The organism is Candidatus Aminicenantes bacterium (assembly GCA_026393855.1).
Taxonomy (GTDB): Bacteria; Acidobacteriota; Aminicenantia; order Aminicenantales; family UBA4085; genus UBA4085.
Window position 1 is genome coordinate 57,672 of sequence record JAPKZJ010000061.1, and the last position, 57,671, is coordinate 115,342.

Here is a 57,671-nt window from a genome sequence, read left to right on the forward strand (position 1 = left end):
CAGCCAGGCCCAGTCGACCTCCCGGCTGGAGAAGGATCTCAACATCAAGCTCGTCCTGGGCGGCTTGGCCCTGGCTTTCGTCATGATGATCTTCGTCTACCGCATGTTCACCGGCGCCTATCCCTCGGCCCTCATGGCGGCCGGAGTCATGGCCGTGGCCGGCTTTTTCTTCGCCGCCGTCTCCGGCAACCTGGTCGGGACGATCGGCGCCTCCAACAATCCGCTCTCCGGGCTGACGCTCTCCACGCTTATCATCGCCGCCCTGCTGATGGTCGCCATCGGAGTGTCCGGGACGCAAGGCCTGCTGGCCGTTCTTGGGGTGGCCACGGTGGTTTGCGTTTCCTCGGCCGTCGCCGGCGAGATGCTGCAGGACCTCAAGGTCGGCCATATCCTGGGCGGCACGCCCTGGAAGATGCAGGTCGGCAACCTGATCGGCATCCTGGTCGCTTCGCTGGTCCTCTATTTCCCGATCATGCTCCTGATCAAGTCGTTCGAGCTCGGCAGCAAGGACCTGCCCGCCCCGCAGGCCGGGCTGATGGCCGTTCTGGCCAAGGGCATCGTCGGCGGCGAGCTGGCCTGGCCGCTGGTCATCGTCGGCATGTTCATGGGCTTTGCCTTCATCCTCATCCAGGTCAAGTCGCCCATGCTCGTCGCCGTCGGTATGTACCTCCCGCTCGAAACCACCTTCGCCATCTTCGTCGGCGGCATGATCAAGGGACTCCTCGACAAGCGAGCGGCCAAGCGCGGCTGCAATCCGGGCCAGAAAGCCCGGCTTGAAAACGTCGGCATCCTCCTGGCGGCAGGCCTCATCGCCGGAGAAGGCTTGACCGCCTTGGTCCGAGCCCTGTGGAAGTTCCTCTTCATGAACAACATCATCCATTTCGACATCTTCAAGGTCTTCAAGGAGCCGAGCTATCTCGTCGGGCTGGCCGTCCTCGCCCTGATGGGCTGGTACCTCATCGCGGTGCCCCTCAAGAACGCCGGCGCCGCCGATGAACCTCCGCCGCCGTCGGCCGTCATCTGACGCCTTTAATCGTCCATCCCGCCCCATCCGTTCCGAAAACGGATGGGGCGTTTTTTGGGCCGACCTTGATCGGCTCTCCCGCCGCCGGTTTGTATCCAAGGCACGGAATCGACTACAATAGCGGAGGAGAGTCTATCCTTGGCTAAGCGCACCATCCTCAAGCTCGGGCACCCGACTTTGTCCCAGGTGTCCTCCCCGGTGGCCGAAGTCGACGCCGAAATCCGGACCCTTGTCCGCGACATGATCGAGACGATGCACAAGGCTCCGGGAATCGGTTTGTCGGCCCCCCAGCTCGACGTCAAGAAGCGGATCATCACCGTCGATCTGAGCGTCGGCGAGGATCCCGACGCCCTCTATGTCCTGCTCAACCCGGAGATCATCAGCCGCGAAGGCAAATGCGTCCGCGAAGAAGGCTGTCTGTCGGTCCCGGAGATCTACGAAAAAGTGGCTCGCCCCCAGACGATCGTCGTCAAGGGGATGGATGCCGAAGGCCGGGACGTGAAGATCGAAGCCGCAGACATTCTGGCCCGGGCCTTCTGCCACGAGATCGACCACCTCGACGGCAAGCTCTTCGTCGATTACCTATCGCCCCTCAAGCGGAGCCTCATCCGGAAAAAATTCAAGAAGCCCGAGGCAAAGAAAAAAACCTGATGCGAATCGTCTTTTTCGGAAGTCCGGGAGCCGCTCTCCCATCAATGACCGCCCTCCTTGCCGCCGGCCACCAGATTCCCTTGGTCGTGACTCGACCGGACCGCCCGGCCGGCCGTGGCCGCGTCCCAACCCCCTGCCCGGTCAAGGCTTTCGCCCTGGAGCGCGGCCTGCCCACTTACGAACCCGAGAAGATTCGCCAGGACCCCCAGGCCGTCGAGAGGCTCAGGGCGGCCCGGGCCGATATCCATATCGTCGTAGCCTACGGCCAGATCATGCCCGTTTCCATCATCGATCTGCCCCCGCGCCGGTCCCTGAACCTGCATTTTTCGCTCCTCCCGGCTTTCCGAGGGGCCTCTCCCGTCTGCTGGGCCATCCGCCGCGGCGAGATCCGGACCGGGGTCACCATCTTCCGGCTGAACGAGAAGATGGACGAGGGCGCCATCTACGCCTGCGCCGGGGAGGAGATCAAGCCCGACGACACGACCGGCTCGCTCGAAGAAAGGCTGGCCGTTTTGGGAGCGGGCCTGCTCGTCCGGACGCTGGCGAACATGGGTGCCATCATCCCCAAGCCCCAGGATCCCGAATCGGCCACCTACGCCCCCAAGCTCAAGAAAGAGGACGGCGCCATCGATTGGAGCGCCGAGGCGGGGCTCGTCGACAGGCATGTCCGGGCCATGCTTCCATGGCCGACGGCCTTCAGCTTTTCGGCTGGGGGGCGGATCATCGTGTTGGCCGGCAAATCCGTGCCGCGGCCGGGAGGGGCCGACCCTGCCCCGGAACCGGGGAGCGTCCTTTCGGCCGGGAAGACCGGCATCCTCGTCGCCTGCGGCGGAAGGACGGCCTATGCCATACTTCGCCTGCAGCCCGAAGGGCGCAAGCCCATGGACGCAGCGGCGTTTCTGGCGGGCGGCAAGCTCGCGGCCGGCCGCAGGCTGAGCGCGATTCCGCAAGCCTAACGCCAAGCGCGAGATCGGCCGCCTCTTACGCGAACGGACCCACCCCTTCAAGGGAAAATGCTTGGCCCGGTTCAGGGTTGGCTATTCTTCGAGAATGAACAGGTAGGGGTTGACCGAGGTCCCGTTAAGCCGAATCTCATAGTGGACATGCGGCCCCAGGGCTTTGCCCGTCTGGCCGACTTCTCCGATGACGTCGCCGCGCTTGACCCTTTGGCCGATCCGGCATTTGAAGGCGCTCATATGCCCATAAATAGTGGTGTATCCCAGACCGTGGTTGATCTGAACCGATAGGCCAAAAAGCTTGTCCGAGTTGATGGCGATGACGACGCCGTCGGCCGTGGCGACGATGGGATTGCCTAGAGCGGATGCGATATCAATCCCATAATGGAAAGTCTGCTTTCTGGTAAACGGATCCGGCCGCCAGCCGAACTGCGAAGTCAGAAGGCCGACTGTCGGGTAGATGGTCGGGGTTGAAGCCAGGCGGTTTTCCTGATTCTGGAAGAAACCGACCAGCGAATCCAGATTTTTCTGGATATCTTCAGTCTTTTGCTGGATATTTTTGAGATTGCCGGAGCCAATCGCAGGCGGAAGACCGGGGATGGTCTGGCCGCTGTCGGGAGTGTAACCGCCGCCGCCGATGCCGACTTCCTTTAGGACGTCCGGCGACTTGATCCCGGCCATGAGGTTGAGCTTTTTGACGTAATCATCAAAGGCCAGGATTCGTTTCTGCAGGGTCCCCAAGGTCGATTCATAATTGGCCAGGGTTTCCCTCTGCTTGGCGTTCTCGGCCGCCAAGTTCTTGTACTCACGGCCTTTGACCTGGATCCGAATATAATCCGCCGTGACTCCGAGGCCTATGACGACCACAAGGATCGCGATCCATTTGACGGCGTTGATCGTCCTTTTGGAGAAGGATAGCGTCCGGAAGCCCGATTTGGTATGCGGGACGATGATCAGGGAGAGGTGTTTCTTTCCCATGGTATCTTTTTACGTCCTTTTGATTACCACAGCCCAGAAATCGATGTCAAGGCCGAAGATTTCAGGCTCCGCATAGGACGCCTCCTCCGTTGACGCTTAGGACGGCTCCGGTGATGTGCCTGGCCAGGTCCGAAGCCAGAAAGAGGATCGGGCCGGCGATATCCTCCGGGGGGGGAATCCGCTTGAGGGGGATGGACTGCCGGACGCTCTCCCGGTAGGCCGCGTCGCCGAAGACCCCGGTGCACATGTCCGTATCGACCCAGCCCGGCGCGACGCAGTTGACGTTGATGTTCCAAGGCGCGAATTCCACCGCCCAGGACTTGGTCAGGGCGTTCATAGCACCCTTGGACGCGGCATAATGGGAGTGGAAGGCCTCCCCGCGGATGCCGGCCGTCGATCCGACGTTGACGATGGCTGACCTCGGCCTGGCTTTCAACAGCGGGAGAACGGCGTCGACGAGATAGAAGAGTCCGTCCAGGTTGACGGCCATCGTTTCGCGCCAGGCCTCGGCGTCCCCTGCCCCCATTTCGAGCGGGGTCCAGATACCGGCGTTATTGACGAGCGCATCAAGGCCGCCCCAACGCTCCGCCAGCGCGGCCGCCAACGATCGGACCTGATCCTCACTAGATAGCTCGACTTTATAAGTAAAGCAATTGCGGCCTATCTTTTCGACAGCTGATCGAACTTCAAGAGCGGCTTCTTCCCGGCATTGGTAAGTGATGGCGACATCGCTGCCCGCTTCGGCGAAAAGCAGGGCGGCCGCACGCCCGATGCCGCGCGACCCGCCGGTTATCAAAGTCCTCCGGCCGGTTAGATTGATCATCGTCTAACTATAACTCAAAGCGAAGTCTTTTGATTCATCAAATTGATGATACCGATATATCTCAGAGGCGAAGGGAATCACCTTCTCTCGCATGACCGCCATGTATTCCTCCGGAGTCGGCAGCTTGCCCTTCAGCGCGGTGACCGCGGCCAGCTCGGCCGAGCCGAGATAGACCCGGGCGCCATCCCCGATTCGGTCGTCAAAATTGCGGGTCGATGTGGAAAGGACGTTGGCTCCCGGCTGAACCCGGGCCTGGTTGCCCATGCAGAGGGAACAGCCCGGAATCTCGGTCCTGGCCCCGATCTGGGAGAGGATGGAATAAAAGCCTTCTTTCTTTAACTGGATCTCATCCATCTTTGTCGGTGGAGTGATCCAGATCCTTGTCTTGGGGTAAGGCGCCTTGTCCCAGATGCGCCCTGCGGCTCTAAAGTGGCCGATATTGACCATGCAGGAGCCGATGAAGACCTCGTCGATCCGATCCCCCGCCACCTCGGAGAGCCGCCTGACGTCGTCGGGATCGTTAGGGCAGGCCAGGATGGGCTCGGCGATCTCGGACAGGTCGATTTCCAGAACGGCGGCATAGGAAGCACTTGCGTCGGCCGCCGCGAGGGCCGGCTTGGCCAGCCAGGCCCGGGCCGCTTCGATCCGACGCCGCAGGGTATCGGCGGCCTGGTATCCGGACGAGATCATCTTCTCCATCAGGGCGATGTTGCTTTTCAAGAAAGCGGCGACCGTCGCGGGCCCTAAGGCGATGGAGCTGCCGGCCGCCGATCGCTCGGCCGAAGCGTCCGTAAGCTCGTAGGCCTGCTCCACGGTCAGGTCCGGCAGGCCCTCCATCTCCAGAATCCGGCCGTTGAAGACGTTTTTCTTGCCCTTCTTGACCACGGTCAAAAGCCCGCGTTGGATGGCGTAATACGGGATCGCGTTGACTGCATCCCGCAGCGTTATCCCGGGATTGAGGCGGCCTTTGAAACGGACCAGAACGGACTCCGGCATATCCAGCGGCATGAAACCCAACGCTCCGGCAAAGGCGACCAACCCCGATCCGGCCGGGAAGCTCAAGCCGATCGGGAATCGGGTGTGAGAGTCTCCTCCTGTGCCCATGGCATCGGGAAGCAGAAGCCGGTTGAGCCAGGAGTGGATGACCCCGTCGCCCGGCTTCAAGGCGACGCCCTTGCGGGCCACGACGAAGGCGGGCAGGGACTTGTGCATCTTGACGTCGGCTGCTTTGGGGTAGGCCGCGGTATGGCAGAACGACTGCATGAACAGGTCGGCCTGAAACTCCAGGCAAGCCAGCTCCTTGAGCTCGTCGGCGGTCATCGGCCCCGTCGTGTCCTGCGAGCCGACCGTTGTCATGTGGGGCTCGCAGGCCGTGCCCGGCAGAACACCGGGCATCCCGCAGGCCAGGCCGACGATCTTCTGGGCCTGGGAGAAGCCCTGGCCCGGCCGCGGCTCCGGATTGGCGACCTTGGTGAAGAAATCCGCCTCGGCCAAGCCGAGGGCGGCCCGGGCCTTGCCCGTCAAAGCCCGGCCGATGATCAGGTTCAGCCGGCCGCCGGCTCGGAACTCGTCCTGGAGCGTGGAGGGCTTGAGCGCGAAGCGCGACATCTCCCGGCCGCCTTCGTCCTTGAGGACGCCGGCCGCGAGGTCGAGGACGATCTGATCACCCGTCTTGAGGCCCGTCACATCGAGCTTCTCGATCGGCAGGGCGCCGGAATCCTCAGCGGTGTTGAAGAAGATCGGAGCGATCAGCCCGCCCAGGATCACACCGCCCCGCCGCTTATTGGGAACGAAGGGGATGTCCTCTCCGATATGCCAGAGGACCGAATTGCAGGCCGATTTGCGAGAAGAACCCGTGCCTACGACGTCACCGATGAAGGCGACCCGATGGCCCTCGGCCCTGAAGCGGGCGATCGTTTCCAGTCCCCCGGGGAACCGGGTCAGCCCCATGGCCAGGGCATGCAGGGGGATATCCGGCCGCGTCGCGGCATGCTTGGCCGGCGAAAAATCATCCGTGTTGATCTCCCCGTCGACCTTGAAAACCTTGAGCGTCATCGTCGCCGGCAGCCCGGGCCTGGCCAGGAACCACTCCCCCGCCGCCCAGGACTCTAGGACGGATCGGGCGGCGGCGTTTCGTTCGGACAGGCGGAGGACGGCCTCGAAGGCCCCGTAGACCAGGATGGTGGATTTCAGGGCCACGGCCGCTGCCGCGGACAGATCCTTGTCCTCCAAAAGGGCGACCAGGGGCCCGACATTGTACCCACCCAGCATCGTCCCGAGCATGAAGACGGCGTCGCCTCGCGTCACCGCCGGGGACTTCGTCCTTCCCTCGGCCACCCCGGCCAGCCATTCGGCCTTGACCTTGGCCGCCGGGTCGACTCCCGGCGAAACTCGTTCCCGTAGCAGCCCGATGAGCATTGTCTCTTTTCCGGCGAGAGGGGCCTCCAAAAGGCGGCAGATCTCAGCGGTCTCGTCGGGGCTCAGGGGCAGAGGCGGGATGCCCAGCGCCCGGCGCTCGGCTTCCATCTTGAAATAGCTCTCCAGCATGGGTCACTCCTCGGACGGGACTCTCCCGCGAACGTCGGGGGTCTTTAGGTATAAAAGAAAGGGACGGCGAGGTCAAGCCGGGGAGCCCGCCACGGGCCGGCGGCGGATTGCTTTCAGCTCGAACTTCCACTAAAATACGGGTCCCTTTTAGGGCTGACGAGCTCCCGGAAGGCGACGATAAGGATCGAACGGCCCGGGTACCCATTCCGGGTTCCACCAATACATCAAAGGAGCTTCCGCAATGAGAAAGAAGATCGCACTGATCGGCGGCGGCCAGATCGGCCAGATCCTGGCCATGCTGGCGGCCCAAAAGGAGATGGGGGACATCGTCATCCTGGATATCCCCGAGCTCGAGAATCCGGCCAAGGGCAAGGCCCTCGACCTGATGGAGATGGCGCCCCACGGCAATTACGACGCCACCATCACCGGGACCTCCGACTACAAGGACATCGCCGGCGCCGACGTCGTCATCGTCACGGCCGGCAAGCCCCGCCAAGCCGGCATGACCCGCGAGGACCTGCTGGCCGTCAACCTGCAGATCATCGAGACGGTGGCCAAGGGCGTCAAGCAGTACGCGCCCAAAGCTTTCTGCCTGATCGTCACCAACCCCCTCGACGCCATGGTTTACGCTTTCTACAAGATGACCGGCTTCCCCAAGCATCAGGTGCTGGGCATGGCCGGGACGCTCGATACGGCCCGCTGGCGCGCCTTCATCGCCATGGAACTGGGCGTATCGGTGGTCGACGTCGCCGGGACCGTCCTCGGCGGCCACGGCCCGGACATGGTCCCCCTGCCTCGCCTGACCACGGTCGGCGGCGTCCCCCTGACCGAGATCGCCTCCAAGGAGCTGATCGACAAGATCGCCCTGCGGACGCGCGAAGCCGGAACCGAGATCGTCAAGCTCTTCGGCAAAGGCTCGGCCTTCTTCAGCCCCGCCTGGAGTGCGATCGTCATGGCCGAAAGCTTCCTCAAGGACAAGAAACGCGTTCTCCCCGCCTGCGCCCTATGCGAGGGCGAATACGGCGTCAACGGCCTGTTCATCGGCGTCCCCTGCCTGATCGGAGCCAAGGGTCTGGAACGGATCTTCGAGATCAAGCTGAACGACGAGGAGAAGGCCCAGCTTCAGAAGACCATCGGTTCGGTCAAGAAGACCGTCGAGGAGACCAAGCTCTAAAACCGATTTGATCCGACTTCGTCTTTCCGGCCGGCAAGGGCCCAGCTCTTGCCGGCTTTTCCATGTCCGGCCGCGGATGACCGGCGCCGCCGATTGGGATAGAATACGGGTGCTTTCGGATCATCATGAGACTCCACGAAGACCAGGCCAAATCGATCCTGTCGGCCCGCGGCATCGCCGTGCCGCGGGGCTTCACGGCGTCCTCCGCGGAGGAGGCTGCATCTGTCGCGGCCCAAATCGGCGGCCCCGTCGTCGTCAAGGCCCTGATTTTATCGGGAGGCCGCGGAAAAGCGGGCGGCGTGCGCACCGCCCAAACGCCCGATGAGGCCGGCCGCATCGCCGCCGGCTTGCTGTCGGGCCGTCTTGTGACATCCCAGACCGGTCCCTCGGGAGCCGTCGTCAGACGCGTCCTGATCGAAGAATCAATTCCCGTCGTCAGAGAAACCTATCTGGCGATGGCCGTCGATCGAGGGCTGGGCCGCGTCGTCGTCCTCGCCTCCGGGCAAGGCGGGATGGAGCTCGAAGCCTTGGCCGCGGCTTCGCCGCAGGCCGTCATCCGGGAAACCGTTCCGATCCCCACCGGTCCCTCTTCCGTCCAAGCTGAAGCCATTGCCGCAGCCTGCGGACTGGCCGGCCCGGATGCCGAGGGCTTTACCCGGGCCCTGCTCGCCCTCTGGCGGGCTTTCCGCGACTCCGACGCCGGCCTGATCGAAATCAATCCCCTGGGACTGGCGCTGGGAGGGGGCTGGCTTGCCTTGGACGCCAAGATGATCTTGGACGACAGCGCCCTGTCCCGCCATCCCGAACTGGCCCGTTTACGCGATTCCGCCGACGACGACCCGCGCGAAGCTGAGGCGGCCGCCGTCGGCTTAAGCTACGTCCGGCTGGACGGCGACATCGGCTGTCTGGTCAACGGAGCCGGGCTGGCCATGGCTACCGCCGACATCATTGAGATGGCCGGCGGGCACCCGGCCGACTTCCTCGACATCGGCGGCGGCGTCGGCGAGGACGCTTTGCGCGAAGGCTACCGGATCGTCGCTTCCGACCCGGCGGTTCGGGCGATCTTGATCAACGTCTTCGGCGGCATCGTCCGCTGCGATCTGGTGGCCAGTGGCGTCGTTCGCGCCTGCCGCGATTTCAGCCTCGACGCTCCCCTGGTCGTCCGGATGCTCGGAACCAACGACGAAGATGGCCGCCGGATCCTGGCCGAATCGGGATTGGCCTTCCAAACGGCCGAAACCATGGACGAGGCGGCCGCCAAATCGGTTGCCGCCGCCGCAGGAGCCCGGTCGTGAGCATCCTGGCCGGATCGGCAACCCGCGTCCTTGTGCAAGGCTTCACCGGCCGGGAGGGGACGTTTCACGCCCAGCGGATGATCGAATACGGAACGCGGGTCGTCGGCGGCACCTCGCCCGGCAAGGGCGGGAGCAGGCATCTCGGACTTCCCGTTTTCGACACCATGGCCGAGGCGCTGACGGCGACCGGCGCTACCGCTTCGGTCGTCTTTGTCCCCCCTCTACGGGCGGCCGGGGCCGTCCGGGAGGCGGCTGAGGCGGGCATCGGCTTGGTCGTCTGCATCACCGAGGGCATTCCGGTCCTGGACGTGATCGAAGTCAAAGCTTGGCTGGCCGCGAAAGGAACGCTTCTCATCGGACCCAACACGCCCGGGATCATTGTTCCGGGCGAGACCAAGATCGGGATCATGCCCGGATCGATCCATCGGCCGGGAACGGTGGGCCTCGTCTCCCGCTCGGGGACGCTGACTTACGAGGCCGTCCATCAATTGACCGCGGCCGGCCTCGGCCAGTCGACGGCCATGGGCATCGGAGGCGATCCCGTCATCGGCTTGGACTTCATCGATTGCCTGGCGGCTTTCCGTGACGATCCCCGAACGGAAGCCGTCGTCCTGATCGGAGAAATCGGCGGCTCGGCCGAAGAGGACGCCGCCGACTATCTCCGCTCCGGATACCCCAAGCCCGTTTTCGCCTATGTCGCCGGCCGGACTGCGCCTCCGGGCAAGCGCATGGGCCACGCCGGGGCCATCATCGAGGCCGCGGGAGTGACCAGGCTTCCGGGGCCCCGCCAAACGAACTCAGCAGGGAACGGGATCGCCGCCGCCAAGATCGCGGCTCTGCGCGAAGCAGGCGCCATGGTCATCGACAGCCCGGCCGCGATTGGGGAAACCGTCCGGAGGAGGCTCCGTTGCTGAAAGTCGATCTGCACACCCATTCGGGCGACGATCCCCAGGACCGCATCCGGTATTCCAGCCGGGATCTCATCGATCGGGCGGCAGGGCTCGGCTTCGACGCACTGGCCATCACCAACCACAACGCCTTGGCTCACACGCCCGCGCTGGCCGCCTACGCCGCCGCGCGCGGCCTCTTGCTTCTACCGGGAGTGGAAATCACGGTCGGAGGCTGCCATGTGCTGGTCATCAACCCCGAGTTCGCCGCCTCGCCTTCCGTCAAATACACGCTCGCCGACATCCCGAGCCTTAAAACCCCAGGCAGCCTTTTCATCGCTCCGCATCCGTATTTCGTCTTCTTCCAGTCCCTGGGAAAGAGGATCGAAGCCGTGCTCCCCTATTTAGACGCCATCGAATTCGCGTCCTATTATAATCGAGTGATCGACTTTAACCGGCCGGCCGTGCGCTTGGCCGCCCGAACGGGGAAGCCTCTCATCGGCACTTCCGACTGCCATACCGTCCGACAGCTCGGCCGCACCTATTCCCTGATCGAGGCAGAAAAGACGCCGGAATCCATCCTGGCGGCCGTCAAAACCGGCCGGGTCGAGGTCCGGAGCGTGCCGATCTCGCTGGCGATGATGGCCTCGATCGTCTTGGGCCAATTTTCGATCCGCAAGCTGGCCCGGTTGTTCGAGCGCTGATCGCGGCCCCGCCTACCGCTTCTAGCGGGAAAGGGGCCAGGCCGCCGCGGCCCCGCCAACCGCTCCTAGCGGGGAGCGGGGTTGCCTTTGCTCAGCGGCCCGGAGTATAAATCCTTTTAGCCACCGCAGGAGATACCTCATGATGAAAAAGCTGTCGCTTGTAGCCGCCCTGACTTTGGCCCTCTCATTCGCGGGGCACCCCGCCTTTGCCCAGCAAACCCAGCCCGCGGCCAAGCCGGCCATGCCGGAGATGGCCGCGATGACCGTGCAACAGATCGCCCCGGCTCTCTATCTGGTCAAGGGCGGCAGCGGCGCCAATACCGCATTCTATGTCGCCAATAAATTCGTCATGGCCATCGACGCCAAGATGTCCGCCGACGCCGCCCGTCAGATGATCGCCGCCATCGCCAAGACGACCCCCAACCCCATCCAAACCCTGATCCTCACCCACAGCGACCAGGATCACGTCAACGGCCTGAACGGCTTCCCGGCCGGGCTGACGATCCTGTCCAGCGAAGGCACGAAGCGGGAGATGGAAGAGGCCTTCAGGGACGAGAAGATGGCCGCGCTTCGCGCTTACCTGCCCACCCAAACCTATAAAAGCTCATACGACCTGAACGGGGATCTTCCCGGCGGCAAGAAATTCAAGATCTCGCTATTCCACTTCGGCCCGGCCCACACGAGCGGAGATACGATCATCCTCTTCCGCGATGAGAAAGTCGCCTTTGTCGGCGATCTGGCTTTCACCGGCCGCGACCCCCTGATTCACCGCCAGAAGGGCGGGACCTCGATCGGCTATATCGCCACTCTGAAAAAGATGATCGACCTGCCCGCCGACTCGTATCTCTCCGGCCACGCCGATCCTCTGACCAAGGACGACCTGCGGGCCCTGCTGAAGAGCATGGAAGAGAAGCTGACCAAGGTCAAAGAGCTCGTCGGACAGGGCAAGACGCTGGACGAGGTCAAGACGGCGATGGGCGTCCAGACCCAGGCCGGGAGCCGCTGGCCCAGCCTGGTCGAGGTCATGTACCTCGATCTGACCGAGAAGCGTTGACCGCTTACTTCTTCTCGGGGACCGGAGGCATCGCCGGCGGCGGTGTCTCCTTGAGCGTCAGGACGACATCTTTCTCGACGCCGGCCCGCAGCAGATGGAACTTGATTTCCGCGTCCCAGCCGAACGTCGCCAGATAGATCCGTAGCTCGTTGGCCTCGTTGAAGGATTTGCCATCGACGAAGAGGACGACATCGCCTCTCTCGAAGCCCTGCCCGACGGCCGCGCCGTCGATGGGCTTGGACTCGATGACCAGGTTGTCCATCCCCTTGACCTTCTTGAAGCCCAGCCCGATCGAGGGATAGACCGCCCGGGCCTCGTCGGGGATGCCGACGATGTAATCGGCCAGGGTCCTCGCCACCTTGATCGACGCCTGCCCCTTGGGCACCGGCACGGCCACGACGGTCTTGAACGGCAGGCCGCTGCGCTCATGCGCCCGCGCGTTCAGGCCCAGATTGTAAATGAGGTGTCCCGACCCGACCAGGACGACGACCTTGCGGCCCTCGACCTGATGGGCCTTCACGGCATTGGCCCCCATGACCTCGTTCCAGGCCGATTGGCCGCGCAGCAGGCCCTCGAACATGGCATTGGAGCCCGTGCCCCGCATAGCCGCCGGCATGCCCTCGTTGGAGAAGACCTGCTTCATCAGCTCCCGATGCTCGACGCTGCTCAGATCGGGCTTGGGGGCCAGGGCCTTCTCCGCCTCGGACAACGCATCCCAACCCTGCATCCGGATCTTGCTGATGATTTCGCGCGGCGCGTTCAAGGCGTAGAGGGGAATCGCTCCGGCCTTGATGATATCGAAGATGGGCTTGTAGAAAGCGTAGTTCTGATTCCAGGTCGTGTACCACAGGCCTTCCCGGATGAACTGAGCCTCGGTCAGGATGCCCAGGCTCCACTTGGTCAGGACTTCCTGCTGGGTCTCGGGATACATCTCCAGGCCCACCGCCAGGCGCCGGTCCTGCTCCAGGAGGGCGGCGATGATCCGAGCCTGCAGCTCGTGAATGGCCATCGAGTTGTGGGTCTCGCCGATATGGACGAACGGGACGGGCTTCATCTCCTTGATCATCTGTTCGAAGGAGATCGGCTTCCCCGATTCCATGGCCAGGATCTGCCCCACCGCCACGTCGACGGTCTTGTCCTTGAAGCGCGGATCGCCGAGCTTGAGCGTCAGCGTCTTATCGGGCCCTTCCTGGGCGGCCAGCCCTGCGGCCAGCGCACCAGAGGCCAGAAGAATAATCGGAATCAATCGGAGAGATTTCTTCATGATGCGGCTCCTCGTACGAGTTGACGAAAAAAGTCGTGAATAACCGACACGGCGCCGGAGCAGGCAGGACCCGTCTCTTTCTATTCTTCTTCCTGCCGGACCCGGCCTTCCTTGACCGCCTCGGCGATGATCTTCTGCTGGAGGTGGGACGGGACCTCATCCAGATGGCTGAAAACCATCAGGAAAGAGCCGCGGCCGCCGGTGATCGAGGTTAGAGTCGGCTCGAAGTCGAGCATCTCCGACATGGGCACGACGGCCTTCAGGATGCGCATGGTACCCTTCTGCTCCATGCCGCTGACCTTGCCCCGTCGGCCGTTGAGGTTGCCCATGATGTCGCCCATGTACTGCTCGGGCGTGTAGACCTCGACGTTCATGACCGGCTCCAGGATGGTCGGCTTGGCCTGCTGCATGGCCAGCTTGAAGGCCTTATGGGCGGCGATCTTGAAAGCGATGTCCGAGGAATCGACGTCGTGGTAGGACCCGTCGTAAAGGATGATCTTTAAGTCGACCACCGGATAACCGGCCAGCACGCCCTTCTTGCGGGCTTCGAGCATCCCCTTCTCGACCGAGGGGATGAAGTTGCGCGGGATGGCCCCGCCGAAGATCTTATCGTCGAACTCAAAGTCCTTACCGCGCGCCAGGGGCTCCATCTTGATCCAGATATCGCCGAACTGGCCGCGGCCGCCGGTCTGTTTCTTGTGCCGGCCCTGGACGTCGGCCCGCCCCTTGATCGTCTCTTTGTAGGAGATCTTCGGGGGCTTGAGCTCGACGTCGACGTTATACCGCTTCTTTAGCTTTTCGGTGATGATGCGGACGTGCAGCTCCCCTCCGCCGGAGATCAGAAGCTGGGCCGAATCCGGATCGCGCTCGAAGCCGACCGTGGGATCCTCTTCCATGATCCGATGCGAGGCCTGACTGATCTTGTCTTCGTCGGCCCGCGTCTTGGGCTCGATGGCGAAGGAGATCGAGGGCGCGGGGAACTTGATGGCCGGGATGGCGATCCCGCAGCCCTTGCCGGACAGGGTTTCGCCGGTGGCCGTAGCTTTTAGCTTGGCCGTGGCCACGATGTCGCCGGCATGCGCCTGGCCGGCCGGAATCTGTTCCTTGCCCTGGAGGAAGAACAGGCCGCCCAGCTTCTCGTCCATCTCTTTGGCCGTATTGGCCAGGAGGGCGTCGGGGTTCGCCCGGCCGGAGAAGACCCGCATCACGCTGATGCGGCCGGTATAGGGATCGGATAAGGTCTTGAAGATCAGCGCGGCGAACGGGCCGTCGGAGGAAGGGGCGATCTTGTCGTCCTTGCCCGCGACGACCGCGGCCACCGGGCCGCGCTCGACCGGGGTCGGCATCAGGCCGAGAATCCCGTCGAGAAGGGTCTGAACGCCGATGTTCTGGCCGCCCGAAACGGCGAAGACCGGGTAGATTTGGCGGGCCAGAATAGCCTTTTTCAAACCCCTGGCGATGTCATCGGCCGGGAGCTCGCCGGCCTCCAGGTATTTCTCCATCAGTTTCTCATCGCACTCCGCGATCATCTCGACCAGCTCGCGGAAGCGGTGCTCGGCGTCCTCTTTGATTTCAGCCGGGATGGGTCCTTCGGTGAACTTGCCGCTCTCGTCCTTCTCATACAGATAGGCCTTTTGAGAGACCAGGTCGACCACGCCCCGGAAGTTCTTCTCTTCGCCGATCGGGATCTGGACGGGAACGGCCTGGCGGCCGAAAAACTGCTGCACGGATTCGATCGTCCGGCTGAAATTGGCGTTCTCGCGGTCCATCTTGCTGATGACGACGAGCCGGGGCAGGCTGAACTCCTCCAGCATCTCCCAGACCTTCTCGGTCCCCACTTCGACCCCGGCCACGGCGTCCACCAGGACGGCGGCGCCGTCGACGGCCCGCAGCCCGGCCGACGTATCCCACAGAAAATTGCTGTAGCCGGGCGTGTCGATGATGTTGATTTTATTATCGTTCCACTCGACAAAACAGGCCGCCGAGCTGATCGAGATCTTGCGCTCGATCTCCTCGGGCTCGAAATCGGTGATCGTGTTGCCCTTGTCCACCTTGGTCAGGCGGTTGGAGACGCCGGCATCGAAGAGGACGGCGGCGGCCAGCGTCGTTTTACCGGACGAGCCGTGTCCGACCAGGGCGATGTTCCTGATTTTTTCGACGGGGTAATCTTTCATGCGGGAAGCCTCCAGGCGATTGTGTGGCGAAGATCTCTTGAGGTCATCATTTCACGCAAAAGTGAACGCCATCATACACCAAAGAGGGGGACGGCCTCAAGCGGGGCCGATCCGGCCCGCCCCGTCAGCGGCGGCGCTTCTTCGGCAGGGGGCGGGGCGGCTCCGCGCCGCGATGAAGGGCTTTGAGGACCAGGGCCAATTCGCGCGCCAAGGGAGCCTGGAACTCCATCCAGGCTTCGGTCGTCGGGTGCCGGAACCCGAGAACCCGGGCCTGGAGAAAAAGCCGCGGGAAGCTGGGCCGGCCTTTCTGGCCCCCATAGCGGCGGTCACCGACGACCGGATGACCGGCCGTGGACAAATGGACCCGAATCTGATGGGTGCGGCCGGTCCGAGGGTGGACTTCGAGCAGGGCAAAGGGGCCGAAGTTCCGGATCACCCGGTATTCGGTGATGGCCACGCGGGGCCGGCGGGTTTTGATCGAATAGATATGGCCGTCGGTGACATGGCGGCCGATCGGCCAATCCAGAGTGCCGGAGTTGCGATGCATGGGTCCCCAGACCAGGGCCCAATAGATCTTCTTGACCTCCCGCTCCTTGAACTGGCGCTTGAGCTCAACCATGGCACGCTCCGAACGGGCCACGACCATGACGCCCGAGGTGTCGCCGTCCAGGCGGTGAACGATCCCCCAACGGTCCTCCTCCCCCAACCCCTCGATCTCGGGAAAATGATGAAGCAGAGCATTGACCAAGGTCCCATCCCGATTGCCGGCGCCGGGGTGGACGACCAGGCCGCTGGGCTTGTCGATCACGACGATGTCGGCGTCGGCGTAGATGAGATCGAGCGGAATCGGCTCGGCCTTGGCCGGCGCGGGCACGGGAATCTCGACGTCGATTTCGACGCGGTCCCCCGCCCGCAGCTTGATGCCGGACTTGCGAGCCTCGCCGTTGACCCAGACCTGGCCCTTATCGACGAAGTGCTGGAACTGGGACCGGGTAAAATCCGGGACTTGGCGGGCCAGAAAGACGTCCAGGCGCACGCCTTCGCCGGCATCGGGCCGGACGAGGAACGAGGTTTTCGGCACGGCTTAGACGCGGGCCCGCTTGGCAAAGATCCGGAGCATCAGCAGGGACGCGGCCAGCCCCAGCAGGCAGAAAAGCTGGGGGTAGGAGACGCTCAACAGGGGCGAGGGGCCGCGCAGGAGGAAGGCCCGGTCCGGGTGGTCGCCCCGGAAGAACTCGGTGATGTAGCGAATGATGGAATAGTTCAGGACATAGAGGGAGAAGACCTGCCCCTCGAACTTCTTCTTCCGCAGGACAAGGAACAGGATCAGCGCGTTGAGGAAGTTGAGGGCCGACTCGTAGAGCTGAACCGGGTGAAGCGGCGTTCCCAACGGGATGCCGGTCAGGTTATGGGCATATTCGGAATGGAACGTCGCCTTCCAGGGCAGGGCGCACTCCGTGCCGTAGCAGCAGCCGGCTAGGAAACAGCCGATGCGGCCGAAGCCGTGGCCCAGGGCCAGGGCCGGGACGGCCAGGTCGGCGATCTTCCAGGTCGGCATCTTGTGCCGGCGGAAGTACCACAGGGCGAACAGGATCCCGAAGGCCAGCCCACCCTGGAAGACGCCGCCGGTGCGGGCGACCCAGATGAGCTCCTTGGGGTTCTTGAAGTAGTAGCCGATGTTGCCCAGGAGCAGGATCAGCTTGGCCCCGACGAGGGCCACGATCATGATGTAGAAAGCGGCGTCGAGGAGGCGGGGGGCGTCCATCCCCTGCTTTTTCGCCTGACGATAGATGAACCACAGGGCGAGGGCTACGCCCAAGGCCATCATGAAGCCGTAGGAATGGATGGTCAGCGGACCGAGCTTGATCAGAATGGGTTTCACGCGGGTTGTCTCCTCACAAAAAAGACGAAGATGAGCAGGACGGCGCCGATGGTGATGCAGCTGTCGGCGACGTTAAAAGTGGGCCAGTAGAAGCTCTTGACGTGCATTTCCAGGAAATCGACGACGTAGCCGTGGGCCACCCGGTCGACCAGGTTGCCCAGGGCCCCGGCGATGATGAAGGCGAAGGAGGCCCGGACTAGCTTCTGGGAAGCGGGTGTCCGAAGGAAATAGACCGCGACCAGGATCATGGCGGCAAAGGCCAGAAGGCCGAGCCCCAGCGGGACGAGGCGGCTGCCGGAAGCGTTGAAGACGCCCAGGATGGCCCCCTTGTTGCGGAGATGGGTCAGGTTGAAGAACCCGCGGACGACAGGGATCGTCTCGTGCAGGCCGATCTTCGCTTCGATCAGGGCCTTGGAGGCCTGATCCAGCCCGACCAGCGCAGCCATCAAAGCCAAGTATGGCCAATTCTTCTTCATCGCGCCCTCCCCGAGACGACGTCGTCGCAGCGGCGGCAGAACTCCGGATGGTCCGGACTGGTGCCGACGTATTCGGAATAGGTCCAGCAGCGAAGGCATTTGCCGCCCGGCACGGGGCTGACGGCGGCTTCCAGGGCGTCGCCCGCAGCCGGCTCGACAGCCACGTCGGAGACGATGAACAGCGAAGCGAGCTGGTCGCGATACCGCTCGATCAGGCCGGCCTGCGCCGGCTGCACCCCCAGGCGGACCCGGGCCTCCAACGATGTGCCGATCTCTTTCCGCTCGCGGGCGTTTTCAAGGACCTTGAGGACCGTCTCCCGGACCGTGAGCAGTTCTTCCCACTCCGCAGCCTCGACGTCGTCCATCCATTCCTCTTTCAGGTCGGGGAAAAGCGCCAAATGGACCGATTCCTCACGGCCTACCCGGGGCGGGAGAACGTCCCAGGCTTCCTCGGCCGTGAACGGAAGGATGGGGGCCATCAGGGTCAGGGAGTCCCGCAGGATGCGGTAGAGGGCCGTCTGGGCCGAACGGCGCAGCCGCGAGGACTTGGCCGAGCAGTATAAACGGTCTTTAAGGACGTCCAGATAGAAGGCGCTCAAGTCGACGGTGAAGAACTGGGCCAGGGCGTGATAGACGACGTGGAATTCGTAGTCGGCATAGCCCTTGCGCATGCGCCGGCCGACCTCGGTAAAGCGGCGCAAAGCCCAGCGGTCCAGCGGTTCCATCTCCGCGGCCGGAACCGCATCCGTGTCGGGCGAAAAGTCGGAAAGGTTGCCCAGGAGGAAGCGCCAGGTGTTGCGGATCTTCCGGTAAGCCTCGACGATGCGGGCCTCGATCTCCACCCCGTAGGGGGCGTCTTCCTTGTAATTGAGCATGGCCACCCACAGGCGCAGGATTTCGGCTCCGCCGCGGGCGATGATTTCCTTAGGCTCAATAACGTTGCCGGCCGATTTGGACATGGCCCGGCCCTTGGCGTCGAGGACGAAGCCGCAGGTGATGCAGGCGCGATAGGGCGAGCTGCCCTTGGCCCCGACCCCGATAACCATGGAGCTGTTGAACCAGCCCCTGTGCTGGTCGTGGCCTTCAATGTAGACGTCGGCCGGCCAAGGCAGATCGGGGCGCTTACCCAGCACGTTTTGGCTGGCCCCCGACTCGAACCAGACGTCGAGGATGTTGCTTTCTTTTTCAAGGTCGGACGAGCCGCACTGCGGGCAGACCGTCCCCGGCGGCAGCAGCTCGGCCGCGGTCTTCTCGAACCAGACGTTCGAACCGCCGGCCTGGAAGAGGTCGGCCACTCGCAGGGCGATCGCCTCGTCAGCCAGGACATGCCCGCATTGGCGGCAGTCGAAGGCGGGAATAGGGACACCCCAGGACCTCTGACGGGAGATGCACCAATCCGGCCGGCCGGCCATCATGGAGGCCATGCGCTCTTCGCCCCAAGCCGGCACCCAGCGGACACGCTTGATCGCCTCCAGGGCCTTCGTTCGCAGCCCGGCCGCGTCCATCGAGATGAACCATTGGGCCGTGGCCCGGAAGATGACCGGGCTCTTGCACCGCCAGCAATGGGGGTAGGAGTGGGAGATCTCGTTCTCGTGCAGGAGCGAGCCGTCCTTTTTCATGTCTTCGTTGATGATCCGGTTGGCCTTGAAGACGTTGAGGCCGGCGTATTTCTCCACTTCGGGCAGGAAGCGGCCCTCGTCGTCGAGCGGAGCGTAAGGGTCCAGGCCGTAGGCGACCCCGGTCAGGAAGTCGTCGTGGCCATGGCCGGGCGCGGTGTGGACGGCGCCTGTTCCGTCCTCCAGGCTGACGTACTCGGCCAGGACGAACAGCGAGTCCCGATCGATGAAGGGATGTCGGGCCTTGCGCTTCTCCAGCACGCGGCCGGGGAAGACGGCCAGGACCCGGGGGTCTTTTAAGCCGCAGATCTCGGCCACCATGGGCATCAGCCGGTGGGCTGTGATGTAGACATCGCCGCCGGACTCCCAGGCCGCGTAGTCATGCTCGGGATGGAAAGCGATGGCCAGGTTGGCCGGCAGGGTCCAGGGGGTCGTCGTCCAGATGATGACCGATATCTTGCGCCCGGCCAGGGCGGGCGAGATGTCGGACAGGTCTGAAACGACCGGGAACTTGACATAGATCGAGGGCGAGGTCTTGTCCTTGTAGACGATCTCGGCCTCGGCCAAGGCCGTCTTGCAGACCGGGCACCAGTGGACGGCCCGCTTGCCTTTGAAGACGTTGCCAGAGGCGAAGAAGGCGGCCAGATGCCGGATGACCTCGGCTTCGAAAGCCGGGTCCATGGTCATGTAGGGCTTGTCCCATTCGCCGAGGATGCCCAAGCGCTTGAAGGACGATCGCTGGATGTCCAGGTATTTCAGGGCGTAGGCCCGACATTCCTCGCGGATCTGGATGAGCGAGAGCTCCTTCTTCTTGTCCCCCAGCAGCTTGTCGACGTGAATCTCGATCGGCAGGCCGTGGCAGTCCCAACCAGGGAGGTAGGGCGCCCGGAAGCCCTGCATGGTCTTGGACTTGATGATGAAGTCCTTGAGGATCTTATTCATGGCCGTACCCAAGTGGATGTTGCCGTTGGCATAGGGCGGCCCGTCGTGCAGGACGAAGGAGGGGGACGCGGCCCGGGCGGCCTGAATTTTGTCATACAGGCCGATCTGTTCCCAACGCTGGAGGAGCTCAGGCTCCTTCAGGGACAGCTTGGCTTTCATCGCGAAGGGCGTCTGGGGCAGGTTAAGCGTGCTTTTCACATCCGGTCCGTCGGCCATGGGGTTCTCTCCGCCTGAAAATTAACGGCTTATTATAGAACATCCGGCTCCCAGAGACCATAATGCGGTCAAAGGAACCTCTATAGACAAACATGCGGAGTTCCGTAAGATACTTAATTCCGAAGGCGCCGAACACTTTTAATTTTATTGATATCACCTCCCCAGCCCCTCCTTCCAAGGAGGGAACCGGTAAGCGCCTTCGGCTGCATGTGCCGAGACGAACTGTGGGAAAAGGCGTTAAAGACCCGAAGCCGCCGGGACGGTACTCCGAACCGCGTTTCCCGAGGTCGGGAGATCAGTCGACCCGGTAGTGGGCCCCGGCGCTGACGGGGTTGGCCAGGGCGGCATGGACGATGAGGAGGGCCGTCTCGATGCCGTGCCGGAGCCCGACCAGGGAGGCGTCCATGACCGCCTCGCGGTAGAACCGTTCGATCCGGTGGCGCAGATACTCCAGATCCGCCTTGGCCCGCTCCAGCCGCTTGCCCCGGCGCAGGACGCCGGCGTAGTTCCACATGGTCGAGCGGATGGTCAGCCAGTCCTGGTTGATCAGAGCCGGGTCGATGGCTTCCTCGCGGGTCGGATAATACCACTCGTGGATTTCGGAATCCGGGATGAGCTCGGCCGGGGCGAAGCGGGCGACGATATCCCTGGCCGCCCGCGTCCCCCAGACCAGACCCTCCAGGAGCGAGGTTGAGGCCAGCCGGTTGGCACCGTGGACACCCGTGCAGGAGACTTCGCCGACCGCATAGAGCCCCTTGAGCGACGTCCTCCCCTGCCCGTCGACCAGGACGCCGCCGCAGCAGTAGTGGGCCGCCGGGACGACCGGGATGGGGTCGCGGGCGATGTCGATGCCGTAGCGGGCGCAGGTCTTGGCGATGTTGGGGAACCGCTTGACGATATCGATGGTCGCGTAGGAGGCCAGGTCTAAAAGGACATGGCTGGTGTTGGCGTTGATCATCTCCTCGTAAATGGCCCGGGCCACTTCGTCACGCGGGGCCAGGTCAGCCCGGTCGCTGTATTTCTCCATGAACGTCCGGCCGTCCAGGGTCTTGAGCCGGGCCCCTTCGCCGCGCACCGTCTCCGAAATCAGGAATCCTGGCGCGTCGCGGTGATAGAGGATCGTCGGATGGAACTGGACGTACTCCATGTTCACGATGCGGACCGCGGCCCGGTAAGCCATGGCGAAGCCGGCTCCGTTGGCACCGGGAGGGTTCGAAGTGTTCAGGAAGACGGACCCGCAGCCGCCCGTAGCCAGGACGGTCGTCTGGGCCAGGATCGTCCGGACGCGCCGCGAAGCGTTCTCAAGGACATAGGCTCCCAGGCAGCGCGGCTCCCGGTAGTACGCGACGGGATCCTTCGAATGATGCGGCACCGTCAGCAGGTCGACCGCGGTCTGGCCGGTCAGGAGGCGGATGGTGGGAAAGCGGGCCAGGGCGGCTAGGAAATGCTCCTCGATCGTGCGGCCGGTCGTATCCTCGACGTGGAGGATGCGCCGTCGGGAATGGCTGGCCTCCTGGGCGTAGTCGAGAGCGCCGGACGCGTCGCGGTCGAACGGCACCGCCAGCTCGCCCCGCAGGACGCTGTCGACGAGAGCCCGGCCGTCCGCGACCAGGATGTCAACCGCGGCGGGATCGCTCAATCCGTCGCCGGTCCGGATAATGTCGTCGCGCAGGATGGCGGGTTCGTCGTCGGGACCCAAGGTGACGATCCCGCCTTGAGCGTAGTAGGTGTTCGATTCCTCGGCCGCGGATTCTTTGGCCAGGACGACCACGTTCAGGCCGGCCTTGGCCGCCTCGAAAGCGGCGCTGGCCCCGGCGATGCCGCAGCCGATGATCAGGACGTCGGTCCGAATCGTCTCAGCCGCGGCCATGATCGACCTTCTCGCGGAGCCTTCGCTCCAACCCATCCAATGGGACCCGGGGCTCGTCGCGGCCCAGCGGGCCGATCAGCTCCAGGCTGATGTCCGCCGCGGCAGCGGAATGGGTCAGACGGCCGATCGAGACGAAAGCGACGCCCAGAGCGGCGATCGCGGGCAGGCGCTTCAGGTCGACATTGCCCGAAACTTCGATCGGGACGCGGCCTGCGACCCAGGCTGTGATCTTGCGCATGGCCGCGATAGACACGTTGTCGAGCATGATCCGATCGGCCCCGGCCTCGACGGCCTCGCGGGCCTGGGCGAAGCTCGTCACCTCGACCTCGATCTTCATGCCGCGGCCGACCTTGCGGCGGGCCCGGGCGACGGCATCGGCGATGCCGGGGACGAGGAGAAGATGGTTGTCCTTGATCAGGACCATATCGGAGAGACCCATCCGGTGGTTGACGCCGCCGCCGGCGGCCACGGCTTGTTTCTCCAGGACGCGCAGCCCCGGGGTCGTCTTACGGGTGTCGAGGAGCCGGGTCTTCGTCCCGGCCAGGACGTCGGCATAACGGCGGGTTACGGTCGCGATGCCGGACAGGCGCTGCAGGAAATTGAGTGCCGTCCGCTCGGCTAGCAGGAGCCCGGCCGCCTTGCCCTCGACTTCGGCCAGGATATCGCCGGGACGAAACCGATCGCCGTCCTTGAGCAGGCGGTTGAACGAGACGCGCGGATCGACCCGGCGAAAGACCCGGGCGGCCACTTCCAGGCCGGCCAGAACGCCATCCTGCTTGGCCATCAAAACGGCCCTGGCCAGCAGGCCCGGGGGAAGAAGGCTCTGCGAAGTGATATCCCCCTTAGGGGCGTCCTCGCGCAAAGCGGCCGTAATAACCCGATCGGCCGCGTCGAGCCAAGCTGTTTTCTTCACCCCGGGATTATAAGGTCATCGCTTTGGATCGTCAAACCCGGATCCTCCCCGCACGATTCCCGTCCCGTTCAGCTTGGTCTTGTCCCTGCCGTCGGGATCGGTATATGATCGGGCTCCGAACGCTTCCAGAGGAGGCCGGTATGGCCCGCACCGGTAAGTTCGCCGCAATCGCCGCTCAATTGGATCAGCTGAACGAGTTCGACCGCGAGCCCGTCCATCCCGACAAGCTTCAATCGGCCTCGAAGTTTATGGGCCTGTTCGCCGGGGAGCACGTGGCGGCGACCGAGTTCGTCATCGGCGCCTTCTTCGTCCTGCACGGCGTCTCGTTCGGCGACCTGCTCCTGGGCCTGCTCATCGGCAATATTTTGGCCGTCCTGTCCTGGACGTTCGTCTGCGCCCCGATCGCCGTGCGCACCCGGCTGACGCTCTATTGGTACGTGCGCAAGATCGCCGGTCCCGGCCTGACCGTCGTCTATAATATCGCCAACGCCATCCTCTATTGCATCCTGGCCGGCGCCATGATCGCCGTCTCGGCCACGGCGATCGGCCTGGCCTTCGGCATCAAGAGCCCCAAGCTGACCGACGTCCTACCCAACAGCCTGGGCTGGGTCCTCCTAGCCATCGGCCTGGGGGCCGCCTTTACGGCCCTGGCCGTGCTGGGCTTCGAAAAGCTCAGCCGCTTCGCCCAGGGCGTATCGCCCTGGATCTTCCTCGTCTTCATCGCCGGCGCCCTGGCCTCCCTGCCCAAGCTGGGCGTCCACACGAACTTCGACAACCTCTGGGAGATCGCCCGAACCAAGATCTGGAACGGCATCCCGGTCGCCGGCCAGGAGCCGCTGGGCTTCTGGCACATCCTCTTCTTCGCCTGGTTCTGCAACTTGGCCATGCACATCGGGCTCTCCGACATGGCCGTATTCCGCTATGCCAAGCGCTGGACGTACGGGTTTTTCACGGCCTTCGGCGTATTCCCGGGGCACTATCTGGCCTGGATCTGCTCGGGCGTCATGGTGGCCGCCGTCGGCCGCGAGATGAACCCCGGGCTGATGGCCTTTGAGGCGGCCGGATTCGCCGGCGTCGGCGCGGTCGTCCTGGCCGGCTGGACCACGGCCAACCCGACACTCTACCGGGCCGGCCTGGCCCTGCAGACGATCACGCCCGGCTGGCCGCGCTGGAAAGTGACCGTCGCGGCAGGAACGATTACGACGATCCTGGCCTGCTTCCCGATCGTCTTCATGAAGCTGCTGGACTACGTGGCCATCTACGGACTGGTCCTGATGCCGATCGGAGCCATCGTCTTCACCGAGCATTGGATACTGCCGCTGCTCAAGCTGGAGCAATTTCGGGCCGAGCATCACGGCTGGATGATCAACTGGCGCGTCCTGGCCGTCTGGATCGGCACCCTGGTCGCGGTCTTCGCCCTGCCCATCCATCTATACTTCAAATGGCTGCCCGGATACGGCATCGCCGTCGTCTTGTATCTGTTGCTGCAAGCCTGGCCCGAACGAAAGGCCGCGGCAAGGAGGCCGGCATGAGCCGCCGTTGGTCGATCCCCCTGATGATCGTCAGCCTGGCCGTCGGGCTGGTCTTCCCGGTCCTCTACTTCCTCGGCCGGATGGACGCGGCCCGTTATAAAATCGATCTGCTGTTCGCCACCGCCGCATACTTCGTCTTCGCCGGCCTGTGGGCTTTTAAGAAAAAATAGGGACACATCCCGATTCCGGGATTCCAAGCGATTCGGGGTGCGCCGTTGGGGGCAACGGTGTCATGCTGCGTGAACGGTCCCTTCTGCAGCCATGATCATGGCAAGGGAACTACGCAGCAAGATCGGCCAACTATTCGACTTTTGAAAATTTAGACTCTCCCGTTTTTATACCTTTTGAATCATACCCGATTGACATAATTTCTTTAGGATTTAAAATTACGTACTCATGAATCCACAAAATAACTTCTGGATTAAAATTGTCAACCACATTTCCCCTAATGGTATTTTCTGTAATGAACTGACCTATCCATGTAACATACTTACCATTAGGGAAAACTAAAAAACCTTTTATTTTGCCATCTCTATCGTCAAAACCACTAAGCTCCATAAAAACTGGAGATTTTTCACCTTTAATTTCATTGGTTACAGTTATTATCACTGCTTTCCCAAATAACTTAGTTTCCAAAATTTGAACAGTGCCTTCGTCTATAGTGCTCTGCCATGTGCCGAGCAATTGTTTCATTAACTCCATTTGATTGAGTTTTGACTGTATGGTTTGTGCTGGTATTTCATTTGAAAAGAGTAAAAGGAATACAGCCATCATTGTAGTCGAACAAAATTTATTCATAACCCTCCCTCTTGTTGAAGCTTTGTTGGGCCTGTATAGCCGCATTTATGCACATTCAAGCGTAGTTTTTGGGAATGGATAGGAATTTGCTTTTTCCAGTACGCACCGAATTCCCGCTCCAGCCGAAGAATCTCCCCTTTTGACCACGCCGAAAATAACTGCCGGCCGCGCGGCGATGTCAATGACACCAAAAAAGGAAGCACCCCGAAAAAAATAATTCAACCCAGTTAATCCTTCAATCTCCATTTAACTCGAACGCGTAGCGGCCGGACCCGGCCTTGATCCGGACGAGGTTGTCCTTGTCGACTTCCTCGACCGAGCGGACGCCCGCCGCGGTTCCCGCCGCCTTCTTCCCGGCCCAGATCACGACCCCGCCCTCCTTGAGCACGACGTCCCGAAGCGTTCCCCGCGGTAGGACGATCTCGGCTTCGCTGCCGCACGGGATCTCGACTTCAATGGCGATCGATTTGGCCGATTTCGACCAGGACGAGGTCAGGCGTCCGCGGACCGTGCCGATCGAGCCGGAGGCGTGGGTCAGGTCGCGAACCATCTGGGGTGCAATCAGGATCTTTTCGAAACCCACCGTGTCGGGCGCCCGATTGAGGCCGGTAAGGGTCTTGTACAGCCAGGCGCCGACGCTGCCGAACATCGGATGGTTGTGGGAGTTCATTGACGGGCCTTCCCGCTTCTGCCAAAGCTCCCAGAGGGTAGTGGCTCCATTCTCGATCATATAGCCCCAGCTCGGATAGCTCGTCTGGGCGGCGATGTCATAGGCCAGGTCGGCGGCGCCGAACCGGTTCAGCACTTCCATGATGTACTTGGTCCCGATGATCCCTGTCGTCAGATGGCTGTCGTTCTTGTAAGCGATGTTGTCGAAGAGGTTGCCCCAAACAGCCCCGCGCTCGGCTTCCGGCGCGAGCTCGAGGAAAAGGGCCAGCGCGTTGGCCGTCTGGGTCCCATTGGCGTAGTTCTTCGACTTGGGGTCGAAATATTCGGCCTGGAAAGCTTCCTTGATCGAGGCCGCCAGCTCGCCGTAGGAGCGGGCCTCGGCGTCGCGCTTGAGGGCGGCGGCGATGTCGGCCAGGACGCGAACGTCGTAGTAATAATAGAATGAGGAGACGATCGCCCCCGGAGTCTTGTCCACCGCCACCCAGTCGCCGTAGTAGCTGTATTTGACGAGGCCGTTCTCGGCCTTACCGCGGAGGAACTCGACATAGGCCTTGAGCCCGTCGTAGTGCTCCTCCAGGATCCGCTTGTCCCCGTAGTACTGGTACATATACCAGGCGATCAGCGGATAGGCGGTGCCCCAGGCCGGATCGGCCGGCCGGCTGCCCCAGATGTGAGGTACGGTGTCGGTGATCCGGCCCTGTTCGTCCTGGACGTCGCGGATATCCCGCAGGAAATTGGTATAGAAGGCGGCCATGTCGAAGTTCATAATCGCCTCTTCGGCCGTCCCTTGGGCGTCACCCATCCAACCCATCCGTTCGTCCCGCTGGTCGCAGTCCGTGGGCACGCTGTGGAGGTTCGTCTTCTGGCCCCAGGTGATGATCCTCTGGAGGCTGTTGAGAATCGGCTTGGAACAGGAGAAGGAGCCCGTCTGTCCGACGCCCGAATGGACCACCCGGCCGCGCAAGGTCTCCGCTGTCGGCACGCCGGGGAAGCCGGTCATCTCCACGTAACGGAAGCCGTGATAGGTGAAACGAGGTTCGTAGGTCTCTTCCCCTTCGCCCTTGAGAGTATAAACGTCCTCGGCCCGGGCACTGCGCAGGTTCTCCTGGTTGATCAGGCCGTTGCCGTAGGTTAATTCGGCGAAGCGCAGGCGGACGGCCGCGCCGCACGGACCGGAGACCCGCAGCCGGGCCCAGCCGCTGAAGTTCTGGCCCATATCGAAGACATAGACGCCCGGTTTGGGGTTGGTCATCTTGAACGGGACGATCGTGTCCATGACCCGGATGGCGGGCATCATCTGGGCGGAGAGAACGCCTTTCGGGCCTTCGATCGCCGCAGCCGCTTTCCAGCCCTTGTCCGAAAAGCCGGGCTCGTCCCAGCCGGGGGTCTCGAGCCGCGCATCGTACGCCTCGCCGTTGTAGAGGCTGTCGGCCGTGATCGGCCCCGGCGCCGCCTTCCAGCTCGCGTCGCTGACCAGCGAAACGCGGCCGCCGTCGGCCGTTTCGACATCCAGGCGCAGAAGCAGTCCCCGGTTTTTATACCAGCCCTGCCCCAGCATAACTCCAACCGCGTTAGCGCCGGAGCGAAGCAGCGAAGTCAAATCGTAGGTGACATAGAGAACGCGCTTGTCATAGGTTGTCCAGCCAGGTTCCAGAACGCCGTCGCCGGCCTTTCGGCCGTTGACCCGGAGCTCGTGATAGCCAAGCCCTGCGACATAGGCGCGGGCCCGGACTACGGATGCGGCGAGAGTGAGTTCTTTGCGCAATAGCCCGCCGCCGCCGATCCAGGCGCCTTTCCAATCGGCCTTTTCAAAGAGCCCCGTGTCGAAACGGGCGACCTCGCTCCAGGGCCCGGCGGCCCCGGATGTGTCCCAGGATCGGATTTTCCAAAAGTAGGAGGTCGCGGACGCCAGAGGTTTCCCGCCATAGACGACGTGGACGAAAGCCGTCGAAGCGATCTTGCCGCTGTCCCAGATATCGCCTTTGGCGCACAAGGCATCCCGGCTGACGAGAATCTGGTAGGCGGATTGGCCCTCTCCCCTGACCGCCGGCCGGGGAGTCCAGTAAAATCGCGGCAAGCGCACATCGACGCCCAGCGGATCGGTCATGTACTCAAGCCGCAGCCCCGTCGGCGCCTGGGGCGCAGCTTCAGATCCCGCGGCACGGACCGCGGCGAAGGCTAGAAAGATGAGGCCAGCGATCGCCGCCGCCTTCAAGTGAGCAGGATTCGACATGGCTCCCTCCTGGACGGGATTGGATGAAAGGAACGGAACGATCCACATGAAGCTGGCGCCAGCATAACAAATCCCCTCGCGCGCTGACAAGCGGGCTTAGATTGAAAAGATCCTCCGAAAGCGATTGAATGTCGCGGCCCGACCCCCTATACTATGGAGCGATCCCATGCTATCCCCCGCCTTCGATATCCGCCAACGCTTCGGACTGGACGCCGCCGGGCTGCGCTCCGTGCTGGACGCCGCCCTGGCCAGCGGCGGGGATTTCGCCGAGATCTTCCTCGAATACCGCGAGTATCGCTCCGCCTTCATGGAAGAGGACATCCTCAAGGACACCTCCGAGAGCTTCAGCCTGGGGCTCGGACTGCGCGTCTGGGCGGGCGAGACGACGGGCTACGGCTACACCAACGACTTATCCATGGACAAGATTCTGCGGACCGCCCGGGCCGCCTCAGCGGTGGCCTCATCGGGCCGGACGATCCCGGCGCTCGATCTTCGTCTGCAGGAAGGCGGCGCCGATGTCTACCGGGTCATCCGGCCGCCCGATCAGGCTCCTTTCGAGACTAAAATCGCCCTGGTCCGGGAGGCCTATGAAGCCTGCCGCGAGTTTTCTCCGCTCATCAAAAAGGTCAAAGCCGCCATCCAGGACCAAGTCCAATTCATCGCCGTGGCCAACTCCGAGGGGCTTTTGGCGATCGATCGGCGCCCCCTGGTCAAGCTGACCTGCGTCGGAATCGCCGAGAAGGACGGCAAGCGCGAATCCGGGTATTCGGGCGGCGGCGGCCGGGTCGGCTGGGAGCATTTCGCCGGCCCGACCTCGCCGGCGGCCATCGGCCGGGAGGCGGCCCGCGAAGCGGTCGAGCTTCTGGACGCCCGCGACGCCCCGGCCGGCGAGATGCCGGTCGTCTTGGCTCCCGGGCACGCCGGCGTCCTCATCCACGAGGCCGTCGGGCATCTTCTGGAGGCCGATTTCGTCCGCAAGAAGACGTCAGTCTTCTGGAACAAATCAGGCCGGAAGGTCGGCTCGCCGGCCGTCACCATCTACGACGATCCCACGATCCCCGCCTCCCGCGGCTCCTACGCCATCGACGACGAGGGGACGATTCCGCAGAAGACCCTGCTCATCGAAAAAGGCGTCGTCCGCGGCCTGCTGCAGGACAAGCTCTGCGCCAAGCTGATGAACCGTTCGCTGACCGGCCACGGCCGGCGCCAGGATTACACGGACTACCCGATCCCGCGCATGGCCAACACGTACATCGATCGCGGCGAAGACGATCCGGCCGACATCATCCGCTCCGTTCGCAAAGGGCTTTACGCGGAGCGGTTCACGGGCGGCCAGGTCGAAGACTCCGGCAAGTTCACCTTCTCCGTCAGCTCGGGATACTTGATCGAGGAAGGGCGGCTGACCGCCCCGGTCAAGCAGGCCACCCTGATCGGCAGCAACGTGGATATTCTCAAGAAGATCGAAATGGTCGGTTCGGACCTCGCGTTCGGCCTGCCGACCGGGACTTGCAGCAAGGAAGGGCAGGATGTCCCGGTCAATGACGGCTGCCCGACGTTGAAGATTTCTCTAATGACGGTCGGAGGGAAATGAGGCCCGATCCCTTTGCTCCCGGCGACGACTTGGCCCTGGCCGAGCGGCTGGTGCGGTTCGGCCGCTCCTGCGGCGCGGACGAGATTGAGGTCGGCATCGGCGAGGGTGAGGAGTTCAGCGTCGATGTCCGCATGGGCCAGATCGAGAACCTGGTCGAAGCCGGCTCACGCTACGCCGGCATCCGGGTCATCAAGGACAAGCGCACGGCGTTCGCCTCCTCCTCGGACATGTCGGAAGAGGCTCTCGAGCGGTTGATCCGCAACGCCGTCAAACGGGCCGGGCTGTCCCAGCCCGACCCCTTCGCCGGTTTGGCCGACCTCTCCCCCATCCGCATCGATCCCGACGCCCTCGACATCTTCGATCCCGAAGTGATCGAGCTCGAGGCCAAGACGAAGATTCGCCTGGCCCTGGAGACCGAGCGGATCGCCTTGGCCGACAAGCGGATTTCGAACTCCCACGGCGCCGGGTTCAGCAGCCACGCCGCCCGAACCTACCTGGCGGCCTCCAACGGATTCGCCGGCACCTACGCTAAGACCTTTTGCGGGCTGGGCGTCGGCCTCCAAGCGGGCGAAACGGACGACCTGGTCGAGGACGACTGGCATTCCAGCCGGATCCATTTCCGGGATCTGGAATCGCCCGAGCAGATCGCGCGAACCGCGGTTGAACGGACCGTCCGCCAGCTCAACCCCCGCAAGCTCGGAACCCGGCGCGTCCCGGTTATTTTCGAGCCGCAGATGACCGGCAGCCTGCTGGGTTTCCTGTTCGGCTGCATCTCCGGGACGGCCGTCTACCAGCGCTCGACCTTTCTGGCCGATCGGCTGGGTCAGAAGATCGGCCGCGATGAGCTGACCGTGATCGACGACGGACTGATGCCCCGCCGGGTCGGGACCGGGCCGTTCGATTCCGAAGGCATCCCCGCCCAACGTACCGTGGTCGTGGATCACGGCGTTCTGAAAAGATTCCTCTGCAATACCTATGCCTCGCGCAAGCTGGGGCTTCCGGTGACCGGAAACGCCGACGGAGGCGGAGTCGGGCCGAACAACTTCTTTTTGGAACCCGGGCCGCATGACCCCGCGGCCATCATCCGGAGTTGCGATCGGGCGCTCCTGCTCATCCGGACCCTTGGCCACGGCCTCAACGCGGTCACAGGAGACATCTCCCGCGGCGCCTTCGGCCTTTGGATCGAAAACGGCGAAATCGTTTACCCCGTCTCGGAGATCACCATCGCCGGGAACCTGGGCGATGTTCTCCAGAGCGTCGAGATGATCGGCAGCGACCTGGATTTCCGAAGCTCGATCGCCGGCCCCACGATCAAGGTGGCCGAGATGCTCGTGGCCGGCAGCTGACGCCGGCGGCCGGTCTTCAGTCGACCGTGGATTTCCGGTTCAGCCAGACGAACAGCAGGCCGAACGCGGTCATCAATCCCCCCCACCAGACGGCGGCGTGCAGATGGGACAAGACCTTGTTCGATTCGACATGGCGGACTAGGTCGTAAACGCCAGAGCCCAGGATGACCGCGCCCATGACGAGCAGGATCACCCCGACGAAAAACCAGATCGGCTTCATTTTGGGCGTGTGATCGGTCATGAGGGTGTTCCTTCTCACCAAAAGATGACGTTGAGCACGACGAAAACGATTAGGGACAGAACGGCGTAGAAGGCCGGTCGCTTGAATAAGGGGACCGGCTCCAAGGGGGCTCCCGCCGTCAGGCCTTTGACCAGCCCGACCAGCTCGGCCTCGGGCCGCTTCTTGGTGAACCAGCTGACGACGATGGTCACGACGAAGGTGATGAGCCAGGCCCACCAGGCCCGCCAGAAGTTGGCGGCCATGTCGCTGGCCGTTTTGGACATGGTCAGGAAACCGACCGAAATCCAGCCGAACTTGACGGCCAGGTACATCGTGAACGACGAGCCCATGCCGGTGATGAGGCCCCAGAAGGCCCCGTTGGGGGTGATCCATTTGACGAACATCCCTAGGAGCATGGTGGCGAAGAGCGGGGCGTTGACCCAGGAGAAGATGGCCTGCATGTAGTCCATGATCGTGGGCATGCTCTTGGCCCAGTAGGCGGTGCCGACGCTGACGACGACGGCGAAGATGGTCGCCACCCGGCCCATCCAGAGGAGGTTCTTGGGGGAAGCTTTCTTCCGGATGATCGACTGATAGATGTCATAGGTCCAGACGGTGTTGAAGGCGCTGATGTTGCCGGCCTGCCCGGCCATGAACCCGGCCAGGAGGGCGGTGATGCCGAGGCCCACCAGGCCTCGCGGGAAATAGCGGGCGATGAGCATGGGCAAGGCCGAATCGTAGTTAAGCTTGCCTCCGTCGCTCATCAGCGAGAACCCGCTCTTGGGGTCGTTGGACAGGGCCAGGGCGGCCAGCCCGGCCACGATGACGATGAACGGCACCGCCATCTTGAAGAACGAGGCGATGATGGGCGTCATCCGGGCCGAGCGCAGGTTCTTGGCCGAGAAGGCCCGCTGGACGACCAGGAAGTCCGTCGTCCAATAGCCGAAGGAGAGGACGAAGCCAAGCCCCAGGACAATGCCGCCCCACCCCACCAGCATACCGTTCGCCGAGGGGTCGCCGGTGTTGCGCCAGAGATGGGAGAAAGCCTCGGGCACCCGCTTCATGATGTCGCCGAAGCTGCCGACCTCAACGATGCCCAGGATTGAGACCAGGAACAGGCCGAACCAGATCAGGAAGAATTGGATGATCTCGGTGAAGATGGCCGACATGAGCCCGCTCAAGGTGACGTAGCAGGCCACGGTGGCCGCCGAGGCCAGCATGCTGACGTCCCAGTTCCAGCCCAGGAACGTGTGCAGGACGAGGGCCATGGCGTAGAGGTTGATGCCGCTGACCAGCAGGGTCATGATGGCGAAGGAGAAGCCGTTGAGGACGCGGGTCTTCTCGTCGAAGCGCAGCTTGAGATAGCCCGGCACGGATTTGATCCGGGCACTGTAGTAGAAGGGCATCATGAAGATGCCCAGGAAGAGCATGGCCGGGATGGCCCCGATCCAGTAGAAATGGGCCACCGACATGCCGTACTTGTAGGTGTTGCCGGTCATGCCCAGAAGCTCCAGAGCCCCCAGGTTGGCCGAGAGGAAGGCCAGCCCGGCGACCCAGGACGAGTTCCGGCGGCCGGCCAGGAAGAAGTCCTCTTCGCTCTTGGTGTAGCGCTTGAGATAGAAGCCCAGGCCGATGATGAAGACAAAATAGAACAGGATGATGAACCAGTCGACGAAGTGAAGTCCGATCGCTTGCATGGGCCGCTCTCCTTCGGAAATCCGAAGTCAGGACTATCATATCCCCGGCGCCCGAGTCAATTGATCCGGGATCATATAGCCGCGACGGCGCGATCACCGGCTAGAACGCGTTGAAGTGGCAGACGTCCCGGAGCTTGCGCTTGGGGACATGGAACGAGCCGTCGGGATTCTTCCAATAACGCGGCGAGTCCGCATAGTCTTCCACGGTGGAAGTCTCGGCCGGATACCCCAGGGCCAGAACGGAATCAACCCGATAGGGCTCGGGGATCCCCAGGGTTTCCTGGATCCTGGCCCGGTCGATTGAGATCAGCCAGCAGCTTCCGATCCCCTCGGACCAAGCCGAGACGGCCATGGCTTCGACGGCCGCGCCGACATCGTATTCGTACATCTTCTCCCGCACCTTGGTATTGACCAGGACGAAGATGTAAGCCTGCGGCTCCTGCCCCGGCTTGGGGTCGCCGTGGGGATGGATGTAGGCAGCCCACTTGAGGGCCGGAAAGACCCGCGCGCAGACCTCGGGTTCGTCGACGACGATGAACTCGAGAGGCTGCAGGTTGGCGGCCGAAGGGGCCAGGCGGCCGGCATCGACCAGTCTCTCCAACGCTTCGCGGACGACGGGGCGAGGTTGATACTGACGGATCGTCCGGCGGGTCATGACGGCTTCATGGACGTTCATCGGATTCCTCCCATTCGGAAACGAAAGACGCTCCGATCATTCTACCATGATCGAGCTTTCCGGAAACCATCATCCGGCCCGGCGGACTTTCGGCGCCTTGAGCCCGAAGACCGCCGTGGAAAGGAGGAGCAGGATGCCGGCCACGATATACATCCCGCGGTATCCGGCCCGGTCCGAGACCCAGCCGAAGAAAGGCGAGCCCAACCCCATGCCGACATCGAAGAGGGCCAGGTAAAGACTTAAGCCGAAACCCTTGTGGGCCAGCCCGACGATGTCGATGATGTAGGTGCTGAGCGCGGGGAAGATCAGGCCCTGCCCGAACCCGGCCAGGAAGGCGTTGACGAGGAACATCGAGCTCGACCGGACCTGGGAGATCCAGAACAGATTGAGGCCGATGATGGCCGCGGCCGGCAGGATGACCGCCTTGCGACCGTAGCGGTCGGAAACGTCCCCGGCCACTATCCGGGTCAGGATGGCTGACGCCGAGAAAACGGCGAAGAAGGGGCCGACCCGGCCGAGCCCGGCGGAGCGTGCGAATAGGGCGGCGAAATTGACGATCGAGCCGCGGATGGCGCCGTGGAAAACGGGCATGGCCGCGGCCACCGCAAGGGTGGCCAGGGCGTAGCCGCGCAGCGGCGCCGCGGTCATCTTCTCCGGATCGCGAAGCGCCGGCTCGATAGTCCGGGTCAGAAGGAGGCAGGCCAGCGCGGCGGCCAGGAAGGCCAGGCTGGCGTTGTAGAGGCCCCCGTACCCGAATCGGCGGACGATCTCCTCCGCCAAGGCCGGCCCGGCCGCACTGGCCACGATGCCGGCGACGCCGATGACGCCGATCGAACGGGCCAGCCGCTCGACCGGGGCGAGGTCGGAGCAGACCGCCATGCTGGCGGTCATCGAGACCCCCCAAGCGATCCCGCTCAAAGCCCGCAATAGGAGCGGCAGCCAACCGGCGTCATGCACAAGATGGAAGAACGGGATCACGGCCATGAAGAAAAGGAGCCCATAAATCGAGATGGCCCGGCCGCCCTTGCGGTCGATCAACCGGCCGAAGAACGGACGCACCCCGATGGCCAGGATGCTGTGGATGCCCATGATCAGGCCGACTTTGGCTTTGGCCGCGCCGAATGATTCGAGCCGGAGGGGAAAGATATAGAACAGGGCGACGCTCAAGAAAAGAAAGAAATATCCGACTAGAGCCAGCAGGAAATCGCGCCTCCAGAATCCTCCCGGCGGCGGCAGCGGGCACGAGTCTTTCGTCGGCGTCGTCATCCTGTCCTCGGGGCCGGAGATCGTCGGCCGCCTCCCCCGCCCCTGGGGGAGGAAGGGCTGGCTGTTTTCGGGGTTTGGGGAAATCAAGCCGAAGGGGGATTATGAAAAAGGTCGCAGCTTCACACAGCCAGCGAAGCAAAGCTAATTGGGCGCTATTCTAACCGAATCCGGTTCCGGAAGCAACGCCCCAACCGATCTTCCCGTTGTGCCGAAATCAGCGGAGCGAAGCGACGAGCGCAGCCGCCCGGGCCGTCAGATCGTCCCAGCGCCCCTCGGCGATCAGGGCCTTGTCCAGGAGCGCCGTACCGAGCCCGACGCAGCAGGCGCCGGCGTCGATAAAGGCCCGGGCGTTGCCCGGCGTCACCCCGCCCGTCGGCATCAGGCGGATGCCCGGGAACGGCCCTTTGAGGTCCTTGAAATACGCCGGCCCGAGCGAGGTGGCCGGGAAAACCTTGACGATGTCGGCGCCCTCGCTCCAGGCCCGCCAGATCTCAGCCGGCGTGAAAGCCCCCGGCGCGACCAAAACGCCGCAGCGGCGGCACTCCCGGATCATCCCGGCGTCCGCGACCGGAGAGACGACGAAATCGGCTCCGGCCTCGATCACGGCGACCGCCGTCTCGGCGTCCATGACCGTTCCCGCGCCCAGCCGGATGCCGGGCAGCCCACGGTCGGCCAGGCCGCGGATGATGTCCACGGCCCCGGGCACGGTCATGGTGATCTCGACGGCCCGCACGCCGCCCCTTTCAATGGCTTCGACAACCCGCAAGAGCTTTTCGGGATCGGTCATCCGGACGACCGCCACCACTTTGTGCTCGAGCAGGAAGGCCAGGGTTTCATCGCGGTGCATGGTGCCCTCCCTCATCTCCGGATCCGCCCAGACGCGTCGCCCGCAACGAGATCGAGGACCTCCCGCTCCGAAACCAGGTTGAAATCGCCCGCCACCGTGTGCTTGAGGCAGGACGCGGCAACGGCGAAGGTCAGGGCCCGGGCGTCGTCCTCGAAGGCCAGGAGTCCGTGGATGAGACCGGCGGCAAAGGCATCTCCGGCGCCGACCCGATCCACGATATTCTCGATCTCGTGGGACGGGCCGGCCAGGAATCCGGCGCGGCTTCGCAGGACCGCGGACCAGCCGTTGCGATCGGCGCTGCGGCTCGTCCGCAGCGTCACCGCCGCCCGGGCCAGGTTCGGGTAGGCCGCCAGGACGTCCGCCGTCAGCTTTTCATAGGCCTTGAGGTCGAACGCCCCGTCACCGCCGGGCGAGCACTTCAGGCCCAGCGCCTTCTGGCAATCCTCCTCGTTCGCCAGGAGAAGATCCGCCCGAGCCGCGAGCGTCGGCATGACCTCCGCAGCCGGAACCCCGTAGCGCCACAGCTTGGCCCGGTAGTTCAAGTCGAGCGAGACCGTGAGCCCCGCCGCCTTGGCCGCGATCATCCCCTCCTGGGTCAGGTCGGCGGCGCTTCGGCTGAGGGCGGGCGTGATCCCGGTGACATGGAACCAGGATGCGCCCGCGAAGGCCCTAGCCCAATCGATGTCCCCCGGCCCGGCTTCGGATATGGCCGAGCCGTCGCGATCGTAGAGAACGGTCGACGGCCGCGGCCCGGACCCCGTTTCCGCAAAATAGATTCCCATCCGCCGACCGCGCCGGATGATGCCGCCCGTATCGATGCCATGCCGACGGAGCTCCGCAATCCCGGCCTCGGCGACGGGGTTGTCCGGCAGGACGGTGAGGAAGCTCGTTTCCCGGCCGAAGCGGGCCAGGGAGACGGCCACGTTGGCCTCCCCGCCCCCGAACCGCGCCTGCAATCGGTCGGATTGGAAAAACCGCTCCCGCCCGGGCGGCGACAGCCGGAGCAGGAGCTCGCCGAAAGTGACGATGCGATGGGCCATGGGTGACTCCGTTATTCGCCGATCATCTTCCAGCCGCGCCGGCGCAAGTCGAAGTAGATGACCGCCCCGAAGAGAGCGCCGGAGGCAAGGAAGACGAGGCCGATCGGCCAGGCGCCGAAGAGGATCTTGCCCGTGCCGAAGAGGAAGGCATAGATCATCGCGACGCCGCTCAGCCAATCCTTAAGGTTGAAGATTCCGTCCCGGCTCGGCGGGACATCGACAGCTTCCCGAGCCACGGGTCCCCAGAGCGCCGCGCTGGGCCGGACGCGCCTATAGAAAGCCAGTAGGACCTCGCGCGGTTCGGGTCCCGTCAGCAGGGTTACGGTCAACCAGACGACCGTCGTAACCGCCACGGTGATCAGGACGATCCAGGCAAACTGGAGCGGGTCGCTCTCCTTCCAGCCGAACCCGAGCCGGAGAGTGACCGAAGTGACCAAGGCGGCCAGCATGGCCGAAATTTCGCTCCAGGCATTGATCCGCCACCAGAACCAGCGCAGCAGGTAAACGAGTCCCGTTCCCGCCCCAATGGCGATCATGAACTTCCAGGCGTCCGCGATCGAATCCATGAAGAAGGTCACCATGGCCGAGAGAACCATCAAGAGCATGGTTACCGCCTGCGAGGCCCGGACATAATGCTTCTCGCCGCGGCCGCGGGCCATAAACCGCCGGTAGAGGTCGTTGATAAGGTAGCTGGCACCCCAGTTGAGCTCGGTTCCGATGGTCGACATATACGCGGCGGCGAAGGCGGCCAGCATCAGCCCCCGCAGGGAGGCCGGAAGGTCGGCCATCAGGATCCGGATATAGCCGGATTCGGGGTCCGCGGCGAACGCGGGGTCGCCGCTGAAGCGGACGACCGCGGCCAGAGCCACGATGATCCAAGGCCAGGGCCGGAGGGCATAATGGGCCAGGTTGAACCAAAGAGTCGCCAGCAGGCCGTTCTTCTCGTCCTTGGCGCAGAGGATGCGCTGGGCGATGAATCCCCCGCCGCCCGGCTCGGCTCCCGGGTACCAGGAGGCCCACCAATTGACGGCCACATAGACGAAGAAGGTCAAAAACGGCATCCAGGCCGAGTTCAGGTCCGGGACGAACGAGAGCAGCGATCCGTGCCCGGCCCGGGTCGCGTCGATGGCTTTGATTCCCGCCACCAGCCCGGACATGCCGCCCAGCGATTTGACGGCGAAGATCGCCAAAAGGATGACCATGCCCATCTTGAGGACGAACTGGAAAAGATCGGTGACCAGCACACCCCACAACCCGGACAGGGTCGAGATCGAGGCGGTCAGGACCATGATCGCCACGGCGATCAGCAGGGCCTGGACCTTGGTGACACCTAGGACGAGCATCAGGATCTTGACCATGGCCAAGTTGACCCAGCCCATGATGATCAGGTTGATCGGCAGTCCAAGGTAGAAGGCCCGGAAGCCGCGCAGGAAGCGGGCCGGCCCGCCGCTGTAGCGGATCTCGGCGAACTCGACGTCGGTCAGGACTCCGGCCCGCCGCCAAAGGCGGGCATAGAAGAAGACCGTCAGCATGCCGCTCGCGGCCATGCTCCACCAAATCCAGTTGCCGGCGATGCCGTTGCGGGCGACCAATCCCGTCACGGCCAGGGGGGTGTCGGCGGCGAAGGTGGTGGCCACCATCGACGTCCCGGCCAGCCACCAGGACACGTTTCGGCCGGAGATGAAAAAGTCGTTGACGCTGCGAGTGGCCCGCTTGCGATAATAAAGGCCGACCGCCAGGTTGAAGGCGAAATACGCGGCGATGACCGCGATGTCGATGGTTGTCAGGCGCATCGGACCCGTTCCTCGCCTTGCTTTTTACTACACATTGTCATAAATATGAAGCGATTTCGTCCCGCTCCCTAGGAGGGTCCATGCGCAAGCTTTTCCCCGCGATCGCTTTGTTCGCCCTGATCGCCGGCTTGGCCTCGGCGGCCGATTTCGGCTACCCGACGGCCGGCGAACCCTGGTACTCGATCAAGCTCGGCTTCCAAGCCGCTCCCGCCGCCCTCGGCGCGGGAAACTGGACGCTCATCCGGATCACCGTCAACGGCCAAAGGGCGCGCAACTTCGCCCTCCTGCAGGGCGGCCGGGAGACGACCGCACCCGAAATCGACGCCGCCAAGCCGTTCGAGCTGAAGGTGCGCTGGAGCTGGGAGGCGCGGCAAGCCTACGAGATCAAGGCCGATTTCGAGGGCGGCGCCGGCAAGACCGTGAAAACCCTGACGGCCAAAGAAAAGGCGCCCTCCGGCAAAGGATACTGGAACTCGGCTTGGAAGAACTACCTTTCGCTTCTCGTCTCGGAGGACGACGGCTTGGAGCGGACCCGGATGCCGGTCCATGCCACCTTCGGGGTCCTGTCGTCCTATCTCAAGTCGGCCGACGAGATCCGTGTCGTCCGGGCCGAGCGCAAGGGCGACGACGTCGTCTACGAGGAAGTCCCCTTCCAGGTCTACGACGTCCGAACCTGGAACGATCCCAAGATCACAGCCCAGGTCGACAAGGACGAGAAAACCGGGAAGACGACCGTCCGCTATCACCCCACGACGTCCTTCAGCCTGGCCTTCCTGACCGACCTCAAGCCGCGCCAGAAAGCCACTTATCTAGTGTTCTACAACAACCCCGGCGCCCGGCGCCCAGCGTTCAAATCCGACTTGAAAGTGTCCGGCCAAGGCCTGGGCAAGACGATCGAGAACGCCTTCTACAAGGTCGTCCTGCACCCCAAGAGCGGGACGATCTACGAGGTCGTCGAGAAGTCCTCGGCCGTCAAGCTCGAACACAAGCTCGAGACCAACGGATCGGTGCACTGGAACCCTGACGTGTACGCGCCGCCGCACGCCTGGTACCACGTCTCGGATTGGGACAAACCGGCCTACAGCGAGGACTCCGGGCCGGTTTTCTACTCGCTCCGGCGCGAGGCGCCCCTGCCCATGCCCAAGGGCATCAAGGTGGCCGTCACCTACTACTTCTACGCCGGCGCGCCCTTCATCCTGGCCGAGTCGGCCATGACCATCGAGAACGACATCTTCGTCGAATCCCTGCGCAACGCCGAGATCGTCTTCAACAAGGCGGTCTTCAACAAGGCCGCCTGGCGGGGAGTCGACGGCAAGCTCACAACCCTGGACTTCGCCTCCTCCCGCATGCATCCCAAACACGCCGCCCGCATCCGGACCGATGTGCCCTGGATCGCCTTCTACAGCGACTCCCGAGGCCTCGGCTTTGCCAGCCTGTTCCTCGACCAGGCCTTGCCCAACCTGCACGGCGGCTCGGCTTCCCAGGAGCAACCGCACATTTACATCGAGCACGGGCCGTGGTACTACATGTCGCGCGGAATCGTCGACTCCTTCGGCTCCAACAATCAAACTCGGCTGCTCGCGGTCAAGGCCGGGAGCCTCTACTATGAACGCAACGCCTGGCTGCCCTTCGCTTTCGCCAAGGAGCAGGGCTTCGCCGGCCGGCTGGATGCTCTCTACGGCATGCTCAAGCATCCCGTCGGTCTGGCCGAGGACATCGAGACCTATCTCGAGAGCCCCGAGGGCTGGATCGTCCCCATCCTGACCGAGCCGTTCGAGGAAGGCGTCAAGGGCGCGATCGGGGCGCCAAAAAAGAAATGAACGCCCTCCTCGCCGATGCCATCGTCGAGCGGCAGGCGCCGCTTGTGGACCGCGGCAAGTCCGTCACGGCGGCCGAATACCGCCGCCGCTGGGCCGCCGTCCGCAAGGCCATGGCGGATCGCGGGTACGACCTGCTCTACGTTTGCGGGTCCGAGCTCGACCGCTCGGACGCGGCTTGGCTGGCCGGCATCAACGACCCGATCATCGAACGGTACGGAGTGATCGTACCGCGGACGGGTCCACCGGTAGCCTTGGCCGGCTCCGAGGGCGGCCATGTCATCGAGGACTGCACCCGGGCTTCTGGCGTTCGGGTGGCTTTGCTCCGCGAATTCCAGATCTCGGACGAGGACTATCGCTTCGCCCGCTTCGGGACGATCGAGGACCTCGTCGCGTCTCTCGTCCCGGCCAAGCCCGGCCGGCCGATCCGCTTGGCCGTCGCCTCGAGCGGGCAGTTCGTCCCGCACGACCATATCCTGATGCTCCAGGGCCGTTTCGGCTCGGACAACGTGATCTTCGATACCGACCTGCTGCGGCGGATCAAATACGAGAAATCGCCGCTCGAGCTGACTTTGATCGGCACCGCCGCCTCAATCGCCGACGCCGCTTTTCTGGGCATGTTGGCGGCGATCCGCCCGGGAATCGCCGAGCTCGATGTGGCCGCCGTCGGCGATTACATCATGAAACGGCTGGGCGCGGGGCGGACGGGCTTCCCGACCATCGTCTCTTCCGGCCCGCGCGGCCGGAGCGTCATCGGGCCGGCCACAAATCGGACGATCCGCGACGGCGAATTCGTCTCGCTCGGCCTCAGCCCGACCTTCCAGGGCTACCATGGCGTCATGCGCCGGACGGTCAAGGCCGGCGGCGAACGGACCTTCGCCGAGGATCAGTTTCTGGCCGCCCTGCGCGGCCTCTATCACGCCGTGATGAAGGCCACCATCCAGGCAGCCTGGAAGGGCCTTCCCTCCCGCTCCATCGACGCCGCCGGCAAGGCTTATCTGGAGAATACCCGGCTCAAGGACGTTCGGGGGCGATTCCGGACGCCCCGCGAACCTTACACCTTCATTCACAACACCGGCTGTTCGGAATGCCAGGAGGGCTTCGGGGCCGTGACCCCTTATACCCGGGAGCCTTTGGGGGACGCGGTCGCCCTGATGATCGACGTCGCCTTCATGGGCTTCGACGAAAAGAAACGGCTCGTTTTCCCGATCGAGTACGCAGTCATCGAGGACGGGTTCTGGAGGGCGGGCCGCGAGGTCGGCGTCTACAACAGGATGCCTCTTGACGTGCAATCTCTTGTCGGCGGGGACGCCGTTGAGATCCCGGCCGCGGCCGTCAATCCCTATCACCGGCCTTGGGCGCGATCAGAAGGATGCCCTATCCGAAGCTAACGCTGAACCGATGAAAGCGAATATGAATTGTCGTCCCGAGCACCGCCAAAGGCGGTGCGTGGGGACCTCGATGGAGTTATTTTTTGAGGAAGGAAAATGATAAAAGGTTGCCACGCTTCGCTCGCAACGACAAAAAACCAAGTTATTCCCAATGATTCGGCCAATGAATTCGTTGCTAAGAGCAACTGATATGAAGAATCGATTGACTAACCTGATCGTGCTGTTCTTTATAGGATTGGCCGCGGCGCGTCCGTGTTCGGCCGCCGTCCTCAAGCTCGAATTCCAGGCCCCGACAGTCGCGGGGCCCATCTACCTGATCAAAGCGGGATTCGAGGTGAAGGGTAAGATTTTTCGTTTCATCGACGTCGATCTGCCGTATGGCCGACCCTGGCCGGACGTTCAAATATTAAAGAACGGACGGCCCGTCGATACCACCAAGAATCTCGAGCCGGGCCTCTATGAAGCCCGTCTTCGCTACGCCTGGCAGCCCAACACATCCTATAAAGCCTTCCTCCACTGCATCGAGGACGAGACCGAAGGCCCGAAGGTTTTGGAAATGGCCGGCATTTCCCCCGCGGCCGGCGGCGTTCCGGCTACGGCGCAAGAGGGATTCTCCCAATCTTTTTTGATCGAGGAGACGGCCGGGATCGTCCGCCGCGGCGAGATCGTCTATTTGACGGTCACAGCACCCAAGGCCAGCCTCGAAGGGGCGGGGCTCGCCGTCTATGACGGCGAGCGGCTCCTCCCCTGCCAGATCATCGAGAGCAAGGATTCCATCCCTCCCGAATCCCAGGCCAAGACCCATCCCCTGACCCGGACCGTCAAGATCGCGGTCGCGATCGACGCCTCCGCTCGCGGAACGAAACTTCTCCGTGTCTTCTTGTCCGATCCCCCCCCCGCTTACCCGCCGGCTTTCGCGCTGACGGGCGAGGGACTCGGCAAGACCGCGCGCGGCGAAAGGCTGATTCTGGCGTTCAGCCCCCAGAGCGGACAGATCCTGACTATCGAAGACCCGATGGCAGGCGTCAAGCTCTATAACAAGGCCGGCGTCATCCACTGGAACCCCGATGTCTTCACCCCGGGGATCGCCTGGGATCATTCCTTCGACTGGAACCCGCCCCAATCCTTCGCCGAAAAGAACGGCCCCCTGGTCTACCTCAACGCCCGCAAGGGACCCATGCCGCATATCAAAGACGTCTTCCTCGAGGTCAAGTACACCCTGGCCCAGGGCGCGCCCTACTTCATCGCCGAAACCCGGACCCGGGTCGACAAGGACCTTGGCGTGATCGCCCTGCGCAACGACGAGATGGTCCTGTTCAAGGAACTATTCGATACGATCGTCTACGAAGACGCCAACAAGATCCTGGTTAAAAAGCCTTTACGGGAGCTTCCGGACAAGCCGTTCGGGCTGGCCCACATCGCACCGACCGATCTCGATTGGGTCGGTCTGGTCAACGACAAGGCGGGCTACGGCTTTTTCTGCCTCCGCCTGGAGACGTCCGTCAGCAACCTGGAGGCCGGAGGCGGCCTGCCGCTCAAGGCGGGGACTTATTTCTACGCCCCTTCCGACGGCGACTACGTTTATTGGGTCCGTCCGTGGCTTTACACCTGGGGCGAATTCGCAACCTCCACGACCCTGACCGCGCTTCCAGCGGGAAGCCTCTTTTACGAGAAGAACGCCTATCTCATCTCCCGCTGGAAGCCGGGAACGCCGGCCGAGCTCGGGGCGATGCGGATGCTGCTTTTGAATCCCCTGCGGGTCTTCTGATGGAATGCGTCGATTTCTCAGGCCGGTGCCGCGGCCCTGAACTCGGGATGATTTTCCCGGACTGGCGGGCAGGCGAACACGTGGCCTTTTTATCGCCCCACGATGACGACGCGATCCTCGGAGCCGGGTATCTCCTGCAAGCCGTCGCCGAGGCCGGCGGGACGCCCCATGTCCTGATCTTCTGCCAAGGCGACGCCGGTTATTCGACCGCGGAGGCCAAGGAGACGATCGTCTCCGTCCGCAAGTCCGAGACGAGACGGGCCTATGCCGGCTTGGGCGTCGCGGCGGATCATCTCGTCTTCTTCGATGTCCCCGATTTCGCCCTGCTGACAACCCTGGTCCGTTCTCCCGGCCAGCTGGGAGAATCGGTATTCGATCGCCTGATCGCGCATCTACGAGCTCATGCCGTCAGCCGGATCGTCTTCACCAGCGGGCATCGCGAGCACGCCGACCATACCGCAGCCTTCTGGCATGGGCTTTACACCGTGCCGCAGGCCGGCGATCCGATCCTGGCCGATCTCGGCGGGCCGGCGCCGATTCGGAGCTACCTGGCTTATTCGGTCTGGTCCGATTTCGAGCCGCCCGACAAGCCCGGCGCTCTTCCGGCCGACAAGGGGATCCTGGCGGATGATGCGGCCGAAGCCCGCGTCCGAGGCGGCATGGCGGAATTCGCCTCTCAGGGCGACATCCTGGCCTGCACGGCCGCCGCGCGGCGGGAAGACCGAAAGACGGATCGGGGCTACCTGGAGCTTTATCGAACCTACGAGATCAGGCGGCCGATCGACGTCGCGGCCTACAAGGCCGTCCTGGCCGGTCTTGGGAAAGGATAACGAAACGCCATGCTTGCCATTGGAGTCGACAGCGGAACTCAGAGCACTAAGGTCCTGGTCGTCGAAGCGGGATCAGGCCGCGTTTTAGGCCGCGGCCAGGCGCCGCATGCCATGATCCCGGGCCTCAAGCCCGGCCAAAGCGAGCAGGACCCGGCGACCTGGGTCGAAGCCTTGCGGACGGCCTTGGCCGCCGCTTTGCGCGAAGCGGCCGTCGATCCCGGCCGCGTCGTCGCTTTGGGCGTTTCCGGCCAGCAGCACGGTTTCGTGCCCCTGGGAGCGGACGGGATTCCCCTCCGCCCGGCCAAACTCTGGAACGACACCTCGACCGTGGCGGAGAACGAGGAGCTGGTCGCCGCCTTGGGCGGGACGCGATCCGCCATCGACAAGCTGGGCTTGAGCCCTGCTGTCGGATTCACGGCTTCGAAGATTCTCTGGCTCAAGCGACACGAGCCGGAGAATTTCGCCCGCTTGCGGACGGTCCTCCTGCCCCACAACTATCTGAACTTCGTCATGACCGGCGAAGCCCGCATGGAATATGGCGACGCCTCGGGCACCGGCCTGATGGATATCCGGCGACGGGTCTGGAACGCGGATGCCCTGGCGGCCGTAGACATCGATCTGGCCGGCAAGCTCCCCGCCATCGACCACCCGATCGTGCCCGCCGGCCGGATGAGGCCGGCGTTCGCCGCGGACTTCGGCTTCAAGAGCGTCCTGATCGCTTCCGGCGGCGGCGACAACATGATGGGGGCCATCGGGACGGGCAATGTCGCGCCGGGCGTCTGCACCGTCAGCCTGGGGACTTCGGGGACGATCTACTCCTTCTTCGACCATCCGTTCTCGGATCCGCAAGGCGAGATCGCCGGCTTTTGCGACAGCACGGGCGGCTGGCTGCCCCTTCTCTGCACGATGAACGTCACCAACACCACGGAGCTTTGGAAGTCCCTGCTCGGAATCGACAGTGATGCCCGCGACGCCCTCGCCGCTCGGGCTTCCGCGGGCTCGAACGGCCTTCTCTTCCTGCCTTTCATCGACGGCGAGAGAGTTCCTCCCCTGCCCGAGGCATCGGGCGTCTTCTTCGGCCTGACCCGGGCCAATCTGCGAGCCGAAGCCATGACCCGATCGGTGATGGAAGGGACCCTTCTTAACCTGGGCTACGGCTTTGGGCGCATGCGCGAGCTCGGCTTGCGGCCGTCCCAGATCCGGGCGACCGGCGGCGGAGCCAAAAGCCCCTTCTGGCGGGGCTTGGCCGCCGATATCCTCGGCGCGCCCGTCGTGACCCTGGCCGAGGAAGAGGCTGCGGCCTTCGGGGCGGCCCTGCAGGCGGTTTGGTGCTGGAGGAACGAGCGGGGCGAAAAAACGGCGATCGTCGACCTGGCCGCAGCCTGGGTCAAAACCGGGACTTCGACCGCGGAGCCGGACCCGGCCCGGATGCGTCTCTACGCGGATAGCCAGGAGCGCTTCAATCGCCTCTGGCGCACCTTGACCCCGGAATTCTCCCACCGGCGGCAACAAGCCTAGATAGGCGGCCTCAATTCGCGGAAGGCCTATAAAATACTTCGCTGACCGACCGTCCGTAATGAATCCGATTGACGGTCCGGGCCAGGGTATCGGCCAGGCTGCGGATGGTTATGAACGGCAAGCGCCGATACTCGTCGGTCTGGGGGATGCTGTCGGTTACGATCAGCCGCTTGAGATGAAAGTCCCGATGCAGCTCCTCCAGCCTCTCCTTGGCCGAGGCCAAGCCGAGGTTGTGGGAAATGCCGATGTGGATCTCGCGGATGCCCTTCTTCTCGACCAGCTTCTTGGACAGCTCGTAGGTCGTTCCGCCGCCGCTGATCATGTCGTCCAGGATGATGGCCGTCCGCTTGCCCCGGAAATCGCCGATGATGTCCTTGATGACTGCGACTTCGGGCTTGGGCCGATATTTGGAGGCGATGGCCGTGGGCAATCCCAAAGCCCGCCCGAAATGGCCGATGAACTTGGCCGCCCCTTCGTCGGGAGCAACGGCGATGACGTCCGAGCGGCCGGCGAAGCGGCGGAACTCGCCCAGGAAAAGGGTCAGGGACTCCAGCATCTGCACCGGCAGGGAGCCGTAAAAGCCGCGGATGTGCGCGCCGTGCGGATCCCAGACGACCAGGCGGTCGATGCCCGAAGTAATGGCCAAATCGGCCATCAGCCGGGCCGTGGTCGGCTCGCGCTCGAACTTGGTCGGCTTGTCCTGCCGGGCATAGGCCAGGTACGGCAGGACCGCGGTGACGTGATTGGCCCCGTGCTCGCGAAAGGCCCGGGCGGCGATGAAAAGCGCCATCATGTTCTGGTCGATGCTGCGGGGCGAAGTCGGGTCGAGGGCGGACTGGAAAAGAAAGACGTCATAGCCGCTGACGTGCAGGGCCAGCCGGACCCAGGTCTCCGAATCGGAAAAGTTGGCATCGATGCCGCTGAGAACCAGAACGCGCTCGCGGCTGCCGGCTTCCTGAAGGAGGCGATTGTAGGATTCGATCGCCTCGGCCGCCAACCCGGCGCCCGAGCGGCAAGACGCAATGAGCAGGCGGCCGCGCGTGGATTCCATCCTCCGCTTCTGCTCGTCGGCATACTGCTCGGGAGTCAGGAACGGTCTGGGAGCGGCAGTCGCCTTTTTTCGGGGGGACATGGTCGGCCTCCAAACGGGTCGATGGGAGCGACCCCAATATAACCGAAATGGGGCGGAGGGCCAAGCCCCGTCCGGCGGCCTAGCTTCGTCCGAGCTCGCGGCCCGTCTCATAGAGGGCCACGACGTTCTCGACCGGGGTGAGGGGCTGGATGTTATGGCAGGGCGCCAGAATATAGCCTCCCCCGCGGCCGAGGATGGCCAGATTGTCGGCGACCTCCCGTCGGACGTCCTCGACCGTGCCGAACGGCAGGGTCTGCTGGTTGTCGACGCCGCCGTGAAAGATGATCCGACCTCCGAAGTCGCTCTTCAGCTCCTCCCTCTCCATCCCCGGGCAGCGCCATTGGATGGGGTTCAACAGGTCGATGCCGAGATCGATGAGGTCGGGCAGAATGCGGCGGCAGTTGCCGTCGTCGTGATGGAAAACGAAAGCCCCCGCCTGGTGGGCCAGGTCGATCATTCGCTTCATACCCGGCAGGAGGAACTCGCGGATGTGACGAACCGAGATCATCAGGTCGGTCTGCCCGCCCAAGTCCTCTGCAACATAGCAAAGGGTGACCTGGCCCGGGACCCGCTCCAGGATGCGGCGGGTGTTCTCGTATTCCAGGTCGAACAGCCGGCCCATGGCGTAGCGGACGAGCTCGGGATTCTCGACTAGGTCGATGAGGGCCTGCTCCTGTCCGCGCAGGAACTTATAGGTGAGAAATGGCTCGGAGCCTCCGCCCCGGATGGGGTAATCCTCGTTGCCCAAGATCTGGCCGGCGATGCCGCCGTAGTCCCACCAGTCGGGGTCGGGCCACCGGTAAGCCCGCTCGATCTCCTCCGCGGAGTCGTACCCGGCCAGCGGGTTGAAGACACACTCCGCATAGGCCCCCGTTCCGTAGTCCGTTTCGGCAAAGCGGCAGCCGAAGACATCGGTACCGGATGGGAGGGAAGGGCCGCGATAGTCGGGCTTCAAGGAGACCACGAAATCGATGCCCAGCTTCTCCAAGGCCTCGCGCCGGGTGGCGCAGCCCAGGCCGGCCATGAGCTTGGCGTCGAACTCCGGCGTTGCCCAATAGTCCATCGGCACCCGGTCGGGCTTCTCGCGGCGGAACGCTGCCCGCCAGCGCTCGACCGGCGTCATTGCGTCTCGGGTCATGGGGGTCCTGCCGGGCCTCAATGCCGGTGCAAATCCTTGTGCATGATCCGGCGGGTCTCATGCAGGCGGTCATCCGCGGGCAGATCGGCCAGCCGGGCATTCATGTCCTCGTCTTTTTCCTTTTCCAAAAGCATGGCGACATAGTCGATGACCCCGGGCGGGAAGATCCCGTCCCGCTCGTAGAGCTCCCGCTTCAGCCGCAAAAGCCGGGCCGATTCCACACAGCTCGTGGGCAGTTGGGGCAGGCGCTTGACCAGCTCGGGATCGGTGTGGATGTTGCCCTTGACGTAAAGCTTTTCGGCCAGCTCGAGGGGGCCGTCGTCGCCGAACAGCGTCCGGCTGTCCTTAAAGGCCCAGTCCGCGGCCATGACCATGCCCGCCAGCAGAAGGTGGGTGATGGCGCTGCCGTCGGGGCTTCGAAGCTCGACCGTCTGGCGGCCGCCGCCGGCTTGGAAGACCTCGCGATCGCCCGGGTTGACCAGGCGGCTTAAATGCCGCAAGTTGGTCCAGCCGAGGGGGACGCGGATCATGGCGCTGCGGTTCAAGTCGCTCCAGCAGACCCGGGTCGGGGCCTCTTGGTTGGGGATGAGGCGAAGATAGGCCGAGGAGACGGTGTTGCCGAAGGCGGTCAGGGAATCGGCGTATTCGCACAGCCCGCCGACCAGCCGGCGGCCCGACTCGCTCAGCTTGCCATCGGGATCGGTCATGACGGAGAGCCCGTCCTGGCGCAGCTCCAGATGGAAATGGAAGCCGTTGCCGGCAACTCCCTCCTCGATTTTGGGCGTGAAAGTAGCGACGCAGCCGTGTTGATAGGCGACGTTGCGGATCAGCCAACGAGCCAGAACGACGTGATCGGCCATCTCGACGACCGGACGCGGCAGAAACTCGATCTCGAGCTGTTCGCCCCGGCGGTCCTTGATCTCTTCCATGTCGCTGCGCACGCTGTCGATGAACCCGACCTCGCTGTGGGCGTACTTGACGGCTCCGGTGATCTGGGTGATATAGCGGACCATCTCGTTCAGGATCGGGCCGCTCTTGATGAACGGCAGGGCGCCATGGTAGGCCTGCTGTTTCTGGCCGGGGAAGATCCGGCTCGTTTTATCGCACATCAGGAAGAACTCGAGCTCGCCCAGAGCCCGCAGCTCGAGCCCCGTCCCCTCGCGGAAATGGGCCTCCGCCCGGGCCAGAATGTTGTCGGGCGAGAACGGCGCCAGGCTTCCGTCTCTTGTCAGGTAGCGGCAGATGAAGTCGAGGCTTCGATCGTCGAACGGGTTGAGGAAGGCCGTTTTGAAGACGGGCACGACGTAGAGATCCGACACGGCCGCATCGACCATGCCTTTGAACAGGGACGACCCGTCGACCCGCTCGCCCTCGGCCAGGACGGTATCGGCCTGGCCGGCGTCGGCCACCGGGATCTTCAGCTCCTTGAGCTTGCCGTCGAGGGCGGTGTAGTGGAAGGTGATGCGCTCGATGCCCTTTTCGCGGATGACCCGCAGAAAGTCGGCCCGGCCGAATTCTTCCGCCGGTTTGTCCAGGCAGATCGAGAGCGGGTTGCTCAGGGCGTACGGGCAATGCGTCTCGGATGCCATGACCTCGGCTCCTTTCCAGTCGATTCCTGCCCGCTGGGGGGAAAGACGCAGATTGTAAGGGATTCGAGGCCTGCTTTGCAAATCCTAATAAAGCAGATAGGGCTTGCGCAAAGCCTCGAAGACGGCCAGCTCGGGCTTCCAGGCGGCGGCGATCTCGGAGACCGGAGTCCCCTTCTCCAAAGCCAGACGGACTTTATCCGTGCCCATGATCTTGTCGAAGTAGGCGGCGTGGAAGGCAAAATCCTTGGGATAAAGCTGCCGCAGGACGGCCAGAATCTGGAGGGTCGTCTCCAGAGGTCGATACGCCTTGCGGTCCGTCACGTGGATCTGGCAGCCGCCGCACAGCTCGCCCTTGAACTTGGAAAAGATCGGAGTGAACCATTGTTCGCGGAAAGCGACGCCGGCGAGGCCCAGAGCGTTCAGCCGGACGGCCAGCTTGTGGCCGTCTACCCAGGGGGCTCCGAAGAACTCGAACGGCTTGGTCGTCCCCCGGCCTTCGGACACGTTGGTTCCTTCTAAAAAGACCTGTCCCGGATAGACGACCGCCGTATCGACAGTCGGCATGTTGGGCGAAGGCGGCACCCAGGGCAAGCCGGCGGTTTCGAAATACTCGTTTCGATGCCAGCCCTCCATCGGCACGACGGTCAACCGGCATTTCTTTTCCAGGAATTTGTCGTTGAACAGCCGGGCCAGCTCGCCCAAAGTCATCCCGAACCGGAGCGGATATGGATAGAGGCCGACGAACGAGCTGTGCTTCGGGTATTCCAAGACGGGGCCTTCCATCGTCGCGCCGTCGATCGGGTTGGGCCTGTCTAGAACGATGAACTCGAGGCCGCTCTCGGCACAGGCCTGCATGGCGTAGGCCATGGTGGCCTGATAGGTGTAAACCCGCGTTCCGACGTCTTGGACGTCGAAGAGCAGGACATCCACGCCTTTAGTCATCGTGGGTTCGATCTTCTTGTCCTTATGGGTAGTGTCGAAAGACCGCATGTATTCGTCGATGGCCACCAACATCCCGGCCGGCGGCTTCATGGACGGTCCATAGAGGCTGAAGACGGGCAATCCCGACGAGGCATCCTTGTAGAAGGGCACGTATTCGCCGGCCTGGGCATCGCCACGCACGCCGTGTTCGGGGCCGTAGAGGGCGACCAGCTCGACTCCCGGCGCGGCGCGCAGGAGATCGATGGAACTCCGCAGACCGGCATCCGCACCCGAAGGATTGGTGATCAGGCCGACCCGCTTGCCGCGAATGAGATCGAGCCGCTTTTCAAGGAGGACTTCGATCCCCGGCTTGACCCGCGCCGGGACGGAGGCCGCGACGGTATCCGCCCCGGCTGGCGGCTCGGATGCGTCGGGCTTGCAAGACACACCGATCGTCGCCGCTGCCGCCAGGAGGGCCAGGCTGACGATTGAACGGATTCGGGGTTCGCGAAACTTCATAGGCGGTTCCTCCCCGGCACGCCATCGGTCATGCCGTGCCGGCACTTCCCTTATATCGCAAAAAGAGATGCGGGAAAAGCCGCCTTCCTAGACGCCCTCGCTCTTCTCGAAGAAGTAGGCCCCCAGGGCCAGCATGACCAGAGAGAAGCCGGCCATGATCGCCAAGTCGAAGACCAGCGGGAATGTCGAGCTCCCGATCATCGCCGCACGCAGGCCGTCGACGCCGTAAGTTAGCGGGTCGATGTAGGACAGGGCCCGGATGACCCAGGGGAAGTTCTGCACGGGGGCCAGGGCTCCCGAGAGGAAGAAGAACGGGAAGATGATGAAGTTCATGATGATCCCGAAGCCCTGCATGTCCTTCATCCGCGAGGCGAAGATGAGGCCCAGGCCGATGAAGGTGAAGGCGATGAGCAGCATGAAGAGAAGGCCGAACAGCAGGCTCGCAACGCTCTTGACGCGGAATCCCAGAATCATGGAAGCTCCAAAGATCAGCAGGCCCTGGATCATCGAGGTCGTCACGCCGCCGGCGATCCGCCCCAGGACGAGCGAGACCCGGTTGACGGGGGCGACCATGATTTCCTTGAGAAACCCGAACTCCTTGTCCCATAGGACCGACATGCCCTGCATGGAGGAGGAGAAGAGCAGGGTCATGCCGATAATGCCGGGGGCCAGGAACTTGATGTAGCCGACGCCGGCGGCCATGCCCGGGACCTGCATGCGGCCGAAGCCGAAGCCGAGGAAGCCCAGGAAGAAGACGGGCATGGCCAGCGAACCGAAGATCCGCGACTTGGCCCGCCAGTACCGCTTCATCTCCCGCAGCCACAGAACGTAGATCGCCGTGCCGTAGATTCTCATGTTCATCTCCGCCCGTGGCCCATCATCATGCCGCGGTTCCGCTCGCCCTGACCGGCGTCCTGCTCCCGGATCGTCCGGCCGGTGAAGTGCAGGAAGACATCCTCCAGGCTGGGCTTGCGCAGATGGACGCAGTTCACGGCGACGCCGTGCTGGACGGCCAGAGTGACGAGCTCCGGAATCCGGCGCTCTCCCCTTTCCATGGTCAGCGAGAGGACGTCTTCGCGAAGCTTCGAGCGCTTGATCCAGTCCAGGCCCGCCAGGGCGGCCATGAAGGAGGCCGTATCGCCTTCTAGCTCCAGCGAAACGACGTCGCCGCCCAGCACATCCTTGAGCTGGGACGGCGTGTCCATGGCCACGAACTTTCCGTGGTCCATGATGGCGATGCGGCCGCAGAGGAAGTCGGCCTCCTCCATGTAGTGGGTGGTCAGGATGATGGTGACTCCGGACTCCTTGTTCAGGCGTCGGACGTATTCCCAGATGTGGCGGCGGGTCTGGGCGTCCAGGCCCAGGGTCGGCTCGTCCAGGAAAAGCACCTTCGGCCGGTGGGTCAGTCCGCGGGCGATCTCCAGCCGGCGCTTCATGCCGCCCGAGTACTTCTCGACCAGCGTGTCCGCTTTATCGTTCAGCTCAACCAGCCCCAAAACCTCGTTGATCCGCCGCCTCCGCTCGTCCCGGCCGATGCCGTACATCATGGTGTGAAATTCCAAATTCTCACGGCCGGTCAGCTTGCCGTCCAAGGCCGGCTCCTGGAAGACGACGCCGATCGACTTGCGGACGTCGTCCCGGCGGGTCGTTACGTCGAAGCCGGCCACTTCGGCCCGGCCCGAGGTCGGCCGCAGCAGCGTCGACAGCATGTTGATGGTCGTCGTCTTGCCCGCCCCGTTGGGCCCGAGCAGGCCGAACAGCTCCCCTTCCGGGACGGAAAATGAGATGGCGTCGACGGCGGTGAAGTCGTCGAATGTCTTGACCAGGTTCTCGACTTGGATGGCGTCCATAATTGGCTCCGTAGAAACGGAGATTTTAGCATAAACGGAGCCGCGGCGCGAAGCAGGACGGCGCGAGAAAGAGCGGCTCAATGCCCAATTCCGGGGGGGGCAGTTTAGGGTATCGGCCCTGCGGCTTCGGGCTCTACTCGCCTTTTCCCACAGCTCTCTTCGGCGCCTCGGAACTCCGCATTCCAGATCTCCCGGCCTTGTCGATCATTCCCTCCCTTTCGTTTCCGTTAGATTGTTGCATGCTCAAACAGCCCTCGGCACCCGTTGGGTTCCCTCAGAGAGCTATGGAAAAAGGCGCCGCCCTCGCGATTTCGCAGTTGGCCGATACCCAAACTGCCCAAATCCCCCTGGAATTGGGTAAAACTTCGGAAGAAATTATTTCCTAGAGTTTGATGAATATTTTGTGTCGATAGAGGGGCCAGATCAGTACGACCCAGAAGAGAATCAGCGCGATGGGGTAGATGAGCGATCCCAGGTACGGCCCCGCCAAGGGCGACAGGGCATGGTCGTAGAGCCAGGTGATCGGGCTGACCGTCTTGCCCGCATCGGGTATCTTGATCAGCAGAATGGTCTTGACCATGATCGCCGACCCGGCGAAGACGAGGATGGCGTTCGTCCCCAGAACCCGGAACGGCCAGGCCCAGCCCGTCCAGCGCGATCCCTCCAAGAGCGTGAACATCAGGCTGAAGAGGATCAGGGCGGCGCCCGCCGTGAAGACGACATAAGAGCTCGTCCAGAGCGGCTTGTTGATCGGAATCCAATAACGGCCCAAAGCCAGCCCGGCCGCGGTGAGCAGGACGCCCGCGAGAAGCATCATCCGGGCCTTGCGGCTATTAGTGTTGCGCGTCCGCAGCCAATCGCCGGCCAGCGATCCCAGCAGTAAAGTGACCATGGCAGGGAGAGAGCTGAGAAGGCCTTCCGGATCAAAGTATGGCTTGTAGATATGACCCGGCAGGACGACGCTGTCGATGTAGCCCGCTAGGTTTCCCTTCTCGTCCAAAATGCCCGGTCCATATCCCGGGACAGGCACGTAGGTCAGCAAGGCCCAGTAGAGAACGAGCAGCAGGATCGCCAACACGACCCGCATCTTGGGCTTGACGTTGAGGTAGATGAGCGCCCCGATCAGAAAGCACAGGGCGATTCTCTGTAGGATGCCCGGGATACGGAAGGTCGCAAAGCGGAAGCGCGGGTAAAGGTGAAGCAGAAGCCCGACCCCGAAGAGTAGGACCGACCGCTTGAAAACCTTGAGATAAAGCCCCACCTTGCGGCCGGTCTCGGCCCGCCGGGCAAACGACAAGGCCATGGACATGCCGACGATGAAAAGGAAAAACGGGAAGATCAGGTCCGTCGGCGTCCAGCCGTGCCAGGGGGCGTGGCGGAGCGGGGCGTAGACGAACGTCCAGCTGGCCGGATTGTTGACCAGGACCATGGCGGCCACGGTCAGGCCGCGAAAGGCATCGAGCGAGATCAGGCGCTCTTGGGCCATGCAGGTGCTCCGGTCCGGGCCGGCGGCCGGTTCAGGCTTGAACCTTGCCGCTGCCGGGGGAAGCCTTCAGCAATTCCCGCTGGTAGGCGTCCCGGGTCCGGGCGATCGTGTCCTCGAGCTTTTTGGGGTTGGTGATCATCGTGTACAAGGTCGCTCCATCCGAGGCGGCGGTCTGGATCTCGACCTCGCCGTAGTTCAGCATGCGCCCGATGATGGTCTGCCGGAAGGAGATGTTGTTGATCTTCTCCATCGGGCTCTCTTTGCTGTAGAGGGTGAAGATGCCCGCCTCGTCGATGACCCGCAGGTTCGTCACGACCCAGATGTCGCGCCGCCGATACCATTCGCGGTAGCCAAAGAAAAGCGCCGCTGCCGCCAGAACGGCCAGGCTGGCCAAGCGGATCGTCCGGTTGGCGGATCCGGGCGCCACGACGAAATAGGCGACATAAACAAAAGCAAGGGCGGCCACCAAAACGGCGCACGCTTTCCAAACCGTCAGCCAATGGGTCCGGGTGGTGAAAAGGATGGTTTCATGATCGCGGAGTTTCGTTCTCATACGCTCCCTCCCTGAGATGCGGGATGACTTTCGATGCCGGAATTATAATCAAAAGGGAGGCCGGCGAAAAGAAAAATCGCCGGGGGCTCAACCGCCCTTGTAGATCCGGGGGACCCGGGTGTTGATGGCGGTCAGGATCTCGTACGGGATGGTGCCCGCCCAACCGGCCAGATCCTCGACCGTGATCCGGGCCGCGCCGTCCTCCCCGATCAGGACGACCGGATCGCCGTTATAGGCCGAATCCGACTCGATGGCCACCATGATCTGGTCCATGCAAATGGCGCCGATCTGGGCGTAGAACCGGCCGCGGATGAGGACGCGGGCCTTATTGGACATGGACCGGAAATAGCCGTCCCCGTAGCCGACGGGAACAGTCACGACGCGAACGGGATGGTCGCTCCGCCAGGTCGAGCCGTAGCTGACCGGATCGCCGGCCCGCACGACCTTGAAGTAAACGACCCGCGACTTCCAGGTCAGGGCCGGGCGTACATCCAGGGTCCGGGCGATATGCGCGGCCGGATAGACGCCGTACGCCAGGATCCCCGGCCGGACCATATCGAGGCGGCTCTCGGGCAGGCGCAGGACGGCGGCGGAATTGGCGATATGGCGGAGCGGCGTCGGCAGGCTGCGCCGCTCATAGAAGCGCAGGACTTCGAGAAAGCGCTCCAATTGGAGGCGGGCATGCGAAAGATCTTCGGCGTCGGCGTTGGCGAAGTGGGAATAGATGCCTTCCACCCGGACGCCGGGCGCGAAGCGCAGGGCGGCTTCTTGCAAAGAGGCCGCATTGTAATGATGGACCCCGACCCTCTCCATCCCGGTATCGATCTTGAGATGAACTTTGGCCGCCCGGCCCAGCGCCGCCGCGGCCTGGGCGATCTGCTCCAGACGCCCGACGGAGGATGCCGTTAAAGCCAGATCGTGCTTGATGTATTCGGGAATCTGGTCGGCCCAGACCCCGCCCATGACCAGGATGGGCGCCATGATCCCCATCCGCCTCAGCAGGACGCCCTCCTCGAGCACGGCGACACCGATGGCGTCGGCTCGCGGCCCGATGTGGCGGGCGATTTCGAACAGGCCGTGGCCGTAGGCGTTGGCCTTGACGATCAGCATGGCCTTGGCCGGGGCCACGAACGCCTGCAGCGCGGACCAGTTGGCGCTCAACCGGTCCAGGTCGACTTCGACCGAAGTCGGACGGCGCGAGCCGGGATCGTCGATCGTCGGCTGATGGATCATCAGCCCCGCAGCCTCTTCAGGAATCGGCCCAGCCGCTCCAGTCCGGCGGTGATCACGTCAGGCTCCGCAGCGAAGGAGATGCGCAGGCAGCCTTCCCCGCCCGGACCGAAAGCGGCGCCCGGCGTGATGACGACTTTTTCCTCTTCAATCAATTTAAGAGCCAAGGCCAGCGAGCCGCCAGCCCGAGAGCATTCCCGGTCCGCACGGGCGAATAAATAGAAGGCTCCCTCCGGCTCACGCGCCAGGAGCCCCGTATGCTCCCGCAGCGCCGCCAGAGCCAAATCGCGCCGGCGCTTGAGCTCGGTCCGATTGGCCTCGCATTCCTCGTCGGCGCCGCCCTTCAGGGCGAAAATAGCCGCGCGCTGGGACACGACGGAAGCGCAAGTCACGGCCAACTGGTGAACGCCGGAGAAGCGTCCGACGAGTCTATCCGGGACGATCATCCAACCGAGCCGCCAGCCGGTCAGGGCATGGCTCTTGGAGATGCTGCCGACAGCAACCGCATCCGGATAATGGCGGATGAACGACCGGGGAGCGGAACCGAAGGTCAACGCACGATAGCACTCGTCCGCGATAACCGGAATGCCTGATCCGGCCAGCCCGGCGGCCAGCCCGGCCAGGGATCCTTCCCCGTAAACGGCGCCGGCGGGATTGTTCGGCGTATTGAGGACGATGGCTTTCGTCTTGGGGGTCACGCGGGCCAGGATGTCGGTTGGGTCGAGATGGAAGCCGTTATCGGCACCCAAAGGGTAAGCAACGGCGGTTCCGCAGG

At 63.6% G+C, this 57,671-nt stretch carries 47 protein-coding genes (2 of these 47 cut by a window edge); 17 read left to right on the top strand and 30 right to left on the bottom strand.

Annotated elements, in window-relative coordinates; translation table 11 throughout:
• The 3 genes from NTZ26_06225 to fmt all read left to right on the top strand — a co-directional run.
• Positions 1–1,024, top strand: the 3' portion of a protein-coding gene (locus NTZ26_06225; GenBank protein ID MCX6560097.1) for an oligopeptide transporter, OPT family. It extends 989 nt beyond the left edge of the window; the window shows 1,024 of its 2,013 coding nt (coding positions 990–2,013); its start codon lies beyond the left edge, outside the window; the stop codon is at positions 1,022–1,024.
• A 138-nt stretch (positions 1,025–1,162) separates the two neighbouring features.
• Positions 1,163–1,675: a peptide deformylase gene (gene def, locus NTZ26_06230; protein ID MCX6560098.1), complete on the top strand. Its 513-nt coding sequence runs from the start codon at positions 1,163–1,165 to the stop codon at positions 1,673–1,675.
• On the top strand, positions 1,675–2,631 hold the full coding sequence (fmt, locus tag NTZ26_06235; GenBank protein MCX6560099.1) for a methionyl-tRNA formyltransferase: 957 nt from the start codon (positions 1,675–1,677) through the stop codon (positions 2,629–2,631). Before def ends, fmt begins: the two co-directional genes overlap by 1 nt.
• An 81-nt stretch (positions 2,632–2,712) precedes the next feature.
• Here fmt and NTZ26_06240 read toward each other — a convergent pair whose 3' ends face one another.
• From NTZ26_06240 to acnB, 3 genes are all read right to left on the bottom strand, one after another.
• A complete protein-coding gene (locus NTZ26_06240; protein ID MCX6560100.1) occupies positions 2,713–3,609 on the bottom strand; it encodes a M23 family metallopeptidase in 897 nt (298 codons plus the stop codon).
• 61 nt (positions 3,610–3,670) lie between these two features.
• Positions 3,671–4,432, bottom strand: a complete 762-nt coding sequence (locus NTZ26_06245) for an SDR family NAD(P)-dependent oxidoreductase (GenBank protein MCX6560101.1) — start codon at positions 4,430–4,432, stop codon at positions 3,671–3,673.
• A gap of 3 nt (positions 4,433–4,435) precedes the next feature.
• Positions 4,436–6,979, bottom strand: coding sequence for a bifunctional aconitate hydratase 2/2-methylisocitrate dehydratase (acnB, locus tag NTZ26_06250; GenBank protein ID MCX6560102.1), 2,544 nt, complete (start codon positions 6,977–6,979; stop codon positions 4,436–4,438).
• Positions 6,980–7,220: 241 nt separating this feature from the next.
• On the opposite strand from acnB, the gene mdh reads away from it, so the two are divergent.
• The 5 genes from mdh to NTZ26_06275 all read left to right on the top strand — a co-directional run bounded on the left by mdh (position 7,221) and on the right by NTZ26_06275 (position 12,093).
• The gene (gene mdh, locus NTZ26_06255; protein ID MCX6560103.1) at positions 7,221–8,153 is read left to right on the top strand and encodes a malate dehydrogenase; all 933 of its coding nucleotides are present in this window, start codon (positions 7,221–7,223) and stop codon (positions 8,151–8,153) included.
• A gap of 125 nt (positions 8,154–8,278) precedes the next feature.
• Complete coding sequence (sucC, locus tag NTZ26_06260) at positions 8,279–9,448, top strand: ADP-forming succinate--CoA ligase subunit beta (GenBank protein ID MCX6560104.1); 1,170 nt, start codon at positions 8,279–8,281, stop codon at positions 9,446–9,448.
• Positions 9,445–10,362, top strand: coding sequence for a succinate--CoA ligase subunit alpha (sucD, locus tag NTZ26_06265; GenBank protein ID MCX6560105.1), 918 nt, complete (start codon positions 9,445–9,447; stop codon positions 10,360–10,362). Before sucC ends, sucD begins: the two co-directional genes overlap by 4 nt.
• Positions 10,356–11,039, top strand: coding sequence for a PHP domain-containing protein (locus NTZ26_06270; GenBank protein ID MCX6560106.1), 684 nt, complete (start codon positions 10,356–10,358; stop codon positions 11,037–11,039). The genes sucD and NTZ26_06270 overlap by 7 nt, the downstream gene beginning before the upstream one ends.
• A 139-nt stretch (positions 11,040–11,178) precedes the next feature.
• Positions 11,179–12,093: an MBL fold metallo-hydrolase gene (locus NTZ26_06275; protein ID MCX6560107.1), complete on the top strand. Its 915-nt coding sequence runs from the start codon at positions 11,179–11,181 to the stop codon at positions 12,091–12,093.
• Positions 12,094–12,097: 4 nt separating this feature from the next.
• On the opposite strand, the gene NTZ26_06280 is transcribed toward NTZ26_06275, so the two are convergent.
• The 8 genes from NTZ26_06280 to nadC all read right to left on the bottom strand — a co-directional run bounded on the left by NTZ26_06280 (position 12,098) and on the right by nadC (position 23,446).
• The gene (locus tag NTZ26_06280; protein MCX6560108.1) at positions 12,098–13,357 is read right to left on the bottom strand and encodes a ChaN family lipoprotein; all 1,260 of its coding nucleotides are present in this window, start codon (positions 13,355–13,357) and stop codon (positions 12,098–12,100) included.
• 80 nt (positions 13,358–13,437) lie between these two features.
• Complete coding sequence (gene fusA / locus NTZ26_06285) at positions 13,438–15,531, bottom strand: elongation factor G (GenBank protein MCX6560109.1); 2,094 nt, start codon at positions 15,529–15,531, stop codon at positions 13,438–13,440.
• Positions 15,532–15,655: 124 nt separating this feature from the next.
• Positions 15,656–16,612, bottom strand: coding sequence for an RluA family pseudouridine synthase (locus NTZ26_06290; protein ID MCX6560110.1), 957 nt, complete (start codon positions 16,610–16,612; stop codon positions 15,656–15,658).
• A 3-nt stretch (positions 16,613–16,615) separates the two neighbouring features.
• Positions 16,616–17,413: a prolipoprotein diacylglyceryl transferase gene (gene lgt, locus NTZ26_06295; GenBank protein MCX6560111.1), complete on the bottom strand. Its 798-nt coding sequence runs from the start codon at positions 17,411–17,413 to the stop codon at positions 16,616–16,618.
• Entirely contained in the window at positions 17,410–17,889 is a 480-nt protein-coding gene (lspA, locus tag NTZ26_06300) for a signal peptidase II (GenBank protein ID MCX6560112.1), read from the bottom strand. Before lspA ends, lgt begins: the two co-directional genes overlap by 4 nt.
• The gene (gene ileS, locus NTZ26_06305; GenBank protein ID MCX6560113.1) at positions 17,886–20,663 is read right to left on the bottom strand and encodes an isoleucine--tRNA ligase; all 2,778 of its coding nucleotides are present in this window, start codon (positions 20,661–20,663) and stop codon (positions 17,886–17,888) included. Before ileS ends, lspA begins: the two co-directional genes overlap by 4 nt.
• A gap of 295 nt (positions 20,664–20,958) precedes the next feature.
• The gene (nadB, locus tag NTZ26_06310; protein MCX6560114.1) at positions 20,959–22,533 is read right to left on the bottom strand and encodes an L-aspartate oxidase; all 1,575 of its coding nucleotides are present in this window, start codon (positions 22,531–22,533) and stop codon (positions 20,959–20,961) included.
• Positions 22,520–23,446, bottom strand: a complete 927-nt coding sequence (gene nadC / locus NTZ26_06315; protein MCX6560115.1) for a carboxylating nicotinate-nucleotide diphosphorylase — start codon at positions 23,444–23,446, stop codon at positions 22,520–22,522. Before nadC ends, nadB begins: the two co-directional genes overlap by 14 nt.
• Before the next feature lie 140 nt (positions 23,447–23,586).
• On the opposite strand from nadC, the gene NTZ26_06320 reads away from it, so the two are divergent.
• Together NTZ26_06320 and NTZ26_06325 are read left to right on the top strand one after the other, a co-directional pair.
• Positions 23,587–24,978, top strand: coding sequence for a hypothetical protein (locus NTZ26_06320; protein ID MCX6560116.1), 1,392 nt, complete (start codon positions 23,587–23,589; stop codon positions 24,976–24,978).
• Positions 24,975–25,148 (top strand): hypothetical protein, encoded by a 174-nt coding sequence (locus NTZ26_06325; GenBank protein MCX6560117.1) that lies wholly within the window; start codon positions 24,975–24,977, stop codon positions 25,146–25,148. The genes NTZ26_06320 and NTZ26_06325 overlap by 4 nt, the downstream gene beginning before the upstream one ends.
• 130 nt (positions 25,149–25,278) lie before the next feature.
• Here NTZ26_06325 and NTZ26_06330 read toward each other — a convergent pair whose 3' ends face one another.
• Together NTZ26_06330 and NTZ26_06335 are read right to left on the bottom strand one after the other, a co-directional pair.
• On the bottom strand, positions 25,279–25,776 hold the full coding sequence (locus tag NTZ26_06330) for a hypothetical protein (protein MCX6560118.1): 498 nt from the start codon (positions 25,774–25,776) through the stop codon (positions 25,279–25,281).
• A 235-nt stretch (positions 25,777–26,011) separates the two neighbouring features.
• Positions 26,012–28,678 (bottom strand): family 78 glycoside hydrolase catalytic domain, encoded by a 2,667-nt coding sequence (locus NTZ26_06335; protein MCX6560119.1) that lies wholly within the window; start codon positions 28,676–28,678, stop codon positions 26,012–26,014.
• Between the two features lie 166 nt (positions 28,679–28,844).
• On the opposite strand from NTZ26_06335, the gene NTZ26_06340 reads away from it, so the two are divergent.
• Together NTZ26_06340 and NTZ26_06345 are read left to right on the top strand one after the other, a co-directional pair.
• Complete coding sequence (locus NTZ26_06340; protein MCX6560120.1) at positions 28,845–30,269, top strand: TldD/PmbA family protein; 1,425 nt, start codon at positions 28,845–28,847, stop codon at positions 30,267–30,269.
• Positions 30,266–31,615: a TldD/PmbA family protein gene (locus NTZ26_06345; GenBank protein ID MCX6560121.1), complete on the top strand. Its 1,350-nt coding sequence runs from the start codon at positions 30,266–30,268 to the stop codon at positions 31,613–31,615. Before NTZ26_06340 ends, NTZ26_06345 begins: the two co-directional genes overlap by 4 nt.
• Before the next feature lie 16 nt (positions 31,616–31,631).
• Here NTZ26_06345 and NTZ26_06350 read toward each other — a convergent pair whose 3' ends face one another.
• The 7 genes from NTZ26_06350 to NTZ26_06380 all read right to left on the bottom strand — a co-directional run bounded on the left by NTZ26_06350 (position 31,632) and on the right by NTZ26_06380 (position 39,154).
• Positions 31,632–31,856 carry a hypothetical protein gene (locus NTZ26_06350; GenBank protein MCX6560122.1) on the bottom strand — a complete coding sequence of 75 codons (225 nt, stop codon included), beginning with the start codon at positions 31,854–31,856 and terminating at the stop codon, positions 31,632–31,634.
• A gap of 14 nt (positions 31,857–31,870) precedes the next feature.
• Complete coding sequence (locus tag NTZ26_06355; protein ID MCX6560123.1) at positions 31,871–33,532, bottom strand: sodium:solute symporter family protein; 1,662 nt, start codon at positions 33,530–33,532, stop codon at positions 31,871–31,873.
• Between the two features lie 100 nt (positions 33,533–33,632).
• Complete coding sequence (locus NTZ26_06360) at positions 33,633–34,208, bottom strand: nitroreductase family protein (GenBank protein ID MCX6560124.1); 576 nt, start codon at positions 34,206–34,208, stop codon at positions 33,633–33,635.
• A gap of 69 nt (positions 34,209–34,277) precedes the next feature.
• The gene (locus tag NTZ26_06365; GenBank protein MCX6560125.1) at positions 34,278–35,474 is read right to left on the bottom strand and encodes an MFS transporter; all 1,197 of its coding nucleotides are present in this window, start codon (positions 35,472–35,474) and stop codon (positions 34,278–34,280) included.
• 214 nt (positions 35,475–35,688) lie between these two features.
• Complete coding sequence (locus tag NTZ26_06370; GenBank protein MCX6560126.1) at positions 35,689–36,321, bottom strand: bifunctional 4-hydroxy-2-oxoglutarate aldolase/2-dehydro-3-deoxy-phosphogluconate aldolase; 633 nt, start codon at positions 36,319–36,321, stop codon at positions 35,689–35,691.
• An 11-nt stretch (positions 36,322–36,332) separates the two neighbouring features.
• Positions 36,333–37,361 carry a sugar kinase gene (locus tag NTZ26_06375; GenBank protein ID MCX6560127.1) on the bottom strand — a complete coding sequence of 343 codons (1,029 nt, stop codon included), beginning with the start codon at positions 37,359–37,361 and terminating at the stop codon, positions 36,333–36,335.
• 11 nt (positions 37,362–37,372) lie between these two features.
• Positions 37,373–39,154 carry a Na+:solute symporter gene (locus tag NTZ26_06380; GenBank protein MCX6560128.1) on the bottom strand — a complete coding sequence of 594 codons (1,782 nt, stop codon included), beginning with the start codon at positions 39,152–39,154 and terminating at the stop codon, positions 37,373–37,375.
• Between the two features lie 80 nt (positions 39,155–39,234).
• Here NTZ26_06380 and NTZ26_06385 point away from each other — a divergent pair, with 80 nt between their 5' ends.
• The 5 genes from NTZ26_06385 (at position 39,235) to xylB (ending at position 46,478) form a co-directional block, all read left to right on the top strand.
• Positions 39,235–40,974, top strand: coding sequence for a hypothetical protein (locus NTZ26_06385; GenBank protein MCX6560129.1), 1,740 nt, complete (start codon positions 39,235–39,237; stop codon positions 40,972–40,974).
• Positions 40,971–42,362, top strand: coding sequence for a M24 family metallopeptidase (locus tag NTZ26_06390; protein ID MCX6560130.1), 1,392 nt, complete (start codon positions 40,971–40,973; stop codon positions 42,360–42,362). Before NTZ26_06385 ends, NTZ26_06390 begins: the two co-directional genes overlap by 4 nt.
• A gap of 190 nt (positions 42,363–42,552) precedes the next feature.
• Positions 42,553–44,130: a hypothetical protein gene (locus tag NTZ26_06395; protein MCX6560131.1), complete on the top strand. Its 1,578-nt coding sequence runs from the start codon at positions 42,553–42,555 to the stop codon at positions 44,128–44,130.
• A gap of 47 nt (positions 44,131–44,177) precedes the next feature.
• The gene (locus NTZ26_06400; GenBank protein ID MCX6560132.1) at positions 44,178–44,960 is read left to right on the top strand and encodes a PIG-L family deacetylase; all 783 of its coding nucleotides are present in this window, start codon (positions 44,178–44,180) and stop codon (positions 44,958–44,960) included.
• A 9-nt stretch (positions 44,961–44,969) separates the two neighbouring features.
• A complete protein-coding gene (gene xylB / locus NTZ26_06405) occupies positions 44,970–46,478 on the top strand; it encodes a xylulokinase (protein ID MCX6560133.1) in 1,509 nt (502 codons plus the stop codon).
• Positions 46,479–46,488: 10 nt separating this feature from the next.
• Here the strand turns inward: xylB and prs are convergent, their stop codons facing one another.
• The 10 genes from prs to NTZ26_06455 all read right to left on the bottom strand — a co-directional run.
• Positions 46,489–47,610 (bottom strand): ribose-phosphate diphosphokinase, encoded by a 1,122-nt coding sequence (prs, locus tag NTZ26_06410; GenBank protein MCX6560134.1) that lies wholly within the window; start codon positions 47,608–47,610, stop codon positions 46,489–46,491.
• Positions 47,611–47,689: 79 nt separating this feature from the next.
• Complete coding sequence (locus NTZ26_06415; protein MCX6560135.1) at positions 47,690–48,748, bottom strand: uroporphyrinogen-III decarboxylase-like protein; 1,059 nt, start codon at positions 48,746–48,748, stop codon at positions 47,690–47,692.
• Between the two features lie 17 nt (positions 48,749–48,765).
• Entirely contained in the window at positions 48,766–50,337 is a 1,572-nt protein-coding gene (locus NTZ26_06420) for a glutamine synthetase family protein (protein MCX6560136.1), read from the bottom strand.
• An 84-nt stretch (positions 50,338–50,421) separates the two neighbouring features.
• Positions 50,422–51,777, bottom strand: coding sequence for a DUF1343 domain-containing protein (locus tag NTZ26_06425; GenBank protein MCX6560137.1), 1,356 nt, complete (start codon positions 51,775–51,777; stop codon positions 50,422–50,424).
• A gap of 87 nt (positions 51,778–51,864) precedes the next feature.
• Complete coding sequence (locus NTZ26_06430; protein MCX6560138.1) at positions 51,865–52,632, bottom strand: ABC transporter permease; 768 nt, start codon at positions 52,630–52,632, stop codon at positions 51,865–51,867.
• 2 nt (positions 52,633–52,634) lie between these two features.
• Positions 52,635–53,627, bottom strand: a complete 993-nt coding sequence (locus NTZ26_06435; protein MCX6560139.1) for an ATP-binding cassette domain-containing protein — start codon at positions 53,625–53,627, stop codon at positions 52,635–52,637.
• A 382-nt stretch (positions 53,628–54,009) separates the two neighbouring features.
• The gene (locus NTZ26_06440) at positions 54,010–55,113 is read right to left on the bottom strand and encodes a heparan-alpha-glucosaminide N-acetyltransferase domain-containing protein (protein MCX6560140.1); all 1,104 of its coding nucleotides are present in this window, start codon (positions 55,111–55,113) and stop codon (positions 54,010–54,012) included.
• A gap of 31 nt (positions 55,114–55,144) precedes the next feature.
• Positions 55,145–55,666: a PH domain-containing protein gene (locus NTZ26_06445; GenBank protein ID MCX6560141.1), complete on the bottom strand. Its 522-nt coding sequence runs from the start codon at positions 55,664–55,666 to the stop codon at positions 55,145–55,147.
• 87 nt (positions 55,667–55,753) lie between these two features.
• Positions 55,754–56,899, bottom strand: coding sequence for an alanine racemase (gene alr, locus NTZ26_06450; protein ID MCX6560142.1), 1,146 nt, complete (start codon positions 56,897–56,899; stop codon positions 55,754–55,756).
• Positions 56,899–57,671 carry the 3' portion of a pyridoxal phosphate-dependent aminotransferase gene (locus NTZ26_06455; protein ID MCX6560143.1) on the bottom strand. Its footprint extends 364 nt past the window's final position, so the window shows 773 of its 1,137 coding nt (coding positions 365–1,137); its start codon lies off the right edge, out of view; the stop codon is at positions 56,899–56,901. The genes alr and NTZ26_06455 overlap by 1 nt, the downstream gene beginning before the upstream one ends.

Excerpts from the sequence above, each read along its gene's own strand:
- fmt (MCX6560099.1), top strand. The coding sequence starts at position 1,675 with ATGCGAATCGTCTTTTTCGGAAGTCCGGGAGCCGCTCTCCCATCAATG.
- NTZ26_06240 (MCX6560100.1), bottom strand. The coding sequence starts at position 3,609 with ATGGGAAAGAAACACCTCTCCCTGATCATCGTCCCGCATACCAAATCG.
- NTZ26_06245 (MCX6560101.1), bottom strand. The coding sequence starts at position 4,432 with ATGATCAATCTAACCGGCCGGAGGACTTTGATAACCGGCGGGTCGCGC.
- acnB (MCX6560102.1), bottom strand. The coding sequence starts at position 6,979 with ATGCTGGAGAGCTATTTCAAGATGGAAGCCGAGCGCCGGGCGCTGGGC.
- mdh (MCX6560103.1), top strand. The coding sequence starts at position 7,221 with ATGAGAAAGAAGATCGCACTGATCGGCGGCGGCCAGATCGGCCAGATC.
- sucC (MCX6560104.1), top strand. The coding sequence starts at position 8,279 with ATGAGACTCCACGAAGACCAGGCCAAATCGATCCTGTCGGCCCGCGGC.
- NTZ26_06275 (MCX6560107.1), top strand. The coding sequence starts at position 11,179 with ATGATGAAAAAGCTGTCGCTTGTAGCCGCCCTGACTTTGGCCCTCTCA.
- NTZ26_06280 (MCX6560108.1), bottom strand. The coding sequence starts at position 13,357 with ATGAAGAAATCTCTCCGATTGATTCCGATTATTCTTCTGGCCTCTGGT.
- fusA (MCX6560109.1), bottom strand. The coding sequence starts at position 15,531 with ATGAAAGATTACCCCGTCGAAAAAATCAGGAACATCGCCCTGGTCGGA.
- lspA (MCX6560112.1), bottom strand. The coding sequence starts at position 17,889 with ATGAAGAAGAATTGGCCATACTTGGCTTTGATGGCTGCGCTGGTCGGG.
- ileS (MCX6560113.1), bottom strand. The coding sequence starts at position 20,663 with ATGGCCGACGGACCGGATGTGAAAAGCACGCTTAACCTGCCCCAGACG.
- nadB (MCX6560114.1), bottom strand. The coding sequence starts at position 22,533 with ATGGCCGCGGCTGAGACGATTCGGACCGACGTCCTGATCATCGGCTGC.
- NTZ26_06320 (MCX6560116.1), top strand. The coding sequence starts at position 23,587 with ATGGCCCGCACCGGTAAGTTCGCCGCAATCGCCGCTCAATTGGATCAG.
- NTZ26_06325 (MCX6560117.1), top strand. The coding sequence starts at position 24,975 with ATGAGCCGCCGTTGGTCGATCCCCCTGATGATCGTCAGCCTGGCCGTC.
- NTZ26_06330 (MCX6560118.1), bottom strand. The coding sequence starts at position 25,776 with ATGAATAAATTTTGTTCGACTACAATGATGGCTGTATTCCTTTTACTC.
- NTZ26_06335 (MCX6560119.1), bottom strand. The coding sequence starts at position 28,678 with ATGTCGAATCCTGCTCACTTGAAGGCGGCGGCGATCGCTGGCCTCATC.
- NTZ26_06340 (MCX6560120.1), top strand. The coding sequence starts at position 28,845 with ATGCTATCCCCCGCCTTCGATATCCGCCAACGCTTCGGACTGGACGCC.
- NTZ26_06345 (MCX6560121.1), top strand. The coding sequence starts at position 30,266 with ATGAGGCCCGATCCCTTTGCTCCCGGCGACGACTTGGCCCTGGCCGAG.
- NTZ26_06350 (MCX6560122.1), bottom strand. The coding sequence starts at position 31,856 with ATGACCGATCACACGCCCAAAATGAAGCCGATCTGGTTTTTCGTCGGG.
- NTZ26_06355 (MCX6560123.1), bottom strand. The coding sequence starts at position 33,532 with ATGCAAGCGATCGGACTTCACTTCGTCGACTGGTTCATCATCCTGTTC.
- NTZ26_06360 (MCX6560124.1), bottom strand. The coding sequence starts at position 34,208 with ATGAACGTCCATGAAGCCGTCATGACCCGCCGGACGATCCGTCAGTAT.
- NTZ26_06365 (MCX6560125.1), bottom strand. The coding sequence starts at position 35,474 with ATGACGACGCCGACGAAAGACTCGTGCCCGCTGCCGCCGCCGGGAGGA.
- NTZ26_06370 (MCX6560126.1), bottom strand. The coding sequence starts at position 36,321 with ATGCACCGCGATGAAACCCTGGCCTTCCTGCTCGAGCACAAAGTGGTG.
- NTZ26_06375 (MCX6560127.1), bottom strand. The coding sequence starts at position 37,361 with ATGGCCCATCGCATCGTCACTTTCGGCGAGCTCCTGCTCCGGCTGTCG.
- NTZ26_06380 (MCX6560128.1), bottom strand. The coding sequence starts at position 39,154 with ATGCGCCTGACAACCATCGACATCGCGGTCATCGCCGCGTATTTCGCC.
- NTZ26_06385 (MCX6560129.1), top strand. The coding sequence starts at position 39,235 with ATGCGCAAGCTTTTCCCCGCGATCGCTTTGTTCGCCCTGATCGCCGGC.
- NTZ26_06390 (MCX6560130.1), top strand. The coding sequence starts at position 40,971 with ATGAACGCCCTCCTCGCCGATGCCATCGTCGAGCGGCAGGCGCCGCTT.
- NTZ26_06395 (MCX6560131.1), top strand. The coding sequence starts at position 42,553 with ATGAAGAATCGATTGACTAACCTGATCGTGCTGTTCTTTATAGGATTG.
- NTZ26_06400 (MCX6560132.1), top strand. The coding sequence starts at position 44,178 with ATGATTTTCCCGGACTGGCGGGCAGGCGAACACGTGGCCTTTTTATCG.
- xylB (MCX6560133.1), top strand. The coding sequence starts at position 44,970 with ATGCTTGCCATTGGAGTCGACAGCGGAACTCAGAGCACTAAGGTCCTG.
- prs (MCX6560134.1), bottom strand. The coding sequence starts at position 47,610 with ATGTCCCCCCGAAAAAAGGCGACTGCCGCTCCCAGACCGTTCCTGACT.
- NTZ26_06415 (MCX6560135.1), bottom strand. The coding sequence starts at position 48,748 with ATGACCCGAGACGCAATGACGCCGGTCGAGCGCTGGCGGGCAGCGTTC.
- NTZ26_06420 (MCX6560136.1), bottom strand. The coding sequence starts at position 50,337 with ATGGCATCCGAGACGCATTGCCCGTACGCCCTGAGCAACCCGCTCTCG.
- NTZ26_06425 (MCX6560137.1), bottom strand. The coding sequence starts at position 51,777 with ATGAAGTTTCGCGAACCCCGAATCCGTTCAATCGTCAGCCTGGCCCTC.
- NTZ26_06430 (MCX6560138.1), bottom strand. The coding sequence starts at position 52,632 with ATGAGAATCTACGGCACGGCGATCTACGTTCTGTGGCTGCGGGAGATG.
- NTZ26_06435 (MCX6560139.1), bottom strand. The coding sequence starts at position 53,627 with ATGGACGCCATCCAAGTCGAGAACCTGGTCAAGACATTCGACGACTTC.
- NTZ26_06440 (MCX6560140.1), bottom strand. The coding sequence starts at position 55,113 with ATGGCCCAAGAGCGCCTGATCTCGCTCGATGCCTTTCGCGGCCTGACC.
- NTZ26_06445 (MCX6560141.1), bottom strand. The coding sequence starts at position 55,666 with ATGAGAACGAAACTCCGCGATCATGAAACCATCCTTTTCACCACCCGG.
- alr (MCX6560142.1), bottom strand. The coding sequence starts at position 56,899 with ATGATCCATCAGCCGACGATCGACGATCCCGGCTCGCGCCGTCCGACT.